Raw genomic sequence first — 50,273 nt, 5'->3', positions numbered from 1 at the left:
TGGTGATTTCTCCAATTGATTTTCCGGTGTAGCGGTTTCCGACGTCTCGGAAAACCAAGTAGTTCTCTCAAAGTTACCTCTATTAACGACACCAAATTCAGAAGCTTTAGAAAAAAGTTTAAAAAAATAACATTGCGAGATTTAGCTAATAAAATTGAAGAAAAGTAAGAAAAAGTGCTCAAGTTTCCACAAATCGAGCCGAGAGGGCCAAATTGTATAGAAAACCAGCGAAAGGAAACAATTGAAGATAAGTTCGCAGACGATAGACGTAAGAATTAGAAAAGAAAAAGCCCCTTTTCCTTTGAGAGAACTGGGGCTAGGTTGGTCGCCAGAGCCTATGTGGAGATCAAGAGAAATGAACACATTTCCGGCATACCGAGTGCAACTTTACATTGAAAATGATTGGCAGGTGAGAGATGAGAGAGCCGCTCATTCTATTGTAAAGTTGCTTGCCAAAAGCCTGCATTCCCATCCACGTCTGAATGTATTGAGCACAGGCTAAGTAAACTACTGCAATAGTGACATTGCAGAGTTTGGCAACTGTTTCGCTTGAGCAAGAATCGATGTTCCTGCTTGTTGCAAAATTTGTGCTTTGGTCATTTGCGTGGTTTCTTTCGCAAAATCTGTATCTTTAATTCGGCTGTTCGATGCGTCAACGTTTTCTTGGATATTCGCCAAGTTGTTGATGCTGTGACTCAAACGGTTTTGCTTCGCACCTAAGTCTGCACGTTGCGAGTCTACGTATTTCAGTGCCGAATCCAGCACAGAAATCGCGTTTTGAGAACCTTGTACCGTGGTCATATCAATATCTTGTACTGACGTTCTGATAGGTTCATCACTCAGGCCAAGCTCAGATGCTAATCCACCAGAAATGGAAATCTCACCCTGAACGTTTGGATGTGCGACAAAAACTTGCAACTTGCCATCTTCACTTACAGACGCATTAATCATATCAGACTGACCATTAATGTAAGTGGCAAGCTCTTCGATGTCGTCGCCCGCTTTGGCATTAATGTTGATTTCTAGATCATCAACATTGCCGTCTTCGTCTTCACCCATACCTGGTAGCGTGATCTTCAAGTCAGATTTAGCTGGGTCAACACTCCAGTTTTTATCTTTACCGTTCTCAGATAAGAAGGTCACACCGCCCATGCGAGTATCGTCCGCACGAATGCTGGTGAGTCCCATGATCATGGCTTCACCTGAGCTCGCACCAATCTGGAATGCTGCTTCACCGAATGAGCCGTTCAATAGACGACGACCACCAAATGAAGTGGTTTCTGCAATACGGTTTAGCTCGTCAATCAATGCCATTGACTCTTCGTTGATCGCCTGACGCTCAGCCGGAGAGTTAGTACCGTTCGATGATTGAATCGCAAGGTCACGCATTCGTTGCATGACAGAGGTTGCCTCATTCATCGCACCTTCAGCGGTTTGTGCAATCGAGATACCATCGTTCGCGTTACGCATTGCGACATCTAGGCCACGAGACTGTGCAGTTAAGCGGTTAGAGATCTGTAGACCTGCCGCATCATCTTTTGCACTGTTAATCTTATGTCCTGAAGATAAGCGCTCCATCGACGTGTTTAATTCATCAGTCGCTTTGTTTAGGTAACGCTGCGCGGTCATCGCGGAGACGTTAGTACTAACTGTTACAGCCATTTTGCTCTCCTGTTGAGTTCGCAAGCTTTTGCGAAGCGGCCAGCTTTACTCTCATTTGGATAAGCACTGACCGTAAAAGTTACTTGCTAAATCTGCCTTAAACGCAGGGTTTAGAATCTCTAAATCTGTTCTGATATTTTCAATACAATTTGTGTGCCAACTTGCGTAACTTATTTAACTACTTTTAAAAGAATCAAATAAACAATAAGTTAGCTTTATCATTAAGCTATTTCCGGTTTGTCAGACTCATCTTAGCCCAAGGGTATTGAACGCTGCCCTGTTGCCGCCCGACTTGCCTCCCGCATCATTGCCGCTTTGGGTAAAATCGTGCCGCATGACATCTCAGACTCTCAGGTTACGTCGACTTATCGCGCTTAAGGCTTTGCACATAAGGCATCAAAATCAGACAATGTGTATGAGTGTCATACTAGATGTAGTTAAACAACGTTAGATCTTTGGTCTTACCGAATGCTTGTTGCGATGCCTGTAACGCTCGCGAGTTTTCACTGAACTCGATCACGGCTTTAGAGTAATCCAAGTCCTCAAAGTTGCTCTTCGCTTTTGCGAGAGACAAATTAAAGTCTTCATGATTTTGCTCTTGGATATCCAGCGTACTCAATCGAGCACCGGCATCTGTACGCGCTTTATTCAAATGGATAAAAGCAGCGTGGAATTCTTCTGTCATTTGGTGCAATTTGGCGGTCGCCGACGTATCCGAAACCGATTTGTCTGACCATGCCATTGCATCCTTGAAGGTATCGAAAATGCTGAACTCTGCCCGCTTTTCGATCTCAATGCTGTCACCAGGCGTAATTTGACCTTTTACGTGCACTTTCAGGCCTTTGTATTCAATCCCTTTCTCTGGAGAAAACTCATCGGCATCCACTACTTTGCCGTTACGCTCTAATTGGTAACCAAATTTGCCGTTATTCATATCGACAAATGTCACGCGATACGCCGCATCATCCTTAGCGTCAACGTTAGTAGCTTTGTTTAGCAACAGCTCAGAGCCGTTTTGTAGATCGTAATTCGGCTGATAATCGCCAAATGGGTTTGGTATCTCCATAAACAGCTTGCTGCCAGGATCGTTCATTGGCATCTCGAGCATGCTAGAGACTTTCATTTTGCGCTGATAATCGTCCCCAGCGTATTGAACACTACCGTCTTTATCGCGATAGAATGGTTGGCTTTTTGGCTTAGTACCCGCAAACACGTAGTTACCAGATTCATCTTGCGAGTTCACTAAGTTAAGGAAGTTGTTCGCAATCTCTTCTAACTCACGCTTCTTTGCTTGTCGGTCTTCAGCAGAAAAGGCACCGTTAATCATCTCCATCGTTAAGCGCTTCGACTCGTCGGCAAAATTCTCCGCATTGGCGATATTAACTTCGTGGTTTTCTAGACGATTACGCACCAACACTATAGAGCTAAGATATTGTTGTAGCTGTTCTTGTTGCTGACTAATGTTTTGGATGTAATGCGCAGCGAGGGGGTCGTCACTAGGTTTCAGTAACTTTTTCCCTGAAGCAAGTTGCTCTTGGTTGTGGTGAACCTTATTCTCTTGACGACGCAGATCATTTTGTACGGACTGATAGTTATGGAAACTAGAAATTCGGGTTAGCACTTATCTCTTCTCCTTACCTCAGTTGTAAAATGGTATTGAAGGTATCATTCGCCGCTTGCATCACACGTGATGAAGCCATGTACGCTTGTTGAAACTTCATCATGTTGGCCGCTTCTTCATCGAGGTTAACACCAGAAATAGAAGCAACGCGCTCTTGCGCCGCTTCATGCTCTAAACGAGCGACGGAGGCTAAACGGTTTGCTGTAGAAGACTTCAGTCCAACTTCAGTATTGAGGTTATGATAAACATCGATCAAGGTACTGGATTTTCCATCCATCATCTTGTCTGTTTGGATCTTCTGCATTTTTCTCAAGTTGCCGTTACCACCTTCAGAAGGCACCAAGTTTGCGGTGAATTTATCATTCATCAGCGCGCCTTCGCTCAGCTCAAATACAGTCGCATCGCCATTTTTATACAGCGGATGACTTTTCGGCACTGAGATTTCAATCATCGGGTTATCTTTGTCTAGCGGGTATGAGTATTTGTCCGATAGCAAATTGCCTTTGTTGTCCGTGATCTTTAACCATGGCTTATCATGTTTCTCGTCGGCTGGTTGTACGGTGACCTCAAATTCTTTGACATCCCCCGCCTCACGAATTTTGAACTTGGCGTTACCTTGAGCAAAAGTGGTTGAAGCTTCATAACTTTGCGCGGCAATGGCTTTCGCATCATTGGTTTCCATCTTGATGATGGCTGCGCCACTTCGTGTTGGGCGCAATAATACGCGCTCACCAGCGGCAAGACCTTCACCGATTTGCACTTTCATACCATCCAGAACAAACGAAGAATCTGATTGATCAATGTTCAACGACATTTGCTCACCTTTCGGTGTTGTCACGCTGTATTGGTCGCCATCATAACGCAGCGAATATTCACCACCTTTGATCGCGGAAATGTCCTCGATGTAAACCGCAACATCAGCTTGAGAGTCAGGCGCAGCAAAAACTCGAGATTTTGCCACCAGCTCAGAGTTCACGTCGGTAAATACGTCTTTACCTATCTTGCCGTTGAGATCCAGACCTTGAGATTGCAGCTGATTAATTTTGTGGGAGAAACCCGTCGCTAAACGGCCCATTTCATCTTGAAGTTGTGGGATGTGTTTGTCGCGCATTTCAAGTAAAGCGCCGATTTTGCCATCCATATCATCAGACTTGATCGCTTTAATACCATTCCCTTCCACCATTGCTAATCGTCTTTGATGAACATCCGGATAGCCATCGATCATTTTGAGCTGGCTTGCTTCCGTGCCAGAAACAAGAGTGTGTCCATTACCGATATGAACATTAAACCCTTCGGCATTTTTGCGTGGGGTTACGGTAACTTTGGTGTACTCTGACAGCTCAGTAACCAGCTTTTCATGCTGATCCATCAGGTCATTATGTGGGCCGGGGGTGCGCATCATCAATCGATGAATATCGCGAATTTCCAACGCAAGTTGGTTAACGCGCTCAATGCCCATATCCAATTTTTTATTGGTGACATCAGATTGCAGTCGAACGGTTTCGTGGAAATCATTTAATGTATCAGAGAAGATTTTCGCCTTTTCCAATACCACTTTTCGTGCCCCTAAATCGTTCGGGGTATCTGCCATGGTTTTTACCGCATCGAACCACTCATTCAGGTTCTCAGGAATTTTCTTCGATGCCACAGAGCTCAACATGCTAGAGAGCATATCAAGATTGTCTTGGGTATCCGTTTTGTTGGCATTGTTGGTCGACGACAGGTTCAGTTCATTCACGGCAAACTGATCCCACGAGCGGCGAACATTTTCCACATGCACACCCATGCCGTAGGTAGAACCACCGAACATGCGCGGATCATTCGTGCCTTGGATAACAGACTGACGGCTATAACCCTCTGTATTAACATTAGAAATGTTATGACCAGTGGTGTTTAATTGTCTCTGAGCAGTAAGCACACTTTGAGTACCTACATTCAGAAGATCTGACGCCATACATGCCCCCAAAAACGAAATATAAATCGGCAAAACCGATCACCTAGACACATTAAAAAGCAAAAGATGTGCCAAGTGATAGAAAGGCGTAGATATTTAGATAAAGTGAAGGCTTGCACTATGGCAAGCCTTCGAGAACGTCATAAATTGGCGCAGAGACATTACATACTTTCGATTTTATCCTTCACCTGCAGGACTTTATCTGCGTAATTCGGATCGGTCGCGTAACCCGCACTGTGGATACCGCGAATAAACAACTCTGAATTCCCGCGTTTCTGCAATGCTGTCTCGTAACGTGGGTTGTCATTCAAAAATCGTACAAAGTCATTAAAGCTGTCTTCGTAACTTGAGTAGGAGCGAAACGCTGCCGTCTCTTTCACTGGCGTGTTATCGTGGAACTCTAAAGTTTGAGTCGTCACTTTGTCACCCTGCCAGCTTCGATCTGCTTTGATATTAAATAAGTTGTTGCTGCTGCCACGCGCGTTCTTCACGACCTTTTGTCCCCACCCCGTTTCCAAAGCGGCTTGCGCAAGTAGCAGAGATGGCTCGACTCCTAGGGCTTTCGCAGCTTTCTCCGCGTATGGCTTCATCGAGTTAACAAAGGACTCTGGTGAATCGAATCGAGTGGGTTCATTGCTTGGTCGAGATAGCTGACCAGACTCAATCAAGCGCTGTTCAATCTCGCGCGCTTTTTTCGGGTCAACACGACGATATTCCGCAGCATTGTTTGCCGCATCACGCATAGCCGTTTCTTTTTTGTCGTTCCCTTGCCCAGCCGTTAATTGCTTAACAATCATATCGGCCAGTCCCATTGAACCAGACGAACTCAATTCACTCGCCATCTGTTCATCCAACATTTGTCGGTAGAACTTCTCGTTTTGGCTGTTCATCATGTTGGACTCAAAGCCCTCATTGGCTTCACGCATGGATTTCAACATCATGGAGGTGAAGATCGATTCGAACTGACGAGCAGCCGCATGCAATGCTTCTTGCTCGCCATCTTTTCCCTCTTTCACTGCTTTTTGACGCAGAGTGTCCAGAGAACTGATGTCATGGATAAAACCAATGTCGTTAGGATTGTTCATTATACCTACCTCCTAACCATTAAATGATGATCAACTGGCCTTCAATGGCACCAGCTTGCTTCAATGCTTGTAAAATTGCCATCAAGTCCGAAGGCGCAGCCCCGACTTGGTTCACGGCACGGACCAAATCATCCAACGTTAAGCCTGGTTCGAACTTAAACATTTTGCCTTGCTCTTCGCTGACTTCGATATCCGAGTCTGGTACGACTACGGTTTGCCCACCAGAAAAGCCGTTAGGTTGGCTAACATTCAGGTTTTCTTTGATCGCAACCGTCATGCCGCCGTGCGTTACTGCTGCTGGTTTAAGACGCACATGTTTACCAACTACGATGGTACCCGTGCGAGAGTTAACGATGATTTTGGCTGCGCCATCTGCTGGATCGAACTCTAGGTTTTCGATTGCCGATAAGAACGCAACACGCTGGCTGACGTCACGAGGAGCACGCACGCGCACTGATGTCGCGTCAACAGCGCTCGCCATTTGTGGGCCAAGGAAGTTGTTTACAGCATCCGCCATACGTTGAGCCGTTGTGAAGTCTGACTCAAGCAAGTTGAACGTGATGTAATCACCACGACCAAATGGGTTTGGAATTTCTCGCTCTACTGTCGCACCACTAGAGATAAGACCAACGGTTGGATTGTTACCTACGATTTTAGAACCGTCAGCGCCTTCAGCACTGAAGCCGCTCACTACTAAGTTACCTTGAGCAACCGCGTAAACTTGACCGTCGAGACCTTTGAGGAACGTTTGTAGTAGCGTACCACCACGCAAACTTTTAGCACTTCCGATGGAAGAGACAGTCACGTCCACTTGCTGACCCGGTTTAGAGAAAGGCGGCAATTCTGCCGTAACCATGACTGCGGCAACGTTTTTAATTTTTGGCTTTGTGCCCGGCGGCATCTGAATGCCGAAGTTTTGCAGCATGGCGGCGAAACTTTGCTCTGTAAACGGGTTCGCTTCACCCGTACCAGGTAAGCCTGAAACCAAACCATAACCCACGAGTTGGTTGCTTCGTACACCTGCCACTTGCGCGACGTCTTTGATACGTGCGGCTTGGGCTACGGTAGAAAACAGAGCAACGCTCATCAGTACTAAAAGGAGTTTTTTCATGCTTACTTATCTCTTGCAGTCAAATTGCCGTCAGCACGGCGTGTTATAGCGCTACATTAAAGAATCGTGCCAAGAAGCCTGGCTCTTGCATATCTTGTTGCAAACCAGTCCCTGAGTATTGAATTCTTGCGTTAGAAACACGATTTGATGCAATGGTGTTGTCGAAATTAATATCATCCGGACGAATAGTGCCACTTAAACGTATGTACTCATCACCTGTATTTAGCGTCATCCACTTCTCACCGCGGATCACGAGGTTGCCGTTTGCCAGTACTTCAATCACCTCAACAGTGATGTAACCACTGATGCTGTTGCTCTGCTTTGCAGAAGAGTCACCTGCAAATGAGTTGGAGTTGTTTAAGTCATAAGAGAAATTATATTTTCCGCCAATTTGCAGCTCTTCTCCGCCCACTTGAAGCGGGTCCATTTGCGCTTCATTGGTTTTCGATAAATCGGCATTTGCGCTTTTCGTCGCACTGGTTGTCTCATCCAGTGTTACGGTAATAATGTCGCCAATACCACGTGGTTTAGAATCGTCGTAGAGATCGGTAATGTGCTCGGCGCTAAACAACGAACCTGTTGCAGCAGCGTAATGCTCAGGCTTGTTTTTCGGATGAATTGGAGCCCAAGCAGGGTCGCCAGCAACCGGATCACTTCTACCACGTAAAGTATCTACAATACCGCTGCTCTCTTCTTTCGATTTATCGCCTTCTACTGCGTCGACCACAGTGGTTGCTTGTGTCACTTCATCCGTTTCAATCGGTTCCAACATGGCACAGCCCGACATCGTAGCAATCAAAGCGAGTAGGCAAATACGTTTCATCGTGAGCTCCTCAAATCTTGCTCTTAATCGTTACAATTGCTGGTTAACGAAGCTCATCATTTTATCGACTGACGAGATCACTTTTGAGTTCATTTCGTAAACGCGCTGGGCTTCGATCATGTTGACCAACTCTTCCGTTACATTCACGTTGGACGCTTCCAGCATGGATTGACGAATTTCCCCCAAACCGTCCAAACCAGGAACACCCTCTTGTGGATCGCCACTGGCACCCGTTGGTAAGTAAAGGTTCTGACCAATTGGCTCTAGGCCACCCGGGTTAACAAAATCTGTAATGGTTAGCTGACCAACGACTTGGTTGTCTTGCTGACCTCGGACGCGAACCGACACTTCACCATCCGTACCAACAGTAATAGAAATCGCATCTTCTGGAATCACAATTTCAGGCTCTACAGGGTAGCCAGAACCCGACGTGACTAACGTGCCTTCACCATTGAGCGTGAACTGACCGTTACGGGTATAACCGATGTTGCCGTCCGGCAATGTCACTTGGAAAAAACCGTCGCCTTCCACCATCATGTCCAGTGCGTTAGTCGTTGTCTGTGCATTGCCGTGCGTGTGCACTTTTTGCGTCGCAACCACTTTAGAACCCGCACCTAACATCAAGCCACTTGGCAGTTCCGTGTTCTGAGATGACTGGCCGCCAGGCTGGTTGATGTTCTGATAGAACAAATCTTCGAATACTGCACGGCTCTTTTTGTAGCCGACAGTAGAGGCATTCGCCAAGTTGTTCGAAATTGTGGCAATGTTGGTTTGTTGGGCGTCTAAACCTGTTTTACTTACCCATAGTGCTGGATGCATAGTGAACCTCTAACTCTGTTAACTCATACGAAGCAGTGAATCTGAAGATTTATCCATTTCTTCAGCTGTGCTCATCATCTTGACTTGCATTTCAAACTGACGTTGTAAGTCAATCAATGCGGTCATTTCACCTACGGCATTCACGTTACTGCCTTCTATCGCTCCCGTCTGGAGGCTAACAGTCGCGTCTGCTTCGTAAGGTTGGTTTGGAGTTTTATGGCGAAATAAGCCATTGGTGTCTTTAAACAAGCTTTGGTCATTAGGCTTAACAAGCTTAATGCGATCAACCGCTTGGAATTCTTCTGCCGGGGCACCTTGAGGAAGCACAGAGATGGTGCCATCCCGACCGATTTCAATTTTGGAGAGAGGAATAGGCAAAGTAATCGGCGCATCGTTTTCACCCAGCACCAAATGACCACTTGCGTTGGTAAGCATGCCATTTTGATCGACTTTTAGGTTGCCGTTACGAGTCAACCCTTCTTTCCCTGTGTGATCGAGTACCGATATCCAGCCGCTGCCTTCAATCGTCACATCCAGATCACGCCCTGTTGTAATCACGCTACCTTGAGCAAAGTTATGCCCTGGACGCTCTGTCATGCTGAACACACGTGAAGGATGGCCTTCACCATAAGCCTGCATTGAGCGAGCCTGTGCTAAATCAGCCCGAAATCCGGTCGTGCTTACGTTAGCCAAGTTATTAGCGCGCAATTGCAGTGCCTGCATATTTTGCTTGGCGCCACTCATTGCGAGAAACAGTGCGCGATCCATAAATTACTCCAAAAAATCTCTCTGTACACGGAGTAAAAGCAATAGTTATGCCAAAATAAAAATAGACTTACTAATCAATATCTTGAATTAATAACAAACTATTAAAAGAGGTCAATAGAGGCAGAAAACTGTAACGAGAGGCAAGGTTTTGATCCATACGGCGGCAACAGCGGCAAATCGTAGATCAAAGCATGCTTAGCCTGAGTGAGGTGTATTCAGGCTAAGCATCAGATGAATGTCATGATGAAAGTGAACAAAGCGGTAATTACTAAGAAGCAATCACACGCCATTGCTTACTCAAGCAGAGTATCGAATGACCCAGCTAGTGCTCTAGCGGATCTGTAAGATATTCTGTTGTAGTTGGTTGTGTACTTCTAGCGAACGTGAGTTTGCTTGGAAGTTACGCTGAGCAGAGATCAGGTCCACCAACTCCTGAGTCATATCAATGTTTGATTGCTCTAGCATACCGTTGTTGATGGTGCCGAAAGAGCCTTTATTTGATTCACCCCAGATCTTGTCACCAGAGAACTGCGTTGAATCCCATTGAGTGCCGCCTTTCTTATCCAGACCTTGCTCGTTTGGAACACGTACGAGAGCAACACGACCCAATGTAACGTTTTCACCGTTTGAGTAAGTTCCCAATACGCTGCCGTTTTCATCGAAGTCAACTTTGGTTAGGAAGCCCGTTGTTGCACCGTCTTCGTCAAACTTAGTCAGTTCGAACGGAGCCGCAAACTGTGTTGCTGAGCCTAAGCCGAAGTTAAGCGTCTGCGCAGGATCGGCACCATTCATATCGACTGGTGTCGTGTTCGTCGCCGGATCACCCAGAGCCACAGAAGTGATTGGCTGACCATTGTTCAAGCTCGCCAACGTACCATCGTTGTTGAACTTCATGGTATGCCCCACATGACCTGTTGGCGTTTGCGCATCACCAGCCGCAACATTTAAAGGCTTTTCACCTTCTTTATCTGTCACGGTGTAGTAAGTGTTCCATGTATTTGGCTGAGTCTGATCTTTCAAGTAATACGTCGTTAGCTTGTAAGACTGACCCATCGAGTCATAAATTGTCGAAGAGGTTGAACGGTTGTATGTATCTGGGTCTGAAAAATCAAACTGCGTTGGATCTTTCAAATCGCCGTTCGCTGGCAAGTTCACACCCACTTCAATGTTTGCTGTTTGTTTTGGCTTACCAAATTCAGCAGGAATATTGATGGGTTGTGGCTCGTATGAAGAAACCTCACCAGAGCTTGGGTCCACTTGGTAACCTAATAAGAACTCATCGTTCGCGGTCACCATGTAGTTTTCTTTATTTAAGTGAAATGCACCATTACGTGTCAGTTCATTCTGTTGTGGAGTTAGACGCTCTTTCGCTACAGCGAAAAAACCTGTCCCCGAAACACGCAAATCCATTGGGTTGTTGGTGTAAATGCTAGAGCCTTCATGGAACTGCTGTGCCACTTGGCTTGCTTGCGCACCACCACCCGGTGTGGTTTTTGCGTTAGTAAATAAAGAGTTAGAGTAGACATCAGCAAACTCAGCACGGGACTCTTTAAAGCCGTAAGTGTTGGCGTTCGCAATGTTGTTACTGGTGGTGTTCAAATCCAGTTGGGCGGCGGACAAACCGCTTAAAGATACATATGACATTCCAAAATCTCCTAATCTAGCGAGCTATGACTACGCTTTGCCGACTTCCAATACTTCTGCAAGTCGAACTGGCGATTCAAAACCAGCCAGATTGAGTAATACGTTTCCGTCACCTTTGCCAAGCAATACGCTGTTTACGTTGGCATACGTCGATACTGGGAACTCTTGCGACTCCCCTTCAACTAAGCCAGACGCTTTCACTTTGTATTTGCCAGCTGGCAGTGGATTTCCGCTTTCATCTTTACCGTCCCAAAGCACACGCGTGTCGCCGGCTGGTTTCGCCCCTACCTCAAAGGTACGAACCAGTTGGCCAGCTTCATCCTCTACACGAACAAACAGATTATCGATAGATTGTGAAAGCTTAACCATTGCCGCCATTGGTGCGTCGTCCTGCTTCACACCTGCTGCTCCTGGGACCAATACGTCACGCCCTACCAAAGAGGAAGCTTGTAACGCTTGATTTGATGTCATTGACGAATTCAAACTCTCAAACTGAGTGTTCATCTTGCCAATGCCATCAACGGTCGCAAATGAAGCCATTTGCGCAATCATCTGGTCATTACTTACCGGCTTAAAAGGGTCTTGCTGAGACAGTTGCTTCGTGAGCAATGATAAGAAGTCTTCCTGTTTTAGGTCCTGCTTACCCGTGCTCTCTTCCGCTTTCTTGTTACTCTCTTGTAGACTTTTAAGCTGGTCGATATAGGACAAGCCGCTTTGACCAACGTTGTTAATTCCGGCCATACGCTACCCCCTTATCCTTATTGACCCATCTGCAGCGTACGCAGCAGCATTTGTTTACTAGAATCAGCGACCTGTACATTAGTTTGGTATGCACGAGAAGCTGAAATCATGTTTGCCATTTCTTCCATTACATTGACGTTAGGCTTGTAAATGTAGCCTTCTTCGTTTGCAAGGGGATGGTCTGGGTTGTACTCCGCACTCAGCGGTTTATCACTTTCTACAATACCCATCACTTTCACTGGCACCGCATCACCGCCACGCATGGCGTTACTTAACTCTGCACCAAACACTGCATGACGCGCTTTGTAAGTGTCTTTCGCAGAGCTGCTGACACTGTCGGCGTTTGCCAAGTTGCTTGAGGTAGTATTCAGACGAACGGATTCAGCGCTCATTGCGGAACCTGTCACATTGAAAACGTTAAATAAGCTCATCTAAATTATTCCCCTTTGATTGCTTTGGTTAAGTTCTTGAATTTGCTGCCTAGAAAGTCGAGTGATGCTTGGTGTCTGATTTGGTTTTGCATAAACAAGTTACGCTCTAAATCCAAGTCTACCGTGTTGCCATCTCCCGTATCTGGTTGCGTAGGAAGACGATATAACTTGTCCCCAACCAACGTTGTAGTGGCAGGAATATGCCGACCATCTGTGCGACTAAGACCAATGCTTGCCCCAGATGTTGCCGCTTGCAATTCCTTCGCAAAGTCTAAACCTCTTGCTTTGTAACCAGGCGTGTTGGCTTGTGCGATATTGGTGGAAATCACCTCTGCATTGCGCTCACGTACGCCCACCGTGTGCTGGTGGATGCCTAGTGCATTGTCAAAAGATATAGCCATGTTTGCCTCTACAATTAAGAACTGACCGTGATTGATAACCAAAAAGCAATTAGCATGCCAAAACCTAAAGCATTACACCAACCTAGTGGTTACCGTGAATTGAAATAGCAATAAGTGAGCCAAAGTAACTGGAATGTCATGTCGTATCACTTTGTTCACTTAATAAAGATACACCGTGTTGAGGGCACAAGGCAAAAACGCGCTTCAACTAATTGAGTGATACATGAAACGCTCGGCGCAGAAAGGTAACAAACAAAAAAGCCTGACACGAAGTCAGGCTTTTCTATCAATGAAGAGATACCGCTATTTAAGCTTGTAAATGATGCCCGGATTACAGCGCACCATTTCAAATTTATCAGTCAGACCAGTTAGCGACTCTGATGCCCCTAACAGCAAGTAGCCACCAGGGTTTAAACTGCTCGCCATTTGGTTAAGCACTTTAGACTTCATTTCTGGAGAAAAGTAAATCAATACGTTACGACAGAAAATGATGTCGAACTTACCCATCAGTGCGTAACTGTCCATCAAGTTTTGTGGACGAAAGTTCACCAAACGCTTGACGTTATCTTTGACTTTCATGCGACCACCGTCCGCATTTTCAAAGAAGGTGCGACGACGTTCTGGTGAAAGCCCGCGACCCAAAGCCAAGTTGTCGTACACCCCTGCACGACACATCTCGAGCATACTTGCCGAAATATCTGTGGCTGTAATGGACACGTTTGGTAACAAGCCCGGCTTGCGCTGTTGCGTTTCCAGGATCGTCATTGCAATAGAATACGGTTCTTGGCCCGATGAACTGGCAGCAGACCAGATCTTAATTGGGCGCTTGCTTGCCGCTACTTCTGGCAATAATTTGTCAGCTAAAACCGTGAACGGATAAGTATCTCGAAACCACAAGGTTTCGTTAGTCGTCATCGCATCCACAGCGGCGACTCGTAATTCTCGATTACGCCCTGTAACAACATCACGTAGCAAATCTGATAACGATGCGAGCTTAAACTTCGTCACTAAAGGACTCAGTCGGCTACGCACGAGGTATTGCTTGCTATCACCTAACACGATGCCACATTGCGATTCTAGAAAACGGCTAAAGTCACGATACTCTTGATCACTGATTGTAATAGCAGTCATTAATGTCTCTTTTATTGTGTTAATGCAGATTTAACCGCGTTACCCAACTCATCTGGGTTAAATTTCGCAATGAAGGTGTTGGCACCTACACGCTCAACCATAGCTTGGTTGAATACACCACTTAATGAAGAATGGAGGATAACATAAAGGTCTTTCAAATCGGCATGTCTGCGAATTTCAGCCGTTAAGGTATAGCCGTCCATTTCTGGCATTTCAATATCGGAAATAACCAACGAAATTTGATCGTAGATATTGCCTTCTTGAGCCATTTCAATCAACTTATTGTACGCTTCTTTGCCGTCTTTGACAGATACGACCTCAAAACCGATGGATGTAATCGCACGCTCTACCTGTTTACGCGCGACCGTCGAGTCATCAGCAATCAGTATGCGGCGTACAATAGGCTTTTCTTGTTCTGCTTGTGCGATTTCTTCGCCAATAGCGGAATCCATCGTTTCATCAACTGGCGCAATTTCTGCCAGGATTTTTTCAACGTCAAGGATTTCAACCAGCTCATTGTCAATGTTTGTCACGGCAGTCAAGTAGTGCGCTTTACCTGCGCCGTCTGGCGGTGGCAAAATCGCTTCCCAATGCATATTGATAATACGCTCAACCGATGATACCAAAAATGCTTGGATCGTACGGTTAAATTCTGCAATAACAACAAAACATTTATCTAAATCAGTGGTTGGGCGGCCACCAATTGCCAGGCTCAAATCAATAACGGACACGGTATGGCCGCGGATATGAGCGATACCTTTAACCAGAGGGTGTAGATTTGGCATTGAAGTCAGCTTAGGGCACTGTAGTACTTCTTTCACTTTGAATACGTTAATGCCGTAGCGCTGTCGGCCCATCAGTCGAAAGGTCAATAATTCCAATCGGTTCTGACCGACGAGTTGCGTACGCTGATTCACCGAGTCAAGAATCCCCGTCATATGCTCATCTCCATCTCAAACTTTTTGTTTTTAAATGATACTCTACCACTGGCAAGCACGATACCAGGGAGACAGTATGGCGTATTTCACTTTCACTTCGACACCATTGACTATGACAATATGTAGAGCGCTAATTACAAAGTACGCTAAGTCTATCGGCATTTTGCTCAGTATGTTTAGCTTTTTTGTTCATTCAGCTTCAGATAATCAGATCGAGCAAATAAAAACAGCAGCAGAACAACATATTCTTGCTACGGTTGATCAGCCTGATGGTGGCGAGCTATCTGTTAATGCGGCAGAGATCGACTCGAGAATAAAAGCAACGGATTGCCCTGTTCCGTTAGATACATCTGCCTCTTCCACCAGCAGCACGAGAAGTAACATCAATGTGTTAGTGGAATGCCAACCGGATGACTGGAAAGTCTATGTCCCTGTGAGGATCTCGGTATCAGTACCAATGATCGTCGCGACACGAACATTAGGGAGAGGAGAAATCGTCAGCGCATCGGATGTTACCACTTCCATGATCGAGCTACAGCGCTTTCGTAAAGATGGATTTTCTAGCTACGATCAAGTGGTTGGGGCAAAGCTAAAGCGTAATGTTCGTTTAGGCGATGTCGTAGAGAGAAATGATGTTTGTGTGGTATGCCGAAATGAAAAGGTCATTATCAAAGCGGTGAATTCTGGCATGACGATCACAACGCAAGGCACAGCATTGCAGGATGGCTCAGCTGGCGATCAAGTAAGAGTGAAAAATGATAAGTCACAACGTATAATAGAAGGCATAGTGACTGACATTGCGGAAATCACTGTTAATTTTTAATACCCACTGGTAGCGTGTTTAAACTGATCAATAAAAATGCAAAAAATGACTAAAGTTATTTTTGCGCTGGTCGATAGTCTGGATACCAGTATTACGATACAAGGCAAAGGTTAAACATGGCAGGTATAGATAATATACGTTCAGGGCAAATGATGACGACAACAAGTCGCGCACCTGCACGTAACGATTCCAATGCTACCAGCACGACAGAATCAAAAAAGGCGCCAGCGCAACAAGACGCAGTGTCACTCAGCCAGCAAAGTAAAGCCGTCAGTAAACTCCAGAAGGATATGGCAGCTTCTCCGGCATATGACAGCGCCAAAGTTGCAGCAATCAAAGAAGCTATCACTAACGGTTCATACAAAGTCGATCCTGAAAAATTGGCTGACAACATGATTAAGTTTGAAAACGAATTGCAAGGCAAAAGCTAACTGACTTAGGCCGAAGGTAAGTATTTTATGGCAGCATTAGTCGATCTCGTTAATTTCCAGCTAGAAAATGCTAAGGCACTTTCCGCTGTTTTACGCCAAGAAACACAAGCAATAACGGTGCGTGTCTCTACCGAGATTGAGAACATTGCCAAACAGAAGATGACGCTCATTGATCAGCTCAGAACAACTGATCAGCGAATCGCCTCTCACCCGCACGTCAATCAACTTACTGAAGATGAGCACCTAAGTCAGGTTGTTACTCAGATCCAATCGATCGTCCTCGACTGTCAACAAGTTAACCAAGTAAATGGCGAATCGCTTAGTCGCGCACAGCTGAGCTTCAATAAACTCAACAACATGCTTCAGCGAACTCATGGCAAAGTTGGCATGACCTACAATGCGGGCGGAAAAACCCACACCATCTCGACGCTTGGCACCAATATAAAAGCTTAAACGTCACTCCTACCCTCAATTTCCGCGCTCACGTAGATATAAAAAAGCGACTCATTGTTACCAATCAGCCGCTCAAAAAGATTATCTGTCTAGTGAAATGGTTTAAAACAAGGTTTGCTGACGCTTCTCAGGCACCTGCTGAACTTCTCCATAATCACGTAGCTTATCCATCTTACGGATATCCAGACGCAGCTCAGTCACATAACTGTCTTCAACAAGATAACTACGCACAACTTCTGCACCACGAATTACACCATCGACGGCACCAGTGGTGCTTTCAATACCCAAACGTTGGTCTTGCAGCTCTGCTCGTCCACTAACACGCATGCCATAAACTTGCTCTGCTAGCTCACGATAAGCATCAATTTTTGATGCGCGCATTGCTCGTACACGCTTTTCTTCTACTGTGCGGCCTGTTTGCTCACTGACGCTGGCGTAACCCACCGCCACTAAGATTTCATCTTGACGCATCTGTTGTAATGGCTGACACCCCACCAATATCAGTGTGGCAACAATAAATAATAACTTCTTCATGCTTCTATCCTATGGACGGAGAATCACAGTGTACGGCTGACGAATGGTAGGGTCAGAACGAATCAACACACCATCTTGTGTGCGGATGCTATTTAACGTATCTAAGTCACGCCCAATACGGTCAGCCGGAAGGAAACCTTGCGCTGTCGCTACAACTACACGGCTTTGCATGCCAACCACGCGTGCATTGACAAGCACTCCTCCCTCTTGGCGCAGCATTGTTCCGGTCAGTACATACTGAATTTGCTGCTCTTGAGCTAAATCTTGCCAATCACGACTTAAAGCAAAATCGCCCTGCTGCGTCACTTGAATAGAGCCCGTAGTTTTGAAATCAACCACTTTAAACCCTCGGCGCTGAAACTGATGGATAAAACCTTCAGAGACCGAGTTACCTAACCAGTTTGTTGCATCCATATTTTGTAGATCAACAAACGAGGTAATCGCAATCGGTGTCCGCGCTGATACTGCCACATTAGAAACCATCAGGTCTTCTGTCATGCTCTCAATGAAAAAGTCCATCGTATGACGCGGACTATCCATCAGCATGAACTGGCTTCCCGAGTACGGTTCTTTACCATTGTAAATCGGTGAGTACGCGCACGATGTCAGAAGCGTCATCATCGATGCGGCGACAAGCCACTTTTTCATGGTTTGATTCTCCAGATAATCTTAGGTGATACCGTTCTTTATTAATTCCTTTCCAAGAAAATGAATATTGGAACAGTCTTTGCTTTTCTTTGTTTGCCTAACGAAGAAAAACCCACCAAACTTCACTGAATTTGTTAAAGCAATATTTATACCCGAACGGTTGTAACCAATGAAAAAAATATTAAACAGTCTGTTTTCAATCACTTTAGTGATGCTTGTGCCTTTTAAGGTAATGGCATCTTGGTATGAAGTCACAGGCGTTGCCACCATCGTTTCTTCAGAAGAGACGGCAAGGCTCCATGCGTTGGAAGACGCGCTGTTCAAAGCCGTCAATTTTTCGGGCGCAGATATTGGCAGTATTAGCAACTTGATGCCGCTATTAGAAGAAAGCCGCAACGAATACCAGTTTACCAATCATGAAGTCCGTTACATTTTGGTCGAGTCTGAACGCAAACGTCGCGGTAAAGTCGAGGTAAAAATCCGCGTTGATATTTATCCATCGGCAACGGGTTGCCACACCGATCAATACAAAAAGACAATGCTGGTCGGCAATATTGAGGTCGCATCACCACAACAAGCAGTGATGGGACAAATTTATCAAGTTGGTGACGATTTTAGCCACGTAGTGAACCGTCAACTTGATCAAACCTCACGCAGCTTTGTGTCTGTTGGTACAACGGACTACTCAATAAGCAGCAACTATCCTGCTCGCACTCAAATGATCGCGCAAGACAATGGCGCACAATACATCATTGGAGGGGTCATCACCGATCTCACTGCAACGGTCGAATCTCAACTATTGCAAGATGACATCATCAATCGTCAGTTTGCGTTAGAAATGAAAGTATTTGATGGTAAAACTGGCCATGAAATCTTCAACAAAGCCTACCGTGAGGTCGCGCGTTGGCCATTTGCTAAGACGAGTCAAGTGGACACTCGTAGTGCACGTTTTTGGGCATCGACCTATGGCGAGATGATGCTTCGCGTTAGTCGCAATATTATGTTGGATCTGGAGTCGGAGCTATCTTGCAAAATTACATTGCCAGAGGTTGTGGCAGTCTTCGGTAATACCGTAACGATGGATCTCGGCCGTATGCACGGCGTAAAAGAGGGAGACAAATTGCAGCTTTGGCACACCGCGTCGTTTATCGACCAAAATGGATTGCCAAGAAACAAAGTCTCGCAAAGCGAAATTACATTAACGGTATCACGCATATACGAACACGAAGCCGAGCTGACGATTGATCAGCCAAATTTAGCATCTAGCGTTCAAATTGGCGACGTAATGAACAAGATCCTATAAAAGCAAACATTAAGTCTTGAGATATGCTCACTTTTGAATATCATAGGCAGCGCATCTTATTTGATTATACCAATGACCGTAGCGAATCGTTCAACGTGATGCTGATACAGATCTGGTAGATTGCTAGATTTGAACTCAGTAAAACAGTGCAATGAACTGCAACTATTGGTATTACGCCCCCATGGCACAGCTGGATAGCGCAGTCCCCTCCTAAGGGACAGGTCGTAGGTTCGAATCCTACTGGGGGCGCCATATCATAGCCTTAGCTCCCACTTGAGCTAAGGCTTTTTTGTATCTTCAATTTCAAGCCTCGCATTGCTCCCCCTAGTACATCGTGTTAGATAATCTTCCCAGTAATCAATATGATCGGATCGGGTGTTTCGGTTACGAGATAAAACCTTCTACTGATCTGACTTCTTCCCCTTGAAATCATTTCAACAAGCCCTATTTACAGTTTTGTATTTTATTACTTTAATTATCTATGAGTTTTGCTTACCCTTTTAGCTATTAATAAAATTATTAGTTAGCACTATGTCTAAGAGCAATTTAATAACTAACACTGGACACCGCTTTATTTCTAAAGGCAAGACAGCCTTTAAGATACATATCCATACCCCCGAGGATACGGTACTACACCGCTCGGTAGGATTTGTTCGTATTGGAGAAAAGAAAGGCTTACAAAAAGCCATTAAGCTGAGAAACGAGTTAGGCCGGCAAATGTGGGGCAAATTCTGGCGACGTCTTTTGAAAGACCCTTACCTAATGACCAGGCTTCCACATAGCGTTGAGCCTAAAATCGTTCACAAGCCTAACCCTACTCTTGAAAACCCTGACAACCGAGATACGTGTTACATCGCCAAGTGGCGAGAGTTCAATGATGACGGTGAGTATAAATATAAAACGGTGGTTCGCTCTATTAGTAAGTACGGCAAACTTGCCGCCTACATGCAAACCAAAAAAGCGTTGTTAGAAGCACATAAAGATAACTTGGAGATCCTGACATTCATGGGGCGTTTAAACAGCATTGATCTTAAATAATACCTGGCCACTTTGAACATTTCAGTCAGTTTTTAAAGAGAAATAAAAAGCCCCAAAGAGCGAACTCTTTGGGGCTTTCAGCTTCAGTCTTCTATACTACGGTCGAATAGGAGCTTATTGCTGAACTTGGTATTCAAATTCTGGAACAACGACTTCTACGCGACGGTTTTGTTGACGACCTTCACGAGTGTCGTTTGAAGCGATTGGGTTGTTTTCACCTTCGCCACGAGCTTGGATACGTGATGAATCAATACCTTTTTCAACGAGTGCGTTAGCAACAGACTCAGCGCGTTTCTCAGAAACTTTTAGGTTGTAAGCTGCTGGGCCAGACGTATCTGTGTAACCTACAACTTCAACGTTCGCTTGTGGGTGCTCGTTTAGGAAAGCAACTAGGTTATCAAGTTTTGCAGCGCTCTCTGGTTTTAGAGTTGTGCTGTTTAGATCGAAGCTACCTGTACCAATTGTTTGAGTTTCGAATGTTTTCGTAACTACAACTGGCTCTTCTACCACTTCTTCTACAACCACTTCTTCAACAACAACTGGCTCTTCTACGATTACTGGCTCATCGTTGCCGCCGAATTTGAAAGAAACACCTAGTGTTGCAGTGTTACCTGTCGCACGAGTTACATCGTTGCTGATGTCAGTCAGTGTTTGGTATTCCGCACGAGCTGTTACGTTTTGGCTTAGGTTGAATTCAAGACCAGCTGCGCCTAGGTAAGAGTAATCATCTTTGCCATCAAACATTACGTAAGCGCCACCCACTTTACCGTAAAGTGCGATGTCTTCAGTGATTGGTAGGCTAAATTTAGGAGCAAGAGTGATCGCTTCTACGTGGCCACCGAAAGAAGTTTGGTTAAAATCACCGATGTTGTCGAAACCCGCTTCTACTGCGAAGTATTTATTCATTTCGTAACCAACAAAAGCGCCAAGAGTAGAATCGTCTTTGTCACAAGCCTGGCCCGCTACACACGCGTCTTCCATCCATGACTTACCCATCTTACCACCAACGTATACTTCTGCTTGTGCTGCTGAAGCCATAAGTAGAGACGCTGAAATTACCGCTGCTAATTTTTTCATTATTGATTCCTCTAAAGAAGTTCTTTTGTTAGATGCCGAAATGCGCCGTCTGACTGACGTTGTATTTCAATTCTTTTTATTCATTCCTTGAGTGAGATACTTAGTCAGCTTCTTTTTATGCACATGCATTTTTTTTATGGAAGCAACTTACGTACATTTCCTGTTCAGTGATACATATCGCCATCTCGGTATCGCTGACGGGATGAACTATAACGCTAAGAAATCGCGAGAAAAATCCCAATTCTGTCAATTTATTGTCATCAAAAATCTCGACAACATGTGATCTTAAGCAAAAAAATCCCCACGCAATCACCACGCAAACGTTTGCTTTAATTTTTGGAACAACAGAGCTAAAGCAAAGGTTTTTCTTAAAAATGAGACAAACAAAATGGAACTTTAAGGAACATGGATAAAAATCAATCAGATATTTGATATATAATCGCTCGTTTTTTATTCACGCCAACGATGTTTGGATTAAAAAATCTTATCCATATTGAGGTAAATTACAGGTGAAACCATCTCTTCATTCACCAATATGAGAGAAAGTTTCTCGTTACCTAAATTGAAGATACAAAAAAGCCGCGGTTGCTCACCGCGGCTTTGTGACTATTTATTCAAAAGAACGTTCAGTTCAAAGCAATTATGCGTTTGCTTCACGCTCAGCAATGAACTCAAGCGCCATCTTAATGCGAGCAATACAACGCTCTTTTCCAACCAGCTCCATTACTGCATCGACAGAAGGAGACTGACCGCCGCCTGTTACAGCAACACGTAATGGCATACCGATTTTGCCCATGCCGATTTCCAACTCTTCACATACTGCTGCGATAACGCCATCTTTGATGTTCGCTGTCGTCCACTCAGCTAGTGCTTCCACTTTCGCTAATGCAAGTTCTAGAGGCTCTTTAGCCACGCCACGTAGGTGTTTCTTCGCTGCGCCCGCTTCAAACTCAGAGAAATCTTCATAGAAGTAACGGATTTGCTCAGCTAGCTCAACTAGTGTGTTGCAACGCTCACCCACTAGCTTGATCACGTCAGTGATAGCAGGACCATTCGTTACGTCTAGTTTTTGTTGATCTAGATGCCATTGTAGATGCTCAGCAACGTACGCAGGATCTGAGTTCTTGATGTAGTGGTTGTTCAACCATTGCAGTTTGTCAGTGTTAAAAGCTGACGCTGACTTAGATACTGCGTTTAGGCTAAATAGATTGATCATCTCTTCTTGAGAGAAGATTTCTTGGTCACCATGAGACCAACCAAGGCGCACTAGGTAGTTGTTTAGTGCCGCAGGCAGGTAGCCCATATCGCGGTATTGCATGACTGATACAGCGCCGTGACGTTTAGACAGTTTCGCGCCGTCATCACCCAGGATCATTGCACAGTGTGCAAATGTAGGTACTGGCGCACCTAGTGCTTCGTAGATGTTGATTTGACGAGGCGTGTTGTTGATGTGGTCTTCGCCACGAACAACGTGAGTGATACCCATGTCCCAGTCATCCACTACTACACAGAAGTTGTAAGTAGGTGAACCGTCTGTACGACGAATGATTAGGTCATCCATTTGATCGTTGCGGATTTCAATGCGACCACGGATTTGATCATCAAATACTACGCTGCCTTCTTTCGGGTTACGGAAACGGATAACACATGGATCGCCATCTTTTGCCGCTTCGTTTGCTGCTTTGATTTTTGGATGGTTAGCATCGTAGCGAGGCATTTCTTTATTTGCTTCTTGCTCTGCACGGATTTCATCTAGCAGCTCTTTAGACGCGTAACATTTGTAAGCTTTGTCTTCTGCAAGAAGCTTATCAACCATTTCGTTGTAACGGTCAAAACGTTGAGTTTGGTAGTAAGGACCTTCATCCCACTCCAAGCCTAGCCATTCCATGCCTTCAAGAATTGCATCAACCGCTTCCTGAGAGTTACGCTCAAGGTCTGTATCTTCGATACGTAGAACGAATTCACCACCTTGGTTTTTAGCGTATAGCCAAGAGTAAAGTGCAGTACGCGCACCACCAACGTGTAGATAGCCAGTTGGGCTAGGAGCAAAACGAGTTTTAACCGTCATTTGAGTTCCTTAGGGGTAATGAGCAACGAGAGATCTCTCGTTGTAATGTCAAGGATAAAAGTGGCGACATTTTACCACCGTAAGTCAATTCTACAATCGGTTTGACAACAGAAATAAAAACAGGGCAGAACCAAAAAGGCACAGCCCTGCTATTTACTGTTAAAGCACGAGACGAAATTACTTCAGGTTACGCATTGCCCATTGCATAAATTCTTGCTGCTCTTCACGGCTCAATTCATTAAACGATGCTTTGATTGTTTTGGTTTCCGCTGGAGAAGACGCAATGCTTGCCTTAGTCGATTCTTTATTCATTGCGTTATTATAGTCGGCAACTTCTCGTTCGTAATCACGAAAACCTTGCAAACCACCTTTACGAAGTTGAACCATAGAGAATGCCACTTCTTTTCCTTTTTTGTCTTTCAATACCACTTTAGGATCGAGTTCGAAGGCTCTCGCCTCTTCAATAGTACGGAATGTTTGATAAGCCAGAGAAAGCTCGGTGTCTTTTTCTGCATCAAACTCTAATACCAGCGGCTGCGAATCGAATTTACGGCGCTTTCCATCTTCAAATACGATTTGTCCAACCGTTACCGCTAATTGGTTTTCCCCATCCTTTAACTCGATGCTGTTGTTCTTGGATATCCACTCAGGGTAGACGAACTCGCCGTTGAGAACGCGAGGGACTAATTCAGATTGCAGAGTGAGTTGAGCAGCAAAAGCTGGCGCCGAAAGCATTGCGCAAAGTCCGAGAAGTGTCGTTGTTTTTTTCATCATGGTTTCTCACTTTATACCAATTTAGATAAGCCTCTAAAACTTACAGGCCAGTCATTTCAAAGGCTTATTTGAATAAGTATCAAGATAAAAAGGGCGTTTCCGCCCTTTTAGCTGCTTCTTTAGTTAGAAGTAGTATTCAACACCTACAGAGAACTCGTCGTAGTCAGCAGACTTCCAACGTGCTTCTGTTGGTTTATCTAATTGAGACGCACCGTCGCCAAAGTCTAGAGTACGAGCACGTACGTACAGCACTGCCGATGGGTCTACGAAATACATAACTTGTGCTGATAACACATCGTCCGCTGTATCGTTAATTTTCTTACCATCACGCTCTAGATCAAAGTTAGCGGCATAAGCCAGTTTGTATTGCCAATCACCCGTGGTGTACATGATAGCGGCAGACATTGCATCTTGCTTTTCACTCACACCATTGCTTGCGTCCGCTTCCATGTATTTGTATTGCGCAAAGAAAGAGATCCCGTTATCAAACCAGCCTTGTGCCCCTACCAAGTACGTGTTGTTTTCCCACGTTTGGCTTTCCATCTTGATATTACGGTTACCTTCATATGCCGCATCTAACTGGATAGGACCAATTTTGTAGTGTGCTGCGATACCACCCCAGTAGTCATCCCCTTCACCTAGACCTGCTTTATCACCTGCACCAGCTGCGATATCTAGGGAGAATTTGTCAGCAAACATTGGAGAGTCCCAGCGGATAGTGTTTGATTGACGGTCTTGGTACTTGGCGCCACCAATAGCACCACCCCAGTCGTATACATCGCCGAGACCAGGGTTAGATGCTGGCCAGTCAACCAATTCGTACATAGGTGTCAAAACGCGACCCAGGCGAATTTGCCCCCAAGATGCACTTTCAAAACCGACGAATGTGTCACGTTCACCAAGACCTGCGCCCTCGCCACCAAAGCTAGGGTCTACATAACCGCCTTCGATTTGCCAAATAAAAGTAGGGTCGAAGTTAGCAAATTGTTTTTTACCACGGAAACCAATACGAGATTCGTTGTTTAGCTGCATGCCACCCAAATCATCGTCCGTTGCTTTGCTGCCAGAATCGTAATCGCGGTACGCGGCCTGCATCGCGATGATCCCGTAAACTTCATAAGAAAATGAATCCTTGGTTAGAAACTCTTTTGCTGCGTCACTGTTTGCACCATCAGCAAATGCAGCACCACTGAACATCATGCCGGTAATTGCCGTGGCAAGTAGGCTTTTCTTTAGGTAAGACATTATAAACCCCTATATTTTTAGTTTTTTCCATTTTCAAATTCACTAACTAGGACATGGCAGGAACTTGAAACAGTGTTTGGACGGGGCAAATATGACAAACTTTTTTCGCACTAAAAAACTTTCTCTACAGCAATCTGAGCGACTTCAAAATGAGAAAATCAAAAATAAAATAAATCAATAAAAAACAATTGTTTAACATCAAATATAAAAAATAAAAAACGTTAAAAGTACGTTTTGACACTGAACTGACATTGAGAGCATCTAAAAAACGTGAGCGACTTCATTCATCTTTTAGGTGTTTTAACGGAACTTTATATTCAAAGAGAAAAAACCTTGAGATCACTCGCAAGTAAAATGACCGTGCACTTGTGGGATTCGAGAGATTTTGACGAAATTGTTGTGAGTAGCAAATGGGTATTGACCTTACCCTTACAGGAAGGTTTAAGCTCATAGCATCACTACTATTGAGGTGCAGATTATGTATCAGTTAGTTATACCTTTATCAGGGCTCAACTGCATGGGCTGTGCGAGAAAAGTTGAGAATGCTTTACATGCGAATCACGATGTGGAGATCCTCAATTTGTCCCCGACGCAAGTAGAGGTCAAAACCGAGTCTTCTCTTAAAGAGCTCGTCTCGTCGATTGAATCTCTTGGTTACCAAGCAGGAAATCACTACGAGCTAAACCTTTCAGGCTTAAGCTGTGGCGGTTGCGTCAAAAAACTTTCATCTTTATTAGAATCTAATCAAGACGTTATTTCTTTTGAGGCTTCAACAACGCACTTAGAGATTCGTACCCTCCTCTCCGAGCAACAAGTGATCGACTTAATAGCAACACTCGGCTATACCGCCAACCTTGATTCTGTTGAAGTAGAGAACGAAAGCTCACCAGAGACTGAACAGGTAGAAAAGCAAAGCAATATTAAAGATACGCAGGTGCCACCAGCGAGTATTCAATTGCAAATGCTGATTCAAGGCATGACGTGTGCGAGTTGCGTATCTTCAGTAGAGAAAGCACTTACTAACGTAGAAGGCGTTGAGAAGGCACAAGTCAACCTTGCAGAACAAAGCGCACTAGTATTCGCAAGCCAAGACTCTGATGACCTCCTTAACGCAATTGTTGAATCGGTAAAACAAGCCGGTTACCAAGCAGAGATCCTACAAGACGCCGCAACCCAGCAAGAAAAGCAAGCACAGCAACAACGTCAGCAACAAAAACGCTTTAAACTGGATGCTATTGCTGGCCTTGTCGTCGGTGCCCCTTTAATGATTTGGGGCGTTGCTGGCGGCAATATGATGATTCGCAACACCAACGACCAATTAGCTTGGGGCGCGATCGGTATCGTATGTTTACTCCTTCTTGCCACAGCAGGGAAACACTTCTTCAGTAACGCTTGGTTAGCAGCTACTCACAAGCGCGCCACCATGGACACGTTAGTCGCGCTCGGTACTGGCGCAGCGTGGTTCTATTCGATGCTTGTGGTGATTTTCCCAGACTGGTTCCCTCTTGCTTCACGCCACGTGTACTTTGAAGCGAGTGCAATGATCATCGGCTTAATTTCTCTTGGTCACTATATAGAAGCAAAAGCCAAAGCAAACACAACACGTTCCTTACAAGCGTTGATTAACCTGCAACCTCAGCAAGCTACGGTAATTACGGAACAAGGCGACCAAAAAATCGCGGTTGAGCAAATCACGTTAGGCATGAAACTGCGTATCAAACCAGGCGAGAAAGTGCCTGTTGATGGTGTTGTGATTCAAGGTGAATCATACATTGATGAGTCGATGCTCACTGGTGAACCAGTACCAGTGTTAAAAGCGCAAGAGGCTCAAGTGTCTGCTGGGACATTAAATACCGATGGTGGATTAGTCATTGAGGCAACGGGCATTGGCGCAAATACCATGCTGGCTCGTATCATCCGCATGGTGCGCACAGCGCAAAGCAGTAAGCCAGCCATCGCGAAACTGGCAGACCAGATTTCATCGGTGTTTGTCCCTGTCGTTGTTGGCATAGCAATACTGGCCGCGCTCGTTTGGTTTGCCGTTGGCCCAGAGCCAAAAGCGAGTTATATGCTGGTGGTCACCACAACCGTCCTGATCATCGCCTGCCCTTGCGCTCTAGGCTTAGCAACCCCGCTTTCTGTCACGGTGGGAGTGGGTAAAGCCGCAGAGCTCGGCATTCTGATCAAAGACGCCGACGCCCTGCAATTGGCAAGCAAAGTCGACACGGTTGTGTTCGACAAAACTGGCACGCTTACCCAAGGTAAACCTAGCGTTCAGCAAGTGTTTACTCACGCCACCAGCCAAGAAGATCTATTGGCTTTAGCGTATGCGGCAGAGCGTCAGTCTGAGCACCCACTGGCAAAAGCGGTATGTGATTACGCCAAACGACACGACGCAAAGGATGTCTCATTAGACAAGTTTGAGAACGTTCGCGGGCGCGGCATTTGGGCGACGTATCAAGATAAACCGCTACTCATTGGTTCGCTTCAATTTATGCAAGCAGAGAACGTCGAGACCAGCGCACTAAAACCTGCCATCGATGAATGCGCAAAAAATGCGTGGACTCCGGTAGCTGTGGCATTGAACGGCGAACTGATCGGTCTGATCGCCATTGCCGACCCGATCAAATCAGATGCGAAGCAAGCGCTCTCTGCATTAAAATCGCAAGGCATCAAAACGGTAATGCTGACGGGCGATAACCAACACGTTGCCAATGCTATCGGCCAAGAACTTGGTATTGATGAAGTGATTGCCCAAGTAATGCCAGATGAGAAAGCTCAGCACATTGAGCAACTTCAATCTCAAGGACATGTCGTGGCAATGGTGGGGGATGGCATTAACGACGCCCCTGCTCTCGCGTTATCCAACCTAGGTATTGCCATGGGTAGCGGCAGTGATGTCGCCATTGAAAGTTCGCAAATGACCATCCTGAACACGTCACCAATGGCGGTAGTACATGCGATTGAACTCTCTCGCGCTACACTTAAAAACATGAAGCAAAACCTATTTGGTGCCTTTGTTTACAACTCGTTGGGTATTCCAGTTGCCGCTGGCGTGCTTTACCCAGCGTTTGGATTTTTGCTCAGTCCTGTTGTCGCAGGAGCGGCAATGGCACTGTCTTCAATTACTGTCGTTAGTAATGCAAATCGACTACGACTGTTTTCAGTAAAGTAACCACTTCTTTTTGAGGGTATTATGAAGTTGAAACTATTGACCTTTGCAATGCTTGCGACCGTGTCCGCCAACGTATTGGCAGCCGATGTCATTAACCATAAATCGCCATACTGTGGCTGTTGTGGAGAATGGACAAAACACATGGAAGAGAACGGCTTTACGGTCGAAGAAAAATTGCACGATGACATGAACGCCATCAAACGCGATCTAGGCATCAAGAATGAACAGCTTTACTCTTGCCACACGGCAGAGATCAACGGCTATCTGTTTGAAGGTCACATTCCAGCCGAAGACATTAAAGCGTTTTTGAAAAATCCACCACGTAACGCAAAAGGCCTATCAGTACCGGGCATGCCAATGGGCTCCCCTGGTATGGAATATGGCGACAAAAAAGACAGCTACACCGTTTACGCCTTTAACGAAAAAGGCCAAGTGTTCGAATATAGCCACCACGAAGGCAACGGCAAATAAAAACAAAGCCCAGCGAGACAAACCGCTGGGCTTTTTCTTAATGGACAGTTAAGACAAATATAAAATTAGAAGCCGTAAGAGGCACCAAATACAAAAGCATTATTCACTAGGCTGTCACCACTCGCGTTTTCTGCACCGTGTGCTTGACTACGGAACTCAAAGTAAGGTTGAACACCTTTACGAGTCCACGTTGCACGAAGCTCGTGGTCCATGGTTTCCGCTTCAATCATGTAGACGTTGTTGTAGCTTAGCGTCACATCCTCATTCATCACGTAACCGATGCGGTTGTCCATGCGGTAATCTGTATCCGCATCTGCGTCTGTCGCATCAATGTGCGCACGAGTACGGTTACTTAAGGAGATGCCGTTATCGAAGTTGTAACCGATCTTAACCAATGGACGGTACTGTACATTCTCGCCAGCAGAGAACAGGTGTTGGTAACCAGCGGCAACCCATAAATGATCGGTAATATTAAATGACTGCTCACCACCCACAGTGATTGCTGGTGTTGTGTTACCTGCGCCACCGTTTTCTGTTTCCAGTTTACCCAACTGAATACCATCAAATTCGGTGTAAACCGTAAAGCCGCCGAATTGGTTATCAAAAGTATGACCAGCTTCCAGTGTAGACGTAACGTCCGAACCATGAATTCGACCATCATCGTGGAATTGAACATTACCTGTTACGTAAGAAGAACCAGCAAAAGCGCTAGAAGCGAAAGCGAGAGAAAGAGCACTCAGTGCAAAAATGTTTTTCATAATTACTGCCTTTATTTATTCACGTTATGCGATAGTTTTAGAGGGCATCTCTTCCCTTTTATCGCAAACTTTGGAATGTGCCTCCTTGGCGTTCGCAATATTGTTTCAATTAATTCGCGATGGAAAATAAAACATTTTAAAAAGTGATCTTGTTCAAACCGACGCTCAACAACCCTGATAAAAACATGGAAAATACAGGCACTTATCGTATTTTTATAAAATTATTCAAAAAATAGAAGTGTGATCGTAAACAGATAATTTATTGATATTTAGCACATTAAGTCGATCCAGTTCACAATAACCTTGACCATTACAACCCAAAACTTATTTATCAATGAAAAATAATTAGACATCGATCACGCTTAATTTCCTTAAAAAATAAAGAAAGCCCCAACATGATGTTGAGGCTTTGCCAAAAAATTAACTTACAAGAATTGAGTTATTTCACACTGGTCACTCGACTTGCTTTCTCACCGGTTGCTGACACGGAACGGATAAACACTTCACCTTTCACATTTGGACGAGCATTATCTGCGTAAGTTAGCCAGTTCTTGCCGTCTAGAGAGTATTGAAGCGTCACCCCTGGGAACTGAACGTTCATTGCTAGCTTGCCATCTTCTACTTTCGCACCTGGTACAGGCAGGCGGTAGTCGATACCTGATTTTTCTAGCTTAGCCAGTTCACGTTGGCCAAGTACGTTCGCAAAGCGGTTGTAGTCTTGGTTTAGCGCGACTTTGTCTACTAGGTTAGAGTTTTGCGAGTATTCAACACCCACTTTGTAGTCGTTTTCCCAATCAGCACGGTGCCATGCACGCTCAGCGGCTGCTAGTACGCGAGGGAATACCATGTACTCGTATTGCTCGTCGTTACGTACTGTCTCAGACCACAGCTGTGCTGATAGACCATAGAAAGGTTTCGCTTCGATTTCACCTTTACCAGTGAAGCCGTTACCATCGCGGTCTACAGAGGTTTCTGCGTTCTGAGGCATGTTCTCTGGTGCAAAACCAAACATCTTACGAGTATCTGTTGCACGCGTCGCCCAGTAGTAACCACGCTCTTTCGGGTCAACTTCGTACGGCATGTCCATGTATACGTAGTCTGGGTTAGAAACGATAACGTCGTAACCTTTCTTAGACCATTCGTACACTGATGATGTGCCACCCCAGTAAAGAACGTCCCAGAAGTTAACACGCGTGTTTTCTGTTGCGAACGCTTTCTCACCTTCACTGTACTTAAGGCCATCTTGCCAAGCTTGGAAGTTTGGAATGCCTTTCTCTGCCACCATCTTCGACACTTCTTCTGCAAAGTGGCTTGGTAGATGAGCAAAATCGCTTACCGTACCGTCTGCAATTAACGCCTGACATTGTGGTGACTGTGCGAATGGCTTGTCTTGCTTAGACAAATCAATGTTACCCTTCCAGCTTACTTTGTCTTCTGCGTTGATGTCTTGCAGACCAGCGCCTAGCTTGATGTTCTTCGCTTCGTCACCACCAAAGTGCCATGTTGTTAGCGGCGTGCCCGCTTCTTGGTGCATTGCTGCTACTTCTGAAATCACTTTATCAACAAAGCGAGTTGAAGATTCCATACATGGGTTGATGAAGCTTTGCTTGTTGTAGAACTGAACCGTCGTTACGTTCGATGTATCTTGAGGATCCATCAGGCGATACTCGTTCGCTTCTGCTTCTTTACCTTCTTCCATTAGACGGTCGTAACGTGCTTCCATTGATACCACTGCTGCACGAGCGTGTGCTGGCATATCGATTTCAGGAATCACTTCGATGTTACGCGCTTTCGCGTACTTCAAGATGTCCACGTAGTCTGCTTTGCTGAAGAAGCCAGAACCAAAGTTGTCTGTCGTTGCACCTGAGCCAAGCTGAGGCAGTAAACAGCTTTTCTCGTCCAAATCGAAACAACGGTTAGCACCCACTTCTGTCAGCTCAGGCAGACCCGGGATTTCCAAACGCCAGCCCTCATCATCCGTTAGGTGAAGGTGTAGTTTGTTCATCTTGTACGCGGCCATTTGGTCAAGCGTTGCAAGAATCGCGTCTTTAGAGTGGAAGTTACGAGCCACGTCCACCATCACACCACGGTAATCAAAACGCGGCGCATCTTTAATAGACAGTTGTGGTAGAGAATCAGCATTTTGGCTATCTACCAGGCCAAAGATAGATTGTACTGCGTAGAAAGCACCTGCTTGGTCAAACGCTTTAATCGCAATACCGTCGCCTTTGATGCTCATTTCGTAAGCACCAGATTTTGCCAATTCACCGGTGAAGTCTGCAGGAACAACAGTGATGCTTACAGGAAGATCACCACGAACATCCACACCTACCACTTCTGCACGACCTTGAATTGCTGCGTATTGAGCCGCATCGAATGCGTCTTTAGGCAGCGCAATACCCGCCGCGATATCTACCGTACCTTTACCTGCTTCAACAGACATTGGCGTTGGTAGTAACGTGGTTGATACGTCTTGTTTTGCTAGATCTTCGTTCTTCTCGAAACGAGACACAGCGCTCGCAAATACGTTGTTGTCATCTGGCGTACGTTTTAGGTTGTTACCCTCAAGGCCAGTCACGAAAGATGCAACGTCTTCTGTGTTAAGAGAAGCGATCATCTTAGGCTCTGCATTTGGCGCAGCAACGAAAGCGCCTGGCATGAAGTCGGTTTCAAAGAGCTGCCAGTATTCAGCAACAAGAGGAAGCACAACCTCTTCACCCGCAGCAAAACCATCAAACTTATCTGTTGGTTCTAGTTTGTGTAGATCACCCGTTACGCGAGAGATTTTAAACTGTTCGTTTTCAACATCCAGAATCAGACGAATGCTATGGAAGTAAATAGCCCAATCTTTTGAGTCAACCGCTTCACCTTGGTTAACCAGCGTCATGTTTACCTTGTTACAAGACGCCCACTCAGCCCCTAAGTCCTGACAAGCAAGACCTTCGTTTGCTCCGTGGTTAGTCAACACTTGGTATTGAATATCAAGATTATTAGCCAACGAATTTACAACTTGTTGTTCAGAGCTTTGCAGCGCAGAGCAACCTGCTAATGTAGTGATAACAGAAACAGCAATCAGACTAGGTTTAAACATCTTACTTCCCCAAAAAAGTCAGTGGTTCAAAACGACAATGATAAAAATCTCGGCCCCTCAAATGCGAGGTACCTAACCGTTACATTCAACATACAACCTGTTATTTCTAAGCGTAAAATAAATAGAAATAGGAAGTGATCCAGCTCAAAAAATGACACTCAGCAAAAACAATAAAAACCTAATTTTCATGGAGTTACAATACACGTCAAAATCGAACAACTTGTTTTGACGAGTTTGCTGCGATCTAGGTCACTTATATTCATGAGTTACGACTGATTTTGTAAGATTTGGATCACGCCTAATTATTTTGTGAACCATTAGTAAGCGAATTACCTATTTACCTTTCGTGAAGTGACTCTCATTTATTCGTCGTCAAAACTCGTCAATATTTTTAGAAATGACGATTTTGTCGAATACCCCACTGGAGAAATTGCACTTAACCTCACGCTATTTTGCGTATAAAGTTTAAAGGTATCTTATCTGAGGACCATTCTATGTTTCGTCTCTTGACGCTCATATCATCTCTACTTGTTACTTTGACTCCTTTTTCCTCTTATGCAGAGCCACAACATTGGTTAGCGAAAAAAGGGGAAACCGAACTTATGATTATTGGCTCGGTACATGTGGGGGATAAAACGATGTACCCACTCCCTAGAACGGTCATCCAGCATTTAAGCCAAAGCGCAGGGTTGATTATTGAAGCAGACGTCAGGAATTCTGAAGGCTTGGTTTACCCACAAACAACCATTCTTTCTAAAGATGTTTTAGACAGAGCTCAACGTCGCCACTTAATTGAAATTGCCCAAGATTTAGGTTTGCCAGAAACTCAACTCCTAAATTCCCCACCTTGGATGGCGGCATTCACCATCCAACTCGCTTTAGTCAACAAACTGGGGTATGTCTCTGATAAAGGGGTCGACATGCACTTAATAGGACTCGCTGATAAAAAGCAAATTCCGGTCATTCCACTGGAGTCCGTGCAATTCCAAATCGATTTAATCGCAGGTCAATCAGAAGGCGGTAAAGAGATACTCCTCTCGTCAATTGAAGAATATGATGGCGGAGAAGAGTTGGTTCAATGCTTGATAGAGAGTTGGAAGACTGGTGATGGTAGCATGTTGGTCGAAGCCTCTTTGACCGATCATACAACAGAAGAGTTTAACCAAGCCTTTTTATACGAGCGTAATCGAGATTGGGCTAAAAAACTCGACACTGGCAGTGTTCTACCTCAGCAATCGGGTCGTTACACCGTTGTTGTTGGTGGCTTGCATTTAGTAGGTAAAGATAACCTGATTGAACTGCTTAAAAATCGGGGATTTAACATCAAACCACTGGGTAAGACGCGCCAAGCAAATTGTGATATCTAGTGATTGTTTGAAAAATGCCATTTAAATACAACCATTTAAAATTCATTCAAACTTTCTTATAAAACGCCGTTAAGCTAAGTGGATACAAAACAACTCATATGAAATTTAAATATTTATTCCTATACACGATTGGAATTATGCTCACTTCTTCGCTGTCTTATGCTAAACCGCCATGCAACGTAGAAGCTTTTCAAGCTATTGATATAACTCCGGAAGTAAAAGGCGGTGTTTTAGATAAAGAGAGTGGTCAATTTCTTATTACCGAAAAACCAATGATGCGTTGCGCGAACATCACGTTTTCAACAGCCCACACTCGAAATCGCGTTGCACACATGATGAACCAAGGCTTTGAAGCGGTTTACTATGATGGAAATACAAGCAAATCTCACTCAGTAACGTTTGATGAAGACGATTTAAAAGCGGGTTACGTCAAGATTGGGCCAAATCACCCAAAGACCGCTTATGTCTGTTTCACTACTTCTGAAACTCCTATCAATACTATCTCGTGTGACATCAAGTAATAAATTTACTCGCTCTAAAAAATGAAAAGGCCCTACATTTCTGTAGAGCCTTCCTCTCAATATGTGTCGATGAAGAGCCATGTTCTAACTTCAAGCGAACCCCATTTGGTTCGATACTATTGAAGTCTAAAATTACTAGCACTAAAAACGACGAAAGCCTGCTCATTGAGCAGGCTTTCTAAAAGTGGTCGGTGAAGAGGGATTCGAACCCCCGACCCTCTGGTCCCAAACCAGATGCGCTACCAAGCTGCGCTATTCACCGAGATGTTTAACTGAGGAATTGTCCCCGTCAACGAATGCGTATATTACGGATTCTGAACTTTGGCGCAAGTGCTTTTTACAAAAAAACCTTAGGTCTTAATTCGTTTGATGAATAACTGAACACTAGCACGTAAAATGTGACTGATAACTCACAACAAAATACAGTTTATTAACCTTAGCAACATAATTGATCCAGATCAGTGTGCAACAAGACACCGCCATTTAGTTTATTCCTGTCGGGAACATCTTGGAGGAAACGTATGGACTTTTGGCTTGATCTCCTATTTGGTAATGCAGTGGGTCTATCGTCAATGATAGTAATTTTTGGGGCAATTGGTCTGATGTTATTTTACGGCGGTTTCTTCATATACAAGATCATGAACGACAAATCTCCTCACTAGATCTCGCTTAGCTCTAGAAACGCTTTGCACCGGAGTCGGTTACTTGCCTACTCCGGTTTTTTATTTGATCTCAATGCACCACTCATTGATATAATCCTATTATTCTTCCCTGTTCTTAATGAGATTACTGCTATGTCTCACGACGACGATTTTGATCTATTTCAACAGATGATGGGCGATGTAAAGCCAATCACTCAAGACACCACCGAACACAAAAAAGTACACCAAGTAACAGAAGCACAGCTCGCAAAACGCGAAGCAGCAATCTGGTTAACGGAAGATGACCCAGAATACCTATCACTTGATCACGCTGAAATGCTCAAGCCAGAGGACTTTGTTGAGTTCAAACGTGATGGTGTACAGGACGGGGTTTACCGCAAACTTCGCCTTGGTAAGTATCCAATCCAAGCTCGCTTGGATTTGCACCGTAAAACATTGAAAGAAGCACGTGATGAAGTCGTAAAGTTTTTAAAACAGTGCCTATCAATGGACATACGAACGGTCGTTATCGTCCATGGTCGAGGAGAACGCTCAAATCCACCTGCAATGATGAAAAGCTTTGTTAGCAGTTGGCTACGACAAATAAAGGAAGTCCAATGCATCCATAGTGCGCAACGCTTTCACGGTGGAACTGGAGCCGTTTACGTCCTACTTAGAAAAAGTGCGGAAAAGAAATTAGAAACCCGCGAACGTCACCAAAAACGGTTAGGCTAAATTTCACCCTAATGCTAGAATGCCCGCCCTTATTCTTCCTTCCCCTTAGAGGAAGGGAGCTTCATTCGCCGTTGTGAAACGTTAGGAGACAAAAATGTCACAAGACAACGCTAAACGATTAAATAAATTCATCAGTGAAACGGGGTTTTGCTCACGCCGTGAAGCAGACAGACTGATTGAGCAAGGCCGTGTCACCATTAATGGCAACAAACCTGAAATGGGGACAAAAGTGCTACCTGGTGATGATGTTTGTGTGGATGGTAAGCCAGTGGCAGCAAAAGAGAAGCCGATTTATATCGCTCTCAATAAACCAACAGGCATCACCTGTACAACTGAGAGAGACGTCCCTGGAAACATCGTTGATTTCATCGGCCACCAAAAACGTATCTTTCCGATCGGCCGCTTAGACAAACCCTCTGATGGTCTGATCTTTTTGACCAACGATGGCGACATCGTGAACAAAATCCTTCGCGCAGGCAACAGCCACGAAAAAGAGTACGTCGTACGCGTGGACAAGCCAATTACAGGCGAGTTTCTCAAACAGATGTCGAGTGGCGTTAAGATTCTCGACACAGTCACCCTACCTTGCAAGGTAACAAAAGAGACTAAATTCTCTTTCCGTATTGTGCTCACTCAAGGACTTAACCGTCAGATCCGTCGTATGTGTGAAGCGCTGGGCTATGAAGTATTCAAGCTGCGTCGCGTACGCATCATGAATATCTCTCTTGATGGTATTCCGAATGGGAAATGGCGTTATCTAAGTGACGAAGAAGTGGCAGAGATCCTAGCAATGTGTGAAGGCTCGGTAGGTACAGAAGAAGCATCAAAAACAGACTCTAGAGGTCGCAACATTCGTAAAGCGACCGACGCGAAGCTGTTTGATAGCCGAGAAGAAAACCAAGATTCTACTGCTCGTCGTAACCAGAAGACACGAACTTTCCGCGGTAACAATGCTGATGAATTCCGTCATGCACCAAACTCGAAAAAAGGTCAACAAAAGCGTCGTCAGCGTGATGATGAAGGCGGACGTCCAGCTAAAGAACATTACAAAGCGAAACCACAAGGTGAACGCAGCAGACCGCAAGGCGAGCATAGTAAATCACACCGTAAACCAGATGCATCGAGCAATACGCATTCAGCAAACAAGCCTCAATCACCGAGTAAGCCCAAGCAGCATTACATGAACCCAAATGCCGCGAAACCAAGTAAACCAGCTAAACGCACTGGTGGTACATTGAGTCTGAAGAAGTAACGCTTCACTGACAGGCAAGATCAAAAAAGGACGCTCATGAGCGTCCTTTTTATTTGTCATGAGTTTACAAACAAAGAGGTGCAAACTGACCGCGAGTTAAGCTCAGCAAATCTCTCGGGGCTAACTCAATTTCTAAACCACGTTTACCAGCACTCACACAGATTGTGTCTTGCTCTACTGCGCTTTCGTGCAAAAAAGTAGGTAAGGCTTTCTTCTGCCCTAGTGGGCTAATTCCACCAACGACATAACCTGTGGTCTTTTGCGCGATTTCCGGATCAGCCATATCGGCCTTTTTGCCCTTCGCTGCTTTCGCCGCCAGTTTTAGGTTCAGCTTTTGATCAACAGGGATAATCGCAACCGCAAGGTTCTTTGGCTCCCCGTTCAAGCAGAACAACAAGGTTTTAAATACTGTTTTCGGATCCTGTCCTAGCACTTCAGCAGCTTCTAAACCATAACTATCGGCTCTAGGATCGTGCTCATATTGATGGATGGTGTGTGGAATTTTTTTCTTTTTCGCAAGATTAATGGCCGGAGTCATCAAGATTCTCCTCATAAAAACAAAAAGCGCAGACTGAATTGGATCTGCGCTTTTAGTTAATGATATCAGCGAGTTTGAGTCAATCGCTTTTTCTCTGTTGGGTTACTGATCAATCGCCGTATCAACTAAATACGTGATTTCACCTGAAGGGGCATACTCATTAACATCAATAGGGCTGTGTGTTTCTAAATAATCCTTCAGAACCTCAGCATCGGTAAAACCTGTATTTACATACCCTGGATGATCGTCGATTTTAGGGTAACCATCTCCACCAGCAGCATTATAGCTTGGTACTGTAAAGCGGTAATTACCATCTAAGCGAAGTTGCTTATTACCAATAAACACATTGGTTACCTCACCATTATTGATACTCATCGCAATGCCAGCAAACTGTGCATAAGCACCAGAGTCAACAGGCTTAGTTGCAACGACATTTAGATAATCTAATACCTCTTTACCCGTCATATCAACGTAAGAAACCATATTGCCAAATGGCTGAACAGTGAGCACGTCTTTATAAGTAATATCACCCGCAGCAATCGAATCTCGAACACCACCAGAATTCATTACAGCAAAATCTGCTTTCGCACGTTCCATGTGAGCCGTTGCAATTAATCGGCCTAAGTTTGTTTGCTGGTAACGAACCACATTGCGGTCACCCTCAAGCTTACCGTTAGATTCTGCAATCTTCACGTTTAGCTTGCCCTGACCTTTCTCTTGATAAGGACGAAGAAACTCAAGCATCATTTCGTCTTGTTTAATCTCATCTTGGATCAAGACTCGTTGCGAATGACCATCAACTTTAATTTTCTTTTTCAAGTTTACAGGGATTAGATCGTAGCTCACCATCGAGAGTTCGCCATTACGAAACTCGTAATCGGCGCGTCCCACATATTTCCCCCACTCATGTGCCTGAACAATAAAGGTACCATTTTGTTTATCGGGCTGACATTCATCACCTGGTTTAAAGTTCTTTTTGATAACGTTTGGACCTTCCATGCACACAGGTTCTTGTGAGTGTCCTCCAACGATCATGTCGAGATCGCCGTCATTCAAATAACGAGCTAACGCCACATCGCCAGGAGCATTGATGCCTCTATTACCATTTTCATAGTGTCCCATATGCGTGACAGCAAAAATCAGATCTGGATACTCTGTCTCTTTCAGTTCTGCAATCAACTTCTTGGCTTCTTCTTTTGGGTCACGGAAGTCAATTTGTTCAATGAATTCAGGGTTGCCAAGTTTCGCTGTGTCTTCGGTTGTAAGACCAATGACCGCAATTTTAATGCCCTGCTTGTTAAACATCGCGTATGGTTGGAATAAACGCTTGCCAGTATTTTTATCGTAAATATTGGCAGACAACATCGGAAAGTTTGCCCACTCTTGCTGCTTGAATAGCACGTCCAATGGATTATCAAACTCATGATTACCTAGAGCCATCGCATCGTAACCAATTTTGCTCATGCCTTTAAAATCCGGCTCGGCATCTTGTAAATCAGACTCAGGTACTCCTGTGTTGATGTCACCACCAGAAAGCAGTAACACGCTGCCCCCCTCATCCTGTATTTCTTCGCGCAAATCATCGATTAACGTTTTACGCGCCGCCATGCCATATTCACCGTATCGATTTTGCCAAAAGCGACCATGATGATCGTTAGTGTGCAACACGGTCAATTTATAGGTTGTATCGGCATTCCATTCTGGTGCAGGTTGCGTAGCACACCCAGCTAACGAGGCCAAGATAGCGGCACTCAAAACAGTTTTGATCATCAGACGCTGATTCATTTATTTACCTTTTTCTTATTGGGATTACTGACGCACATTTTAAGCATTCGATCTATTTGAAAACCACGTGCACCCTAACACATTGATTTAATAATTATGATGCATTGTTTAGCAATAACAAATTCATCAGTAACAAGTTTGAGAATTTACAGTTTTTCAGATAAAAAAATAGCCAACACTCGGTTGGCTATAGTATTTGTTACCACCAGTCATCTGGCGTTTACTTGATATCGATATCTGCAAAGCTCTTGATTAGATCATCAAGCGATTTCATTTGTGCTAAGAATGGCTCTAACTTGTCTAGAGGCAGTGCAGATGGGCCATCACAACGCGCTTGGTCTGGGTTTGGGTGCGCTTCGATAAATAGACCTGCGATGCCTGTCGCTAGACCCGCTTTTGCAAGCTCAACTGTCTGCTCACGACGGCCGCCAGATGCTGCGCCTGATGGGTCACGCATTTGTAGTGAGTGCGTTACGTCAAAGATGATTGGACTACCTTTTGAAGCATTTTTCATCACACCAAAACCAAGCATATCTACAACTAGGTTATCGTAACCGTGGCAAGAACCGCGCTCACATAGGATGATCTTGTCGTTACCGCATTCTGCGAACTTCTCAACGATGTTACCCACTTGACCAGGGCTCATAAATTGAGGTTTCTTCACGTTTATAACCGCACCTGTTTTGGCCATAGCTTCAACAAGGTCAGTTTGACGAGCTAGGAATGCAGGAAGCTGAATAACGTCTACCACGTCAGCGACAGGTTGAGCTTGCGCTTCAGTGTGAACGTCCGTGATGATCTTTACACCAAAAGTGTCTTTCAGCTCCTGAAAGATTTTCATGCCTTCTTCCAGACCTGGACCACGGTATGAATGAACAGAACTGCGGTTTGCTTTGTCAAACGACGCCTTAAATACGTAAGGAATACCAAGTTTTTCCGTTACTTTTACGTAGTGCTCACAGATCTGCATCGCAAGATCACGAGACTCAAGAACGTTCATACCTGCAAATAGGGTGAATGGCTTGTCGTTAGCAACCTGAATGTCGCCGATATTAACGATTTTCTGTTCCATTTTGATTCTCTTTTTCTGTCCACGATACGCCACAGTTCGGCACATCGATAAAATTAGTGAAGTGTGACGTGCGTTTCACTCATCACATTAACTTGTGATTTTAGTAGCTCGGAAGCCGGATCGTCAGGGCATTGGTCAATAAAGTACTGAAAATCTGATACCGCTACTTGAGGGCACTCTAGCTGTTGGAAAATAAAACCACGGTCACGAATTTCGTATGGATCATCTGGCACAAACGTTAGAGCAAGATTCGTACAACGTAATGCCAGCGTATAATGCTCTTCGCGCAACATCGCACTTTTAATCAACGCCAACCAGCGACCAATAATTGTTGGGTTGTCAGCTTCCTCAAAATGTTCAGGCTTTAGCTGAGCTAGCGGTCCTTCTTGGCCAATAAGCCAAGCTTGAAGAATCCTTTCACCTACATACTCACCATTAAATGGGTTGATGTAGTCTGGCTTCTTATGCATCCAGTCGACTTTTAACAGGAACTGAGTAGGGAAAGTAACTCCCTTCAACGGGAACCCCAGCTTTTTGCCTAGGTATAACAAAATCGAACCTAAGCTCACAGGAATACCTTTTCTGCGCTCCAACACTTTATCGATGAAGCTGTTGTCCGAAATAAAGTATTCCTGCTCGTCGCCTTTGAATCCCCACTCGTGGAAAAACAGTCGTAGGAATGCATCAAATCGTTGCTCTTCATCGGTTTCATGAACAAGCGTGGCTTCTGCATCTTTGTAAAGACGCTCTAACTCTTGTTTCGCCCAATGTACTTTGGTTTCTGGGTTAATCGCTTTGTTGAGCTCAAGCGCACCTTCCACCAACGGTATATTGTCAAAATCTTCGTCAAAAAACTCTAACATGACGTCTTATCCAAATAACGTAGGGCTCTTAGACACAGCAATGTTTGCAGCCATGACCAACCAACCTAATGCGCCGAAAAAGCCAAATATCTTCAGTAGGTTGTTTTTCGCAAGTTTCAATGAGAAGAATCCAAGCGCAATGTACGCCAGTACGCAGGTGATTTTGTTTGTTAACCACGGTGCGGCATCGGTAAACGGGATGAAACCAGTAATGAAAATAAGCGCGATACCTGACACTAGCAATGCAGTATCAACGATGTGGGGAAACACTTTCAAAAAGCGATTATTTCGCTTCGGTGAGTTCATCATCATTAACACGAATCGGATCGATAGTAGCGTCGCGCTGAGAGCGATCGTCACTAAGTGTATGTGTTTTAGAGCTACGTACATTTTTCTTCTCTTTTTAGTTAGTGTTTGCTGACTTCCATGATTAACTGGCCAGACAACCAAGTGTTACTCGATCGTTACCGCCATAATCTTTTTCCGTAGCGACCTGTTGGTAACCAAAGCCACGCATTATCTCACGCACCGCCTCACCTTGATCATAACCATGTTCAAATGCCAGCCAACCGCCCACTTCAAGATACTGACGAGCAAGATCCGAGATATGACGAATATCAGCTAAGCCATTCTCTTTAGCAACTAATGCAGATTTTGGCTCAAAGCGCACATCACCTTGGGATAAATGTGGATCTTTTTCATCAATATATGGCGGGTTGGAGACAATTAAAGCAAACTTCGTACCTTCTGTAATAGGCTCAAACCAACTGCCTTGAGCAAAGGTCACATTTTTGATGTTTAGCTGCTCAGCATTGTACTCTGCAAGTGCTTTCGCTTCTTGCTTAAGGTCTACGCCCATCACTTGACGCTTTGGCATTTCAGATGCAAGCGCGATGGCGATAGCTCCCGTCCCCGTTCCAAGATCTAAAATAGGCCCAGTTTGCTCGTAGGTCTTATCGAGTGCAACTTCGACCAAACGTTCTGTATCCGGTCTAGGTATCAGGGTAGAAGGAGAAACTTTAAACGGTAAAGACCAAAACTCTCGCTCACCAATAATATAAGCGACGGGTTCACCAGTTAAACGTCGTTCAAGTAGAGCGTCAAACTGAGATTTTTGCTCTGCTTCTAACGCTTTTTCTGGCCAGGTCAGCAGGTAAGTTCGTGGTTTGCCAAGGACATGGCAAAGGAGTACAGCTGCATCGAGAGAAGGCGACTCTTTGCCGCCTTCTGCCAGTTTCGCCGTCGCACTTTTCAGTGCTTGCTCAATCGATTGAACTTGGCTCATCGATTAGCCGTTCTCTGCGAGCGCCGCAAGTTGGTCTGCTTGGTGCTCTTGAATCACAGGATCAATCAAGCTCTGCAGGTCACCTTCCATCACTTCGTTCAAACGATAGATGGTCAGGTTGATACGGTGATCAGACACACGACCTTGTGGGTAGTTGTATGTACGAATACGGTCACTACGGTCACCAGAACCTAGAAGGTTACGACGTGTATCAGACACTTCTGCGGCACGACGCTCTTCTTCCGCTTGAACGATACGAGCAGCAAGAACCGCCATTGCTTTCGCTTTGTTCTTGTGCTGTGAACGCTCATCCTGACACTCTACTACCGTACCCGTTGGTAAGTGGGTAATACGGATTGCAGAATCCGTGGTGTTAACGTGCTGACCACCCGCGCCAGATGCACGGAACGTATCGATTTTCAGGTCTGCTGCTTTGATTTCTGGCAGATCCGCTTCAGGGATTTCCGCCATTACTGCTACTGTACAAGCAGAAGTATGCACACGACCTTGAGACTCTGTTGCTGGAACACGCTGTACACGGTGACCGCCTGACTCAAATTTCAACACGCCGTACGCACCGTCGCCGCTTACTTTCGCGATCATCTCTTTGTAACCACCGTGCTCTGCCTCGTTTGAAGACATGACTTCGATGCGCCAGCCACGCTTTTCTGCGTACTTGCTGTACATACGGAATAGATCACCCGCGAAGATACCCGCTTCGTCGCCACCCGCACCTGCACGAATTTCTAGGAAACAGTTACGATCATCGTTCGGATCTTTTGGCAGAAGAAGAATCTGTAACTCATCAGTAAGACGCTCAATCGTCGCTTTCGCTTCTTTGATTTCTTCTTGCGCCATTTCACGCATTTCTTCGTCGTCTTCGTTTGCCATCTCTTCAGCGGCGACAAGATCTTCTTGTGCTTGTTGATAAGCTTGGAAGCACTTGGTTACTTCTTCTAGCTGAGAGTACTCTCTTGATAGAGCACGGAATTTGTCCTGATTTCCAATTACATCAGGATCACCAAGAAGATGTTGAACTTCTTCGTAACGTTCTACTAGCGTTTCTAGCTTAGTCAGAATAGAGGCTTTCATAGTGTCGTTTTCTTAATAAAAAGCGTGAGTTATAGATCATCCAAGCCAAGTGTTTGGCGGATAATCGTTAATTTTGCTGGTTCGCCTTGCTCTGCTGCACTTTGCAATGCGCGAGTTGGAGCGTGAATCAGTTTGTTGGTGAGTTTATTACTTAGCTCGCGCAGCACTTTCTCCGGATCTGCGCCTGCCGCTAAAGATTGCAAACTTTTGCTCAGTAACTCTTCACGAATTTCGTTGGCTGATTTGCGATAGTCGCGAATACTATCGACGGCTTGCAGTGAACGCAACCATGTCATAAATGCAGCGCTTTCTTCACTAACAATCGCTTCAGCTTGAATCGCTTCGACTTTACGCTGCTCAATGTTGCTGTCGATGATAGATTGCAAGTCATCAACAGAATACAGATATGCGTCGTTCAGTTCACCGACTTCCGACTCTACATCTCGCGGCACCGCAATATCGACTAACAAGATAGGTTGATGTCGGCGCTGCTTTAGAGCTGTTTCGACCATACCTTTGCCAATAATAGGCAATGGGCTCGCCGTTGAGCTAATCACAATGTCCGCTTTCGCCAAATGTTCAGGAATTTCGTTCAAACTGATCACTTCTGCGCCAAATTGGTCCGCTAAGCCTTGCGCGCGCTCTTTAGTGCGGTTCGCGACAATCATTTTTGTGCAACCGTTGGACGCTAAATGCTTCGCGACCAATTCAATCGTCTCGCCCGCACCAACTAAAAGCACGGTTGAATCTGATAACGACTCAAAAATATGTTTTGCCAGTGTACATGCCGCATAAGCCACGGACACGGCATTACCACCAATATCTGTCTCTGTTCTTACCCGTTTGGCGACTGAGAACGTCTTTTGAAACAGTTTATCAATCGAGGCATCGACAGCTTGATGATCTCGCGAGTCAGAAAATGCTTGCTTTACCTGCCCCAAAATTTGAGGCTCACCCAACACCAGAGAGTCAAGACCGCACGATACGCGCATCAAATGCTTTATTGCAGCTTGTTCTTCATGAACATACAAACTCGGCATTAAATCTTCGCGGCTCACTTGATGAAATTGAGCAAGCCAATCGATCAACTTGTTTCGCGCTCCTTGCTTAACATCGCAGTACAACTCAGTTCGGTTACAGGTTGAAACAATCACACTGCCGTTAACCGCTTCGTGCTCTCTAAGTTGCTCGAGTGCAGGGCCGAGTTTATCCGGACCAAACGCCACCTTCTCTCGCAAGTCGACAGACGCTGTATTGTGATTAATTCCAATAGCAAGCAAGGACATCTAACGTGGTATCTCTGGGATAGGTTATAAAATAGGTCCAGAATTTTACTGTAAGCACGCATTTATTGAAAGGGTAAGCCGGATTTGTTTTCCTAAGTGCGACTTTTCAATGCTATAGTTGTGAGCGATTCCCGATGAAACTGATTAATAAGCCATCAAACATGACGTTACGCTCCTTTATTCTTTTTTTCTTGTCGAGCTTACTGCTCGCTGGTTGTTCGTCCGTTCCTGAAAGTGTTACCAGCGTTGAATGGCAAGCTCATGAGCAGCGACTCGAAACCATCCAAGATTTTCAAGCAACGGGGAAACTTGGTTATATTGGCCCAGACCAAAGACAAAATTTAAACTTCTACTGGAAACATTCTTCAGCACTAAGCCAGTTGCGTTTAACAACGATTCTCGGACAAACGGCATTAAAGCTCACCATCACCCCACAAGGCGCCACAGTAGAAACTTACGACGATCAGGTCCTTTCTTCTCGCAGTGCTAACCAGCTGATTTACCGTCTTACAGGGTTGATGATGCCCGTCGATCACATGCCTGACTGGCTATTAGGTCTACCGACCGATGCCGACAAATTCCAACTGTCTCCAACCAATACACTGCAAGCGTTAAACAAACAAATTGGTTTAAATGATTGGAGTATTGCATATCAACGATATGGCGACGTTCAATGGCATGAACAGTCTCTCCCTCTGCCAAATAAGCTGAAACTCACCACAGCTGATGTCAAAATAAATCTAGTGATCACAAAATGGAACATCACCCAATGATTGAACTTTCAACACGCTGGCCATCACCAGCGAAATTGAATCTCTTTCTATATATCAACGGCCGTACAGAGAATGGCTACCACGAGTTACAAACCTTATTCCAATTCGTCGATCACGGCGATGAGCTCACTATTCAAGCGAACTATTCTGGTGATATTACGATTTCTCCAGAGATAGAAGGTCTGCCTCTTCAAGACAATTTAATTTGGAAAGCAGCAACCGCGCTTCAAGCTTACTCAAACTGCCCTTTTGGCGCGCATATTGAGCTACAGAAAGTGCTGCCTATGGGTGGGGGAATTGGTGGGGGCTCATCGAATGCAGCTACAGCATTAGTGGCACTGAATTACTTATGGCAACTGAATCTAACTGACGACGAACTGGCTGAAATTGGTTTAAAACTGGGCGCAGACGTGCCCGTATTTGTGCGCGGATTTGCAGCTTTTGCTGAAGGTGTTGGTGAAAAACTCTCTCCTGCTTATCCCGAAGAAAAGTGGTATTTAGTCGTCAGACCGAATGTATCTATCGCAACCGTCGACGTTTTTTGTCATCCAGATTTGACGCGAAACACCCCAAAACGAGATCTAGAAACACTTTTAAATACGCCAAGCGTAAACGATTGCGAAAAAATTGTACGAATGCTCTACCCAGAGGTTGATAAGCAACTTTCTTGGCTGCTACAATACGCGCCGTCAAGATTGACGGGGACAGGATCTTGCGTTTTTGCTGAATTTTCGAGCAAATCTGAAGCAGAAACTATCCTTGCACAACTCTCTGATAAAGTCTCGGCATTTGTCGCTCAAGGGCGCAATATTTCGCCATTAAAAGAGACTTTGGCTGAATACCAATCAGCCTCACACCGACCTATTTAAACTGGACGCAAACCCGAGGTTTCCACCGTGCCTGATATGAAGCTATTTGCTGGTAACGCAACACCTGAACTAGCCCAACGTATTGCTGATCGTCTTTACATCTCTCTTGGTGATGCATCTGTTTCTCGCTTTTCTGATGGCGAAGTTGCAGTTCAAATCAATGAGAATGTTCGTGGTAGCGATGTTTTCATCATTCAATCCACTTGTGCACCGACTAACGACAACCTAATGGAATTGGTTGTTATGATTGATGCAATGCGCCGTGCTTCAGCAGGCCGTATCACTGCAGTTATCCCTTACTTCGGCTACGCTCGCCAAGACCGTCGTGTACGTTCTGCGCGTGTGCCAATTACTGCAAAAGTTGTTGCTGATTTCCTATCTAACGTTGGTGTTGACCGCGTTCTAACTATCGACCTACACGCAGAGCAAATTCAAGGCTTCTTCGATGTACCTGTAGACAACATCTTCGGCACGCCAGTGCTACTTGAAGATATGCAGGCTCGCGGTCTAGATAACCCTGTAGTGGTATCTCCTGACCTAGGTGGCGTTGTTCGTGCTCGTGCAACAGCAAAAGCACTAGGCGACATCGACATCGCAATCGTAGATAAGCGTCGTCCACGTGCAAACGTTTCTGAAGTAATGAACCTAATCGGTGATGTTGAAGGTCGTGACTGTGTGATCGTTGATGACATGATCGACACAGGTGGCACACTATGTAAAGCAGCTGAAGCACTAAAAGAGCGCGGTGCTAAGCGTGTATTCGCTTACGCTACTCACGCAGTATTCTCAGGCAACGCTGCGGATAACATCAAGAACTCCGTTCTTGACCAAGTTATCGTAACTGACTCTATCTCTCTGTCTAAAGAGATGGCTGCAACAGGTAAAGTGACAACACTAAGCCTATCTCGCATGCTGGCTGAAGCGATTCGTCGTATCAGCAACGAAGAGTCAATCTCTGCAATGTTCAACTAATACGAACATTTCAGTTACACTGATTTCAAAAGCACCCCTCTTTGGGGTGTTTTTTTATTTGTACTGATAACTAGAAAATCCCTTGGTCGCCCACCGCGAGTTTTCTGTGCTATCATACTGCGCTTTTTGAGATTCCAGAGAGATCCTAACCTTGAGTCAACAAATCAAACTTCTTGTTGGTCTTGCTAATCCAGGACCAGAATACGCCAGAACTCGTCACAATGCGGGCGCTTGGGTTGTAGAAGAATTAGCACGCGTTCACAACGTTACACTGAAGAACGAACCAAAGTTTTTTGGTCTAACAGGACGCATTATGGTCAATGGCCAGGATCTCCGTTTGCTTATCCCAACCGCCTTCATGAATCTATCAGGTAAATCGATCGCAGCGCTTGCGAAATTTTATCAAATTAAACCTGAAGAGATCATGGTTGCTCATGACGAGCTAGACTTACCGCCAGGTGTCGCTAAGTTTAAAAAAGGTGGGGGTCACGGTGGACACAACGGTCTGCGTGACACCATTAGCAAACTGGGCAATAACAAAGATTTTTATCGTCTTCGTATTGGCATTGGTCATCCGGGACACAAAGATAAAGTGGCGGGTTTTGTATTAGGTAAAGCGCCAGCTAAAGAGCAAGAGCTTTTAGATGCAGCAGCTGATGAGGCTGTTCGTTGTCTAGATATCCTGATTAAGGATGGCCTATCTAAAGCACAAAATCGCCTCCACACGTTCAAAGCTGAATAAGGTTACTATCATGGGTTTTAAATGTGGCATCGTTGGTCTACCTAACGTAGGTAAATCAACTCTGTTCAACGCACTAACTAAAGCGGGTATCGAAGCAGCAAACTTCCCGTTCTGTACCATTGAACCAAACACTGGTGTGGTTCCTGTGCCAGATCTACGTCTAGACGCACTAGCTAAGATCGTTAACCCACAGAGAGTTCTTCCAACGACGATGGAGTTCGTGGACATCGCTGGTCTTGTTGCTGGTGCATCACGTGGTGAAGGTTTAGGTAACAAATTCCTAGCTAACATCCGTGAAACAGACGCGATTGGCCACGTTGTACGCTGTTTTGAAAACGAAAACATTGTTCACGTTTCAGGTAAAGTTTCACCTATCGAAGATATCGAAGTGATCAACCTTGAACTTGCAATGGCTGACCTTGATTCTTGTGAGCGAGCGATTCAACGTAACGCGAAGAAGGCAAAAGGCGGCGATAAAGACGCAAAATTTGAACTAACCGTACTAGAAAAACTGTTACCAGTACTAACTGAAGGCGGCATGGCACGCACAGTTGAGCTATCTAAAGAAGAGTTAGCAGCAATCGGCTACCTAAACTTCCTAACACTGAAGCCAACTATGTACATTGCAAACGTAAACGAAGATGGCTTCGAAAATAACCCATATCTAGATGCGGTTCGTGAGTTCGCAGAAAAAGAAAACAATGTCGTTGTACCTGTATGTGCAGCTATCGAATCTGAACTATCTGAACTAGAAGATGAAGATCGCGAAGAATTCCTAGCAGATATGGGGATCGAAGAGCCGGGCCTGAACCGTGTAATTCGCTCTGGTTACGAACTACTGACTCTACACACCTACTTCACAGCAGGTGTTAAAGAAGTACGTGCTTGGACAATCCCTGTTGGTGCAACTGCGCCTCAGGCGGCAGGTAAGATCCACACTGACTTCGAGAAAGGCTTTATTCGTGCAGAAGTAGTCGGTTACGACGATTTCATCCAATTCAATGGTGAAAATGGCGCAAAAGACGCAGGTAAATGGCGTCTAGAAGGTAAAGACTACATCGTAAAAGATGGTGATGTTGTACACTTCCGCTTCAATGTTTAATTAAATGAATGAATTCTAAACACTTCATTGACACTAAAAGCCAGCTGTTAAGCTGGCTTTTTTAATACCTTAAGTAAATGAACAAAAATAAATTACGCAACTGCAAGCTAATTTATTTCCAGTTTTAGATCATAAACACGCCTCTTTGTTTAAAAAGGAAGCGAACGAGGTTTTTTCCGAAATTTATTAAAAAAAACTGTTGACGGATCTCACTCAACTTCGCATAATGCGCGCCGTTCCCAACGACAAGGCAACAAAGCGTTGAGAACAAAAAATATGGTTTTGGCTACGTAGCTCAGCTGGTTAGAGCACATCACTCATAATGATGGGGTCACAGGTTCGAATCCCGTCGTAGCCACC

Annotated in this window: 47 protein-coding genes and 3 tRNA genes; 19 read left to right on the top strand and 31 right to left on the bottom strand. The window is 44.9% G+C overall.

Annotated features, from left to right (window positions below; translation table 11 throughout):
• Window positions 1–507: 507 nt before the first annotated feature.
• The 14 genes from R7O13_RS22380 to R7O13_RS22315 form a co-directional block, all read right to left on the bottom strand.
• Window positions 508–1,662, bottom strand: a complete 1,155-nt coding sequence (locus R7O13_RS22380) for a flagellin (protein ID WP_005382038.1) — start codon at window positions 1,660–1,662, stop codon at window positions 508–510.
• A 427-nt stretch (window positions 1,663–2,089) separates the two neighbouring features.
• On the bottom strand, window positions 2,090–3,283 hold the full coding sequence (gene flgL, locus R7O13_RS22375) for a flagellar hook-associated protein FlgL (protein ID WP_005382037.1): 1,194 nt from the start codon (window positions 3,281–3,283) through the stop codon (window positions 2,090–2,092).
• Between the two features lie 13 nt (window positions 3,284–3,296).
• Window positions 3,297–5,237, bottom strand: a complete 1,941-nt coding sequence (gene flgK / locus R7O13_RS22370) for a flagellar hook-associated protein FlgK (RefSeq protein WP_318304724.1) — start codon at window positions 5,235–5,237, stop codon at window positions 3,297–3,299.
• A 161-nt stretch (window positions 5,238–5,398) separates the two neighbouring features.
• The gene (gene flgJ / locus R7O13_RS22365; RefSeq protein WP_042522768.1) at window positions 5,399–6,325 is read right to left on the bottom strand and encodes a flagellar assembly peptidoglycan hydrolase FlgJ; all 927 of its coding nucleotides are present in this window, start codon (window positions 6,323–6,325) and stop codon (window positions 5,399–5,401) included.
• Between the two features lie 16 nt (window positions 6,326–6,341).
• Complete coding sequence (locus tag R7O13_RS22360; protein WP_005393118.1) at window positions 6,342–7,433, bottom strand: flagellar basal body P-ring protein FlgI; 1,092 nt, start codon at window positions 7,431–7,433, stop codon at window positions 6,342–6,344.
• A 43-nt stretch (window positions 7,434–7,476) separates the two neighbouring features.
• Window positions 7,477–8,256, bottom strand: coding sequence for a flagellar basal body L-ring protein FlgH (gene flgH / locus R7O13_RS22355; protein ID WP_005382033.1), 780 nt, complete (start codon window positions 8,254–8,256; stop codon window positions 7,477–7,479).
• A 30-nt stretch (window positions 8,257–8,286) separates the two neighbouring features.
• Window positions 8,287–9,075, bottom strand: coding sequence for a flagellar basal-body rod protein FlgG (gene flgG / locus R7O13_RS22350; RefSeq protein WP_005382032.1), 789 nt, complete (start codon window positions 9,073–9,075; stop codon window positions 8,287–8,289).
• Window positions 9,076–9,093: 18 nt separating this feature from the next.
• Window positions 9,094–9,843, bottom strand: a complete 750-nt coding sequence (gene flgF, locus R7O13_RS22345; protein WP_005382031.1) for a flagellar basal-body rod protein FlgF — start codon at window positions 9,841–9,843, stop codon at window positions 9,094–9,096.
• 330 nt (window positions 9,844–10,173) lie between these two features.
• Window positions 10,174–11,487 (bottom strand): flagellar hook protein FlgE, encoded by a 1,314-nt coding sequence (gene flgE, locus R7O13_RS22340; protein ID WP_005382030.1) that lies wholly within the window; start codon window positions 11,485–11,487, stop codon window positions 10,174–10,176.
• Window positions 11,488–11,517: 30 nt separating this feature from the next.
• The gene (gene flgD, locus R7O13_RS22335) at window positions 11,518–12,228 is read right to left on the bottom strand and encodes a flagellar hook assembly protein FlgD (protein WP_005382029.1); all 711 of its coding nucleotides are present in this window, start codon (window positions 12,226–12,228) and stop codon (window positions 11,518–11,520) included.
• A gap of 17 nt (window positions 12,229–12,245) precedes the next feature.
• The gene (gene flgC / locus R7O13_RS22330; protein ID WP_154204780.1) at window positions 12,246–12,659 is read right to left on the bottom strand and encodes a flagellar basal body rod protein FlgC; all 414 of its coding nucleotides are present in this window, start codon (window positions 12,657–12,659) and stop codon (window positions 12,246–12,248) included.
• A gap of 5 nt (window positions 12,660–12,664) precedes the next feature.
• On the bottom strand, window positions 12,665–13,060 hold the full coding sequence (flgB, locus tag R7O13_RS22325; RefSeq protein WP_005382026.1) for a flagellar basal body rod protein FlgB: 396 nt from the start codon (window positions 13,058–13,060) through the stop codon (window positions 12,665–12,667).
• 303 nt (window positions 13,061–13,363) lie between these two features.
• Entirely contained in the window at window positions 13,364–14,191 is an 828-nt protein-coding gene (locus R7O13_RS22320; protein ID WP_005382024.1) for a CheR family methyltransferase, read from the bottom strand.
• An 11-nt stretch (window positions 14,192–14,202) separates the two neighbouring features.
• A complete protein-coding gene (locus R7O13_RS22315; RefSeq protein ID WP_005382022.1) occupies window positions 14,203–15,129 on the bottom strand; it encodes a chemotaxis protein CheV in 927 nt (308 codons plus the stop codon).
• 76 nt (window positions 15,130–15,205) lie between these two features.
• On the opposite strand from R7O13_RS22315, the gene flgA reads away from it, so the two are divergent.
• The 3 genes from flgA (at window position 15,206) to R7O13_RS22300 (ending at window position 16,836) form a co-directional block, all read left to right on the top strand.
• Window positions 15,206–15,952 carry a flagellar basal body P-ring formation chaperone FlgA gene (flgA, locus tag R7O13_RS22310; RefSeq protein WP_005382020.1) on the top strand — a complete coding sequence of 249 codons (747 nt, stop codon included), beginning with the start codon at window positions 15,206–15,208 and terminating at the stop codon, window positions 15,950–15,952.
• A gap of 116 nt (window positions 15,953–16,068) precedes the next feature.
• A complete protein-coding gene (gene flgM, locus R7O13_RS22305; RefSeq protein WP_005382018.1) occupies window positions 16,069–16,383 on the top strand; it encodes a flagellar biosynthesis anti-sigma factor FlgM in 315 nt (104 codons plus the stop codon).
• 27 nt (window positions 16,384–16,410) lie between these two features.
• Window positions 16,411–16,836 carry a flagella synthesis protein FlgN gene (locus tag R7O13_RS22300; RefSeq protein WP_154204781.1) on the top strand — a complete coding sequence of 142 codons (426 nt, stop codon included), beginning with the start codon at window positions 16,411–16,413 and terminating at the stop codon, window positions 16,834–16,836.
• 102 nt (window positions 16,837–16,938) lie between these two features.
• Here R7O13_RS22300 and flgP read toward each other — a convergent pair whose 3' ends face one another.
• Together flgP and R7O13_RS22290 are read right to left on the bottom strand one after the other, a co-directional pair.
• Window positions 16,939–17,370, bottom strand: a complete 432-nt coding sequence (gene flgP / locus R7O13_RS22295) for a flagellar assembly lipoprotein FlgP (protein ID WP_005382014.1) — start codon at window positions 17,368–17,370, stop codon at window positions 16,939–16,941.
• Between the two features lie 9 nt (window positions 17,371–17,379).
• Window positions 17,380–18,018, bottom strand: a complete 639-nt coding sequence (locus R7O13_RS22290) for a FlgO family outer membrane protein (protein WP_005382013.1) — start codon at window positions 18,016–18,018, stop codon at window positions 17,380–17,382.
• A 169-nt stretch (window positions 18,019–18,187) separates the two neighbouring features.
• Between R7O13_RS22290 and R7O13_RS22285 the strand changes: the two genes are divergently transcribed.
• The 3 genes from R7O13_RS22285 to R7O13_RS22275 all read left to right on the top strand — a co-directional run bounded on the left by R7O13_RS22285 (window position 18,188) and on the right by R7O13_RS22275 (window position 20,359).
• Entirely contained in the window at window positions 18,188–19,321 is a 1,134-nt protein-coding gene (locus R7O13_RS22285) for a flagellar assembly protein FlgT (RefSeq protein WP_005382012.1), read from the top strand.
• 175 nt (window positions 19,322–19,496) lie between these two features.
• Window positions 19,497–19,573: transfer RNA gene (locus R7O13_RS22280), tRNA-Arg, on the top strand.
• A 279-nt stretch (window positions 19,574–19,852) separates the two neighbouring features.
• Window positions 19,853–20,359 (top strand): hypothetical protein, encoded by a 507-nt coding sequence (locus tag R7O13_RS22275; protein WP_005382011.1) that lies wholly within the window; start codon window positions 19,853–19,855, stop codon window positions 20,357–20,359.
• Between the two features lie 114 nt (window positions 20,360–20,473).
• Here the strand turns inward: R7O13_RS22275 and R7O13_RS22270 are convergent, their stop codons facing one another.
• From R7O13_RS22270 to chiP, 4 genes are all read right to left on the bottom strand, one after another.
• Window positions 20,474–21,436 carry an OmpA family protein gene (locus tag R7O13_RS22270; protein ID WP_005382010.1) on the bottom strand — a complete coding sequence of 321 codons (963 nt, stop codon included), beginning with the start codon at window positions 21,434–21,436 and terminating at the stop codon, window positions 20,474–20,476.
• A gap of 640 nt (window positions 21,437–22,076) precedes the next feature.
• On the bottom strand, window positions 22,077–23,504 hold the full coding sequence (gltX, locus tag R7O13_RS22265; RefSeq protein ID WP_262639580.1) for a glutamate--tRNA ligase: 1,428 nt from the start codon (window positions 23,502–23,504) through the stop codon (window positions 22,077–22,079).
• A gap of 177 nt (window positions 23,505–23,681) precedes the next feature.
• Window positions 23,682–24,278 (bottom strand): DUF2057 domain-containing protein, encoded by a 597-nt coding sequence (locus tag R7O13_RS22260; RefSeq protein WP_318304720.1) that lies wholly within the window; start codon window positions 24,276–24,278, stop codon window positions 23,682–23,684.
• Between the two features lie 123 nt (window positions 24,279–24,401).
• Window positions 24,402–25,523 carry a chitoporin gene (gene chiP / locus R7O13_RS22255; RefSeq protein WP_005382007.1) on the bottom strand — a complete coding sequence of 374 codons (1,122 nt, stop codon included), beginning with the start codon at window positions 25,521–25,523 and terminating at the stop codon, window positions 24,402–24,404.
• A 478-nt stretch (window positions 25,524–26,001) separates the two neighbouring features.
• Here chiP and R7O13_RS22250 point away from each other — a divergent pair, with 478 nt between their 5' ends.
• Both R7O13_RS22250 and R7O13_RS22245 read left to right on the top strand, forming a co-directional pair.
• Entirely contained in the window at window positions 26,002–28,698 is a 2,697-nt protein-coding gene (locus R7O13_RS22250) for a heavy metal translocating P-type ATPase (RefSeq protein ID WP_239945421.1), read from the top strand.
• Window positions 28,699–28,719: 21 nt separating this feature from the next.
• Window positions 28,720–29,169, top strand: a complete 450-nt coding sequence (locus R7O13_RS22245; protein WP_151514570.1) for a DUF411 domain-containing protein — start codon at window positions 28,720–28,722, stop codon at window positions 29,167–29,169.
• Window positions 29,170–29,234: 65 nt separating this feature from the next.
• Here R7O13_RS22245 and R7O13_RS22240 read toward each other — a convergent pair whose 3' ends face one another.
• Both R7O13_RS22240 and R7O13_RS22235 read right to left on the bottom strand, forming a co-directional pair.
• Entirely contained in the window at window positions 29,235–29,927 is a 693-nt protein-coding gene (locus R7O13_RS22240) for an oligogalacturonate-specific porin KdgM family protein (RefSeq protein WP_005382004.1), read from the bottom strand.
• Between the two features lie 439 nt (window positions 29,928–30,366).
• Window positions 30,367–33,018, bottom strand: a complete 2,652-nt coding sequence (locus R7O13_RS22235) for a beta-N-acetylhexosaminidase (protein ID WP_222712412.1) — start codon at window positions 33,016–33,018, stop codon at window positions 30,367–30,369.
• Between the two features lie 494 nt (window positions 33,019–33,512).
• Between R7O13_RS22235 and R7O13_RS22230 the strand changes: the two genes are divergently transcribed.
• Both R7O13_RS22230 and R7O13_RS22225 read left to right on the top strand, forming a co-directional pair.
• Entirely contained in the window at window positions 33,513–34,385 is an 873-nt protein-coding gene (locus R7O13_RS22230) for a TraB/GumN family protein (RefSeq protein ID WP_213912485.1), read from the top strand.
• Window positions 34,386–34,522: 137 nt separating this feature from the next.
• Window positions 34,523–34,906: a hypothetical protein gene (locus R7O13_RS22225; protein WP_005384085.1), complete on the top strand. Its 384-nt coding sequence runs from the start codon at window positions 34,523–34,525 to the stop codon at window positions 34,904–34,906.
• Between the two features lie 185 nt (window positions 34,907–35,091).
• On the opposite strand, the gene R7O13_RS22220 is transcribed toward R7O13_RS22225, so the two are convergent.
• Window positions 35,092–35,168 (bottom strand) — tRNA-Pro (locus R7O13_RS22220).
• Window positions 35,169–35,427: 259 nt separating this feature from the next.
• Here R7O13_RS22220 and R7O13_RS22215 point away from each other — a divergent pair.
• The 3 genes from R7O13_RS22215 to rluF all read left to right on the top strand — a co-directional run bounded on the left by R7O13_RS22215 (window position 35,428) and on the right by rluF (window position 37,534).
• The gene (locus tag R7O13_RS22215; protein ID WP_005382236.1) at window positions 35,428–35,568 is read left to right on the top strand and encodes a DUF3149 domain-containing protein; all 141 of its coding nucleotides are present in this window, start codon (window positions 35,428–35,430) and stop codon (window positions 35,566–35,568) included.
• 132 nt (window positions 35,569–35,700) lie between these two features.
• Window positions 35,701–36,282, top strand: a complete 582-nt coding sequence (gene smrA, locus R7O13_RS22210) for a DNA endonuclease SmrA (protein ID WP_213894378.1) — start codon at window positions 35,701–35,703, stop codon at window positions 36,280–36,282.
• 94 nt (window positions 36,283–36,376) lie between these two features.
• Window positions 36,377–37,534, top strand: a complete 1,158-nt coding sequence (gene rluF, locus R7O13_RS22205) for a 23S rRNA pseudouridine(2604) synthase RluF (protein ID WP_213901876.1) — start codon at window positions 36,377–36,379, stop codon at window positions 37,532–37,534.
• A 64-nt stretch (window positions 37,535–37,598) separates the two neighbouring features.
• Here the strand turns inward: rluF and ybaK are convergent, their stop codons facing one another.
• The 8 genes from ybaK to hemA all read right to left on the bottom strand — a co-directional run bounded on the left by ybaK (window position 37,599) and on the right by hemA (window position 45,455).
• Window positions 37,599–38,072: a Cys-tRNA(Pro) deacylase gene (ybaK, locus tag R7O13_RS22200; RefSeq protein WP_154204786.1), complete on the bottom strand. Its 474-nt coding sequence runs from the start codon at window positions 38,070–38,072 to the stop codon at window positions 37,599–37,601.
• Window positions 38,073–38,174: 102 nt separating this feature from the next.
• Window positions 38,175–39,857, bottom strand: coding sequence for a bifunctional UDP-sugar hydrolase/5'-nucleotidase UshA (ushA, locus tag R7O13_RS22195; protein WP_213912484.1), 1,683 nt, complete (start codon window positions 39,855–39,857; stop codon window positions 38,175–38,177).
• Window positions 39,858–40,077: 220 nt separating this feature from the next.
• Window positions 40,078–40,929: a 3-deoxy-8-phosphooctulonate synthase gene (kdsA, locus tag R7O13_RS22190; protein ID WP_005384095.1), complete on the bottom strand. Its 852-nt coding sequence runs from the start codon at window positions 40,927–40,929 to the stop codon at window positions 40,078–40,080.
• 53 nt (window positions 40,930–40,982) lie between these two features.
• Window positions 40,983–41,792 carry a SirB1 family protein gene (locus tag R7O13_RS22185; protein ID WP_005384098.1) on the bottom strand — a complete coding sequence of 270 codons (810 nt, stop codon included), beginning with the start codon at window positions 41,790–41,792 and terminating at the stop codon, window positions 40,983–40,985.
• Window positions 41,793–41,798: 6 nt separating this feature from the next.
• Entirely contained in the window at window positions 41,799–42,182 is a 384-nt protein-coding gene (locus R7O13_RS22180) for a SirB2 family protein (RefSeq protein ID WP_005382225.1), read from the bottom strand.
• A 40-nt stretch (window positions 42,183–42,222) separates the two neighbouring features.
• Window positions 42,223–43,077: a peptide chain release factor N(5)-glutamine methyltransferase gene (gene prmC, locus R7O13_RS22175; protein WP_017634841.1), complete on the bottom strand. Its 855-nt coding sequence runs from the start codon at window positions 43,075–43,077 to the stop codon at window positions 42,223–42,225.
• Window positions 43,078–43,080: 3 nt separating this feature from the next.
• Complete coding sequence (prfA, locus tag R7O13_RS22170) at window positions 43,081–44,169, bottom strand: peptide chain release factor 1 (RefSeq protein ID WP_005382222.1); 1,089 nt, start codon at window positions 44,167–44,169, stop codon at window positions 43,081–43,083.
• Window positions 44,170–44,198: 29 nt separating this feature from the next.
• Window positions 44,199–45,455: a glutamyl-tRNA reductase gene (hemA, locus tag R7O13_RS22165; protein ID WP_005384104.1), complete on the bottom strand. Its 1,257-nt coding sequence runs from the start codon at window positions 45,453–45,455 to the stop codon at window positions 44,199–44,201.
• Between the two features lie 134 nt (window positions 45,456–45,589).
• On the opposite strand from hemA, the gene lolB reads away from it, so the two are divergent.
• From lolB to R7O13_RS22135, 6 genes are all read left to right on the top strand, one after another.
• Entirely contained in the window at window positions 45,590–46,228 is a 639-nt protein-coding gene (gene lolB / locus R7O13_RS22160) for a lipoprotein insertase outer membrane protein LolB (RefSeq protein WP_017634843.1), read from the top strand.
• Window positions 46,210–47,097, top strand: coding sequence for a 4-(cytidine 5'-diphospho)-2-C-methyl-D-erythritol kinase (gene ispE, locus R7O13_RS22155; protein ID WP_373920887.1), 888 nt, complete (start codon window positions 46,210–46,212; stop codon window positions 47,095–47,097). Before lolB ends, ispE begins: the two co-directional genes overlap by 19 nt.
• A 27-nt stretch (window positions 47,098–47,124) precedes the next feature.
• Window positions 47,125–48,069 (top strand): ribose-phosphate pyrophosphokinase, encoded by a 945-nt coding sequence (locus R7O13_RS22150; protein ID WP_005393176.1) that lies wholly within the window; start codon window positions 47,125–47,127, stop codon window positions 48,067–48,069.
• Between the two features lie 151 nt (window positions 48,070–48,220).
• A complete protein-coding gene (pth, locus tag R7O13_RS22145) occupies window positions 48,221–48,811 on the top strand; it encodes an aminoacyl-tRNA hydrolase (RefSeq protein ID WP_318304717.1) in 591 nt (196 codons plus the stop codon).
• Window positions 48,812–48,821: 10 nt separating this feature from the next.
• Window positions 48,822–49,913 carry a redox-regulated ATPase YchF gene (ychF, locus tag R7O13_RS22140; RefSeq protein ID WP_005393178.1) on the top strand — a complete coding sequence of 364 codons (1,092 nt, stop codon included), beginning with the start codon at window positions 48,822–48,824 and terminating at the stop codon, window positions 49,911–49,913.
• A gap of 284 nt (window positions 49,914–50,197) precedes the next feature.
• Window positions 50,198–50,271 (top strand) — tRNA-Met (locus R7O13_RS22135).
• Window positions 50,272–50,273: the final 2 nt, after the last annotated feature.

The organism is Vibrio sp. Y176 (assembly GCF_033438945.1).
This window is presented reverse-complemented; position numbering and strand designations above follow the sequence as displayed.

Bases quoted from the DNA above. Each gene is read 5' to 3' on its own strand.
- flgC (WP_154204780.1), bottom strand. From the start codon at position 12,659: ATGAGCTTATTTAACGTTTTCAATGTGACAGGTTCCGCAATGAGCGCT.
- R7O13_RS22290 (WP_005382013.1), bottom strand. From the start codon at position 18,018: ATGAAAAAGTGGCTTGTCGCCGCATCGATGATGACGCTTCTGACATCG.
- R7O13_RS22185 (WP_005384098.1), bottom strand. From the start codon at position 41,792: ATGTTAGAGTTTTTTGACGAAGATTTTGACAATATACCGTTGGTGGAA.
- flgE (WP_005382030.1), bottom strand. From the start codon at position 11,487: ATGTCATATGTATCTTTAAGCGGTTTGTCCGCCGCCCAACTGGATTTG.
- lolB (WP_017634843.1), top strand. From the start codon at position 45,590: ATGAAACTGATTAATAAGCCATCAAACATGACGTTACGCTCCTTTATT.
- kdsA (WP_005384095.1), bottom strand. From the start codon at position 40,929: ATGGAACAGAAAATCGTTAATATCGGCGACATTCAGGTTGCTAACGAC.
- R7O13_RS22240 (WP_005382004.1), bottom strand. From the start codon at position 29,927: ATGAAAAACATTTTTGCACTGAGTGCTCTTTCTCTCGCTTTCGCTTCT.
- R7O13_RS22360 (WP_005393118.1), bottom strand. From the start codon at position 7,433: ATGAAAAAACTCCTTTTAGTACTGATGAGCGTTGCTCTGTTTTCTACC.
- flgP (WP_005382014.1), bottom strand. From the start codon at position 17,370: ATGAAGAAGTTATTATTTATTGTTGCCACACTGATATTGGTGGGGTGT.
- flgG (WP_005382032.1), bottom strand. From the start codon at position 9,075: ATGCATCCAGCACTATGGGTAAGTAAAACAGGTTTAGACGCCCAACAA.
- ushA (WP_213912484.1), bottom strand. From the start codon at position 39,857: ATGAATCAGCGTCTGATGATCAAAACTGTTTTGAGTGCCGCTATCTTG.
- R7O13_RS22270 (WP_005382010.1), bottom strand. From the start codon at position 21,436: ATGAAAAAATTAGCAGCGGTAATTTCAGCGTCTCTACTTATGGCTTCA.
- flgK (WP_318304724.1), bottom strand. From the start codon at position 5,237: ATGGCGTCAGATCTTCTGAATGTAGGTACTCAAAGTGTGCTTACTGCT.
- rluF (WP_213901876.1), top strand. From the start codon at position 36,377: ATGTCACAAGACAACGCTAAACGATTAAATAAATTCATCAGTGAAACG.
- R7O13_RS22230 (WP_213912485.1), top strand. From the start codon at position 33,513: ATGTTTCGTCTCTTGACGCTCATATCATCTCTACTTGTTACTTTGACT.
- flgM (WP_005382018.1), top strand. From the start codon at position 16,069: ATGGCAGGTATAGATAATATACGTTCAGGGCAAATGATGACGACAACA.
- R7O13_RS22180 (WP_005382225.1), bottom strand. From the start codon at position 42,182: ATGTACGTAGCTCTAAAACACATACACTTAGTGACGATCGCTCTCAGC.
- R7O13_RS22225 (WP_005384085.1), top strand. From the start codon at position 34,523: ATGCTCACTTCTTCGCTGTCTTATGCTAAACCGCCATGCAACGTAGAA.
- R7O13_RS22300 (WP_154204781.1), top strand. From the start codon at position 16,411: ATGGCAGCATTAGTCGATCTCGTTAATTTCCAGCTAGAAAATGCTAAG.
- hemA (WP_005384104.1), bottom strand. From the start codon at position 45,455: ATGTCCTTGCTTGCTATTGGAATTAATCACAATACAGCGTCTGTCGAC.
- prmC (WP_017634841.1), bottom strand. From the start codon at position 43,077: ATGAGCCAAGTTCAATCGATTGAGCAAGCACTGAAAAGTGCGACGGCG.
- prfA (WP_005382222.1), bottom strand. From the start codon at position 44,169: ATGAAAGCCTCTATTCTGACTAAGCTAGAAACGCTAGTAGAACGTTAC.
- R7O13_RS22215 (WP_005382236.1), top strand. From the start codon at position 35,428: ATGGACTTTTGGCTTGATCTCCTATTTGGTAATGCAGTGGGTCTATCG.
- ispE (WP_373920887.1), top strand. From the start codon at position 46,210: ATGGAACATCACCCAATGATTGAACTTTCAACACGCTGGCCATCACCA.
- flgA (WP_005382020.1), top strand. From the start codon at position 15,206: ATGGCGTATTTCACTTTCACTTCGACACCATTGACTATGACAATATGT.
- R7O13_RS22235 (WP_222712412.1), bottom strand. From the start codon at position 33,018: ATGTTTAAACCTAGTCTGATTGCTGTTTCTGTTATCACTACATTAGCA.
- R7O13_RS22380 (WP_005382038.1), bottom strand. From the start codon at position 1,662: ATGGCTGTAACAGTTAGTACTAACGTCTCCGCGATGACCGCGCAGCGT.
- R7O13_RS22320 (WP_005382024.1), bottom strand. From the start codon at position 14,191: ATGACTGCTATTACAATCAGTGATCAAGAGTATCGTGACTTTAGCCGT.
- R7O13_RS22250 (WP_239945421.1), top strand. From the start codon at position 26,002: ATGTATCAGTTAGTTATACCTTTATCAGGGCTCAACTGCATGGGCTGT.
- smrA (WP_213894378.1), top strand. From the start codon at position 35,701: ATGTCTCACGACGACGATTTTGATCTATTTCAACAGATGATGGGCGAT.
- R7O13_RS22260 (WP_318304720.1), bottom strand. From the start codon at position 24,278: ATGATGAAAAAAACAACGACACTTCTCGGACTTTGCGCAATGCTTTCG.
- R7O13_RS22245 (WP_151514570.1), top strand. From the start codon at position 28,720: ATGAAGTTGAAACTATTGACCTTTGCAATGCTTGCGACCGTGTCCGCC.
- chiP (WP_005382007.1), bottom strand. From the start codon at position 25,523: ATGTCTTACCTAAAGAAAAGCCTACTTGCCACGGCAATTACCGGCATG.
- gltX (WP_262639580.1), bottom strand. From the start codon at position 23,504: ATGACGGTTAAAACTCGTTTTGCTCCTAGCCCAACTGGCTATCTACAC.
- R7O13_RS22275 (WP_005382011.1), top strand. From the start codon at position 19,853: ATGTCTAAGAGCAATTTAATAACTAACACTGGACACCGCTTTATTTCT.
- R7O13_RS22285 (WP_005382012.1), top strand. From the start codon at position 18,188: ATGAAAAAAATATTAAACAGTCTGTTTTCAATCACTTTAGTGATGCTT.
- ybaK (WP_154204786.1), bottom strand. From the start codon at position 38,072: ATGACTCCGGCCATTAATCTTGCGAAAAAGAAAAAAATTCCACACACC.
- flgD (WP_005382029.1), bottom strand. From the start codon at position 12,228: ATGGCCGGAATTAACAACGTTGGTCAAAGCGGCTTGTCCTATATCGAC.
- flgB (WP_005382026.1), bottom strand. From the start codon at position 13,060: ATGGCTATATCTTTTGACAATGCACTAGGCATCCACCAGCACACGGTG.
- flgH (WP_005382033.1), bottom strand. From the start codon at position 8,256: ATGAAACGTATTTGCCTACTCGCTTTGATTGCTACGATGTCGGGCTGT.
- R7O13_RS22315 (WP_005382022.1), bottom strand. From the start codon at position 15,129: ATGACGGGGATTCTTGACTCGGTGAATCAGCGTACGCAACTCGTCGGT.
- ychF (WP_005393178.1), top strand. From the start codon at position 48,822: ATGGGTTTTAAATGTGGCATCGTTGGTCTACCTAACGTAGGTAAATCA.
- flgF (WP_005382031.1), bottom strand. From the start codon at position 9,843: ATGGATCGCGCACTGTTTCTCGCAATGAGTGGCGCCAAGCAAAATATG.